The sequence below is a fragment of the Mycobacterium sp. 1081908.1 genome (assembly GCF_001673535.1).
Lineage (GTDB): Bacteria > Actinomycetota > Actinomycetes > Mycobacteriales > Mycobacteriaceae > Mycobacterium.
This window is the reverse complement of record NZ_LZLY01000140.1, coordinates 1-55947: the sequence shown is the minus strand read 5'-3', so window position 1 is coordinate 55947 and position 55947 is coordinate 1. Positions and strand designations below refer to the sequence as shown.

The window sequence follows — 55947 nt, the reverse complement described above, 5'->3', positions numbered from 1 at the left end:
CGCCGTCGGTGGTGCCGCTGTAGGACACGTAGAGGTCGACGACGACGTTGGCCTTGGCCGCGACCGCGCGGGCCGAGCGCACCTGCAGGCCCTTGGGCGTCAGGTCGAGCGTGGTAATGCCGTTGCCGGCGTCGGCGGGCGCGCTCAGCGAGAACGGGATCGCCCCCGCCTCGGGAATCGTCACGCTTACGGTCGTGCCGCCGCATCGGCGCCATCCGTCCTGCAGGTTCGCCAGCTGCGATTGCGCGGCCGGCGCGTCGCGAAACGCCACGACGGCCTGGATCACCTGGACCGACTTGAGCAGGCTGCGGGTGTCGGAGAATTCCGCCGCGCGGTAACCGGTGATGGCGTCGACGTTGTAGGCGTCCGGGGTCCCGGGCGCGATGCTTCCCCAGCACTCCGGTCGGTCGATGGTTCCCTCCCGGTCGGATCGCGCCGGATGGTCCCACGTCTGGCCGCCCTCGAGGTTCTGGTCGTCGGTGATGGTCTTCAGCTCGCCGAGGCCGGGCAACGCGGTGGCGACGGCGTCCGGCGCGACGGTGGGGCCCGGGGGCGCCGCGGCGGTGGTGGCCGGGGTCGCCGGGCGGTTCGGGGTGGACGTCAACGCGGACAGGGTGGCCCACCCGACCAGCGCGAGGACGACGAGGCCGATGATCGCGTAGGACAGCGCCACCGCGGCGAGCGCGCGGCTTCGGCCGAGCTCGCCCGTGCGGCGGATCTGCGCCAGGGCCAGGTGTCCCAGCACGGCGCCGACGGGCGGGGACGCGAACGCGAACACCAGCGAGCGGGTGGCCATCGCGTTGACCGGCGGGCGGTACGGCTCCGCGGGCGGCGGTGGCAAGACGGGCGGCCGCACCGGCGGGCCGGCGGGGGGCATGCGACCGAGGGGGTCGTAGCTGAGCGGGCCGTACCCGTAGGGATCCTGAGGATTCACGCCAGTGGCCTCCTTAGCCCGGCATCCTGACCCGAATGTAGCCGAGCCGCGGCGCGGCGTCGAAGCGGCAATTTCTATGAGTCCGCGTTTGAGAAACCCGTGCCCGGGTACGTGCGCAACCGTGGGTTTTCTCGTCGAGACGTGGCCAGAAAGCTGGCACCGCAGCCGGTTGTTTCGACTCCTCAGCCTGGGCGGGTACGTCGCCTTCAACCTGCCCCGGGTGGTGACGGGGTTGGGCGCGGCGCTGCTCGTCGGCGTGGCGGTCACGCACGTCTATGCGTTGGTCGCCCAAGCCGCCCAGGGGGCGCTGCCCTGGCTTTTCGTGGGGTACGCCGTTCTGGTGATCGCCGCTTGCCTACTGGTGGCGGGCGCGCTTGCCGTGGGCGGCAAACCCATGGGCCGCAATCTCACTGTGGCACAGGCGGGTTGGTATTTCGGCAGCCTGCTTTCGGTCGTCGTGATCGGCGTTGCCCTCGTCACCCGGGTGGCCTCCCTGCCCGCACTGACGGCGACGACCGGGCGCTGGGACTTCGCGCCGGCATCGTTCGCGTTCGCGTTCGCGGGCGCCTTCCTCGCACTGCACTTCTCGCTGCTGCTGGGCATCAATGTCGCCTATCCGCAGCGGCAGCAGTGGGAGGACTGAGCGAGGACGCCGCGACATGACTCAGGCCGTGATACCGCTGGACTACCCCGCGTGGCTGCGCATCGACCACTGGCTCAACGTCCTGTTCCTAACTCTGTTGCTGCGCAGCGGGATCGAGATCCTTTCCACGCATCCCAAGCTGTATTGGCGGGACGACAGCAAGCCCGGCACCGAGTGGGCACGTTTCACCACCAAGACGATGCCGACCGAAAAGCTCTACGACACCCTCGACGAGGAGGAGGACTACAGCCCGCTGATCGCCCTGCCCGGCCACAAGCGGCTCGGCATGGGCCGGCACTGGCATTTCGTCTCGGTGATCGGCTGGGTGCTGGTGGGGCTGTCCTACTACGTGTTGCTGTTCGCCACCGGCCAGTGGCATCGGTACTGGCCGCACTCGTGGGCGACCTTCGTCGAAGCCGGCAACGACATCCTGACCTATGCGACGTTCAACCTGCCCCCGCTGCTGCCGAACGAACCGCTGGACGCCATCCAGAAGCTGACCTATGCGGGTGTCATCTTCCTGCTCGCCCCGTTTCAGATCCTCACCGGCGCGGCGCAGTCCCCGGCGATCGAGGCGCGGTTTCCCTGGTTCGTGCGGCTTTGGGGCGGACGGCAATCCGCCCGCAGCCTGCACTTCCTCGGGTTGGTCGCGTTCGTGGTGTTCATCGCGATCCACCTGGCGATGGTCTTCTTCTGGGGCTGGGGTCAACTCAACGCCTCGATGATCTTCGGCTCCGTGCGCAACGTCACGCTGGGGATCGTGTTGTCGTTCGTGATCATCGGCGCGATCGTCGCCGTCCACGTCGCGGCCACCGTGTGGAGCCTGCGTAACCCGGTCCAGGTGCGGCGCATCCTCGGCGCCGTCGTCACCCGCGCGCGGCTGATCCTGCTGCGCCCGTTGGACTCCCGGCAGGACTACCCGGAACGGATGCTGTCGGAGGAACACCGCGTGAACGGCAAACCGCCGTGTTCGGCCGAGTACAAGGTGATGGCCGTGCACAACTTCGTCGACTGGCGCCTGCGGGTCGGTGGGCTCGTCGAGGAGCCGATGACGTTCGACCTTGACGCGCTGCGCGCGCTGGCCGAGCCGCACCGGCAACGGGTTTTGCACAACTGCGTCCAGGGCTGGTCCAGCATCGGCGAATGGACGGGGCTCCCGCTGGCCGCCCTGGCCGACCGGGTGCGCCCGCTTCCCAAGGCGCGTTACCTGTGCTTGCTGACGATGCAGGACACCGGCCGCGACGAACCGAGCGCGCAGGGGGAGGGGCAGTTCTACGAGGTGATGGATCTCGAACTGGCCTACAAGCCGCAGACCATCCTGGCGTACGAGATGAACGGAAAACCGTTGCCCATCAAGCACGGTGCGCCCCTGCGGCTGCGGGTGGAGACCCAGGTCGGCTTCAAGATGGCCAAGTGGATCAGCGCGATCGAGTTCGTCGACGACCACCGCGGCATCGGCTACGGACTGGGCGGCTGGCGAGAGGACAACGTCCACTACGACAAGGACGTGGAGATCTAACCATGACAGCCGACGTGATGGTGCGGCCCGAGCTGATCGCCCTCGACGGGAACGCTCGCGAGCGGGTCGCCGAACAGATCGCGGCCAAGGGCGGATACTGCGAATGCTGCGGCGCAAAGGGTTTCGACGTCGGCGGCGCCCTGTACCTCGGCTTCCTCTTCCTCGATGAGGACCGCGACAATTACATGATCGCGTTGACCTGCCGCAACCCGGACTGCGCCAAGCCGCGCACCGGAATCGTCTTGAGCGGCAAGGACTTTCTCGGCGATTTTCCTCAGTGATTTTCTCAGCGACGGGAGCGGAAGCGTTTCGCCTTAGCGGGCGGGCTGTCGGTGAAGTTCGGCTGGGCGAGCCGGAACCGCTCTATCAGGTGCGACAGCGAGCGCAGCTCGTGTCGCAACGCGTCGAAGGTGCGCTCGTCCGTGTCGGTCAGCCGGCCCAGCGAGCTGTAGTGCACCAGGCGCCGGAGCCGGCCGGCCAGGACCGTGCCCCACCGGATGCTGAAGTCGTAGCGTTGCCCTTCGCTGATCGGCTCCTCGTCGTCCTGCGTGGCAAGGTCCTTGAGCGCCCTGATCTGTCCGGTGATCAGCTCGACGTCGCCGTCGATGGACACCGCTTCGGCCGCCGCCCGGGCGGGGTTTCGTGTCGCGCTCATCGGTTTCTCCCTTGCGTTACAGGTGCGGCTTGGCGACGCTGACGACACAGGGCGTGCCGGCCAGCGTGAGGTATACGCGGTGCGGTCCGAGGGCCATGCCCGAGAGGCGCGCGGATTGCGCGGCGCCGGCGGGTAGGGCCGTCCGGTAGTTGGTCACGCGGATCACCGGAATCTTCTGGCCCGGAAAGCCGGTGAAGCTGTCCGCCTCGAGCGTGACGACTTCGTGGTCGGTGGCCGCGTAGATGCGGGTGTCGTCGGTGCCGAGTTCGCGGATCGGCGACGGCAGCCGCGCGCTCGCCAGCACCTGCATTCCCCTGCCGCCGCGGCGCGAGTCGACGGCGTAGAGCGTGCTGCTGTCGTGGCCGGCCACGTAGTTGCGGGTGTCCGCGGCGCCGTCGCCGGCCGAGACCGCGACGTCCATGGCCAGCGACCCGCGGTTCTGCGGGGGCGACGAGAAGCCTTCGTAATAGCGGATTCCCGACGGCGAGTAGGCGTGGTAGTCGATCTTTCGCCCGCGGTTGGCGCCGTCGATGCTGTCCGCGGGCTCGTCGCCGATCGGGGCGGTCGGCAGCTTCCGGAAGCCGTACTGGTCCACCGGCGTCACCGCCGTTCCGTCGGCCGAGAGGGCGAGCAAGATCCGCATCCCGGCGTCTTCGGCCAGATATGCCGGGGCGGGGCCGGCGTCGAAATCCGCCGTCTGGCGCAGGCTTTCCAGGTCGACGGCGGCCACCCTGCCGCGCTGCGGTTGCGGCACGAACACGACTCGGTCGTCTTTCTGGCTGATCTGCAGGTTGCGGCCCACCGGCAGCGGCGCGGACAGCCGCGTGTTCGCGTCGCCGGGGCGGGCGCCACCCGTCACCTCGGCCAGCCGGCTGTCGTCGGCGATCGCGACCAGGGCGTGCGTGCGATACGACCAGACCGGTTGCCGCAGCGCGGCGCCCACGTGCCACAACGCGATCTCGGAGGCGCTCTCCAACGTGGTGCCCGGCGCCGCGCAACCCGGCGCCACCGCGACCGCGCCGAGCGCGCACATCGCGCCCCCGCGTCGCATCCATCGAGAGCAGCGGCCCATTTCGGAGAATTACCCCAACCCGCGCACCTCACACGCCTTTTTGTTGCCCCGCGCTCGCCGTTTGGTGGCCATGCCGGTCGGGTAGCCGCTAGGCAGCGTGCAACAGCCCGCGCGTGGACATGCAAGGACGACGTATATGCAGATGGGAGAGACATCATGGCCGATACCGCCATCACGTCGCGCTCCGACGTGGTCGACTTTCTGGTCGGCCAGCACGAGCAGATCAAGTCGATGTTCGCCGAAACCCTCTCGGCCTCGGGGAAAGAACGGGAGAAAGCCTTCGTCGGGCTCCGGCGACTGCTCGCGGTGCACGAGACCGCCGAGGAGGAGATCGTGCACCCGCGCGCCAAGCGGAAGATCGCGGACGGCGCCGCGGTGGTGGACAAGCGCCTGGAGGAGGAGCACGAGGCCAAGACGGTCCTGCAGAAGCTGGAGAAGCTCGATGTCGACAGCGAGGAGTTCACCCGGCACCTGACGGAACTCCGGGACGCCGTGATCGACCACGCCGAGCACGAGGAGAAGGACGAGTTCGCCAAGCTGGGCGAGGAATTGAGCGACGACGAGCTGGCCCGGATGGGCCGCGCCGCCAAGCTCGCCGAGGCGATCGCGCCCACCCGGCCGCACGCCGGAGTCGAGTCCCAGGCGGCCAACCTGACCGCGGGCCCGTTCGCCGCGATGATGGACCGGGCCCGTGACGCCATCATGGGCAAGGGCTGATCATGGCCTGAATCATGGCCGCACCCAAGACCAGCGCCGCGCGTTACCTGCCGCAGGACCGCGGGCTGGATTCCCTGAAAACCGCGGCCGAGCGCTGCCACGGTTGCCCGCTGTTCGCCGACGCCACCCAGACGGTGTTCGGCCACGGGCACCGGGGCGCGCCCATCATGCTGGTCGGCGAGCAGCCGGGGGACCAGGAGGACCGCGCCGGCCTGCCATTCGTCGGGCCGGCGGGGCGGTTGCTGGCGCGCGCGCTCGACGACGCCGAGATCGATCCGACGCTGACGTATCAGACCAACGCCGTCAAGCATTTCAAGTTCACCCGGAAGGGCGGCAAGCGCCGGATACACCAGAAGCCCAGCCGCACCGAGGTCGTCGCGTGCCGACCGTGGCTGATCGCCGAGATCGAGGCGGTGGGCCCGCGGGTGATCGTCTGCCTCGGTGCGACGGCCGCGCAATCGCTTCTCGGAGCGGCGTTTCGGGTGTCCGCACAGCGCGGCGAGGTCATCCCGCTGCCGGCCGCCGTCGGCCTGGAGGTCCAAGACCTGGCGCCCGAGCCGATCGTGGTGGCGACCGTGCACCCGTCGGCGGTGCTGCGCGATCGCAGCGACTCCCACGACGAGGCCTACGCGCTATTCGTCGACGACCTGCGCAGCGCGCGCTCGGGGCTCGGCTAGGGCTTGGGCTCGGATAGCGCGTCCGCAAGGACCTGCGCGACGTGCATCGGGCGCCGGTCGGCGGCGAGCGCGCGAATCTGGGTGCGGCAACTGAATCCGTCGGCCAGCACCAGCGCGCCGGCATCGGCGTCGCGCAGGGCCGGCATCAGCTTGTCCTCCGCGCACGCCACCGACACGTCGTAGTGGCCGTTCTCGAAGCCGAAATTGCCGGCCAGGCCGCAACATCCGGCGTCGAGGACCTCGACGTCGACGCCGGCGTCGACGAGCAGCTGCCGGTCCTTGCCGTAGCCCAGGATCGCGTGCTGGTGGCAGTGTTGCTGGACCACCGCGTGGGCGTCGATGTGGGGTGGCTCCCAATCGGGCGCCTGTTCGGCCAAAAGCTCGCCGAGGGTGCGGGTTTGTTTGGCCAGCCGGTGCGCGTCCTCGTCGCCGAAGAGCAGCTCGGGCAGGTCGGACCGAAAGACGGCGGCGCAGCTGGGTTCCAGCACCACCACCGGCGTGCTGGTCCGCAGCGCCGGGCGCAGCGCCGAAAGGGTGCGCCGCAGAACGCGTTTGGCGACCTTGAGCTGCCCGGTGGAGATCCAGGTCAGCCCGCAGCACAGGGTGCGCCGCGGCACCTCGACCTCGAACCCGGCCGACTCCAGCACGGCCACGGCGGCCTTGCCGACGTCGGGCTCGAAGTTGTTGACGAAGCTGTCCGGCCACAGCACCACCCGGCCCCGCGACGACCCCCTTGCCGGCGCCCTGGCGGCCGCGGGCCGGTCCCGGAACCAGGCGGTGAACCGCTCGTCGGCGAAGCGCGGCAGTTCGCGCTGCGGCGCGATGCCGCCGACCTTCTTCAGCAGCGTCGACGACCCGGGCGCATGCGCGACCGTGTTCAGCGCGCGCGGCGCCACCGCGGCCAGGCGGGCCCACAACGGGATCCAGCCCATCGAGTAGTGCGCCATCGGGCGGAACCGGCCCCGGTAGTGGTGGAACAGGAACTCGGCCTTGTAGGTCGCCATGTCGACGTCGACGGGGCAGTCGCTGCGGCAGCCCTTGCACGCCAGGCAGAGGTCCAGCGCGTCGTGCACCTCGCTGGAGCGCCAGCCGTCGGTGATGACGTCACCCTGCATCATCTCGAACAGCAGGCGCGCCCGCCCGCGGGTGGAGTGCTCCTCCTCGCCGGTGGCCCGGTAGCTGGGGCACATCACCCCCGATTCGTGGCCGCGGCACTTGCCGACGCCGACGCAGCGGGCGGCCGCCCGCGAGAAGCGGTGGTCGTCGTCGGGATAGGCGAACATGACGTCCGGCTCGGCCGGGCGGTAGTCCACGCCGAACCGCAGGTTCTCGTCGAGCCGGTAGGGGTGCACGACCTTGCCGGGATTCATCCGGTTGTCCGGATCGAGCAGCGCCTTGGTCTGCTCGAACGCCTTGACCACGCTCTCGCCGAACATGATCGGCAGCAGCTCGCCGCGGGATTGGCCGTCACCGTGCTCACCGGACAGCGAGCCGCCGTAATCCACGACCAGCCGCGCCGACTCCTCCACGAAGGAACGGTATTTGGCGATGCCCTCGGCGGTCCGCAGCACGAACGGGATGCGGGTGTGTACGCAGCCCTGGCCGAAATGGCCGTATAGCGAGGCGCTTTCGTAGTCGTAGCGCTCGAGCAGTTTGCGGAAGTCGCGCAGGTAATCGCCGAGCCGGTCCGGCGGCACCGCCGCGTCCTCCCAGCCCTCGTGGGTTTCGGGCTCGTTGGGCGGGTACGCGGTGGCGCCCAGCCCGGCCTCGCGGGCCGCCCACACCTCCTGCTTGCGCTGGGGGTCGTCCAGCACGGTCGCGTCGATGTGCACCTTCTTTTTCTGCAGGGCGTGAATCATCGACTTGGCCTTGCGGTCGGCCTCGTCCTGGTCGTCGCCGTCGAGCTGAACCATCAGCCAGGCGTTGCCGTCGGGCAACTGGCGCAGCGCCTTTTCGGCCAGCCGCCGCGAATGCTCGAGTTCGACCAGGCGGTGATCCAGGCCCTCCAGGGCGCTGGGGTCGTGTTCGAGCACGGCCGGCACGGCGTCGGCCGCGGCGCCGATGTCGTCGAAGCCCAGGACCACCAGCGCGGTCGCCGCCGGGGGCCGGACCAGCTGAAGCTCCGCGCGCAGCACGGTGACCAGCGTGCTCTCCGAGCCCACCAGCGCCTTCGCGACGTGAAAGCCGTTCTCCGGCAGCAACGAATCGAGGTTGTACCCCGAGACGCGCCGCGGGATGTTCGGATAGCGGGACCGGATGTCGTCGGCGTAGCGGTCCGCGATTGCCTTGAGGCCGCGATAGATCTCGGCCCTCCGTCCGCCCTCGTCGAGGATGCGGCGAAACTCGTCGTCGCTCGTCGGCCCGACCCACATCCGCAGGCCGTCGTAGGTGACCACCTCGAGGCGGCGCACCGAATCGACCATCTTGCCGTACGCCTGGGCGCTGGAACCGCAGGAATTGTTGCCGACCATCCCGCCGATCGCGCAGCTGACGTGGGTGGACGGTTTCGGGCCCACCATCCAATTCGCCGATTTCAACCGGTCGTTGAGGACGTCGAGCTTGATGCCCGGCTCCACCACGGCGATTCCCGCGTCGGTGTCGACCGAGCCGATGCGGGTGCAGTACTTGCTCCAGTCGATGACTACCGCGGCGTTGCAGCACTGGCCGGCCAGGCTGGTGCCCCCGCCGCGGGACAACACCGGCACGTCGTGGCCGCGGCACACGGCGATGGCGTCGGCGCCGGCCGACGGGGTGCGCGGCAGCACCACCCCGATCGGCACCTGCCGATAGTTCGAGGCGTCGGTGGAGTAGGTCGCGCGCGATCCGGGATCGAACCGGATTTCGCCGTCGACCTCGGCGCGCAGATCGGCGGCCAGCGCTTCGAACAACTTGGGCGTCTTGGGCTTTCGATCCGCGGTCATCGCTGGGCCCGCCCCTCAGTTCTTCTTGTGCGGCAGGAACTCCTGTGCCTTCGTTTTCAGGCCGACCTTGACGAAGCCGACGCGGTCCTCGTCGCCGGACAGCACCGCGGCGGTGGCGGACTTGAATTGCTCCCAGGTGGCGTGCGGCGGAATCGGTGGCATGTCGGGGTCGGTGTAGACGTCCAACACGGTGGGGCGATCCGCGGACAACGCGTTGCGCCAGGCGTCCGCGAGTTCGTCGCCGTCCTTGATCGCCATCGCGTTCAGACCCAGGCTGGCCGCGAACCCGGCGAAGTCGATGTCCGGAAGGTTCTGGGATTCCGCGAATTTCGGCGCCCCGGCCATCGCCCGCATCTCCCAGGTGACCTGGTTCAGGTCGTTGTTGTGCAGGATCGCCACGATCAGGCGCGGGTCGTCCCACTCCTGCCAGTACCGCTTGATCGTGATCAGCTCGGCCATGCCGTTCATCTGCATGGCGCCGTCACCGCTGAACACGATGACCGGCCGTTGCGGGTGAGCGAATTTCGCGCCGATGCCGTAGGGGACGCCCGGGCCCATGGTCGCCAGGGTGCCCGACAGCGAGCCCCGAATGTTGCCGCGGAATCGCAGGTTCCGCGCGTACCAGTTGGCGGCCGAACCGGAATCGGCCGTCACGATGGCGTCGTCGGGAAGCTGCGGGGACAGCTCGGAGAACAACCGCATGGGGTTGATCGGGTCGGCGGAGACCTTCGCCTCCATATCCATGGTTTCCCACCAGCGCGACACGTTGGCCTCGATGGTTTCGCGCCAGTTCCGGTCCTCCTTGCGGCGCAGGTGCGGAATCAGGGCCCGCAGCGCGGCCTTCGCGTCCGAAACGAGGTTGACCTCGTAGGGGTACCGCATGCCGATGAACCGGCCGTCGATGTCGATCTGCACGGCGCGGCACTGCCCGAACTCCGGCAGGAATTGCGTGTACGGGAAGCTGGAGCCCACGGTCAGCAGCGTGTCGCAGTCGCGCATCAGCTCGTAGCTCGGACGGGTGCCCAGCAAGCCGATCGAGCCGGTGACCCAAGGCAATTCGTCGCTCAACACGTCCTTGCCCAGCAGCGCCTTGGCGGCCCCGGCCCCGAGCAGGTCGGCGACCTCGGCCAGCTCCTCGCGGGCGCCGCTGGCGCCGTTGCCGACCAGCATGGCGACCCGTTTCCCCGCGTTGAGCACGTCGGCCGCGCGCCGGATCGCCGCGTCGTCGGGAGAAACGGCCGGCCACTCGATGCCCAGGCTGGAGGGCACCATCTTGAAGGCGTGGGTGGGCGGCGAGTACGGCAGCTCCTGCACGTCGGCCGGGATGATCAGCGCCGTCGGCGCGCGCTCCGCCATGGCCACCCGGATCGCGCGGTCCAGCACGTTGGGCAATTGCTCTGGGACGGTGACCATTTGGACGTACTCGCTGGCGACGTCCTTGAACAGGCTCAGCAGGTCGACCTCCTGCTGATAGGACCCGCCCATGGCGCTGCGGTTCGTCTGACCGACGATGGCCACCACCGGAACGTGGTCGAGTTTGGCGTCGTACAGGCCGTTGAGCAGGTGGATCGCGCCGGGGCCGGAGGTGGCCATGCACACCCCGACGCGGTCGGTGAATTTGGCGTACCCAACCGCCTCGAAGGCGCTCATCTCCTCGTGCCGCGACTGGATGAACATGGGCCGGTTGTCGGCGCGCCCGAAGGCGGCCAGGATCCCGTTGATGCCGTCGCCGGGATAGCCGAACACGTGCTCGACGCCCCACGTCCGCAGCCGCTCCAGTAGGTAGTCCGAGACCTCTTGCTTAGACATTCAATGCCCTCCTCGACAGACGTTGGGGTGTCGTTGGGCGCGAATCTTTGCCCGCGTCGGCCTTTCACCGCGCCGAACGAGACCGGATCGCCATGGGTTCGACTTTCCGGGCGGCTTTCCGAGCAGCACCTTCGCGCGTGCTTCGGCGCACAAGTCCCGGCATACCCGAATTCGCGGTGCTTATTCGTGGGCCGGTCACGCGCTCCTGGGCAGTGCCGAAGGTCCGGATCCACTGCGGCCCGCGGCCACTCGGCGAATGAGCATGCGGGTCGCCTTCTCCAGGATTTCCTGCTTGGCCTCGGCCCGGCGGGCGCGTTCGGCGCGACGCGCCGCCGCTTGGATCGTCAGGCCCTGCTCATAACCGCTGACGACGCGCGGGTCCACATAGGAGCCGCGGGCCACCGCGGGGGTGTTGCCGAGCTCCTCGGCGACCTCTTTCATGACGGCGGACTCGACGCGCTTGACCACCCGCTGCGACACCGGCGGGTCCGCGTCCGCGAACGCCGCCGCGGCCAGCACCGTGCCGTGCCAGGTCCGCAGGTCCTTGACCGTGAACTCGTCGCCCACCATCTCCTTGAACCGGGCATTGAGGTCGTCGGACCGGATGTCGACCCACCCGGACCCGGTGCGGCACACCAGCAATCGGTCGGTGCGCTCCGGCCGCCGCATCAGCGAGCGCACCGCGCGAACGATTTCGGCGTCCTCGATTTCCACCGTGCGCCGCACCCCGCTCTTGGCCGGGAAGTCGAATTCGACCGCGCTGCGGCGCACCGTCACGTGGCTGCACAGCAGGGTGGCCAGTCCGTAGGACTCGTGCTCCTCGGCGTACTGCTCACCGCCGGCGCGGAAGTAGCCCCGGTCGAGCAGGCGCAGCGCGACCGCCAGCACGCGCTCGCGCGTCAGACCGCGGCGCGCCAGGTCTTTGGCGATGCGCGCGCGCCACATCGGCAACTGCATGGACAGCTCCAGGACGCGGTCGAACTTCTCCTCGGCGCGCTCCTGCTGCCAGGCGGCGTGGTAGAGGTACTGCCGGCGCCCGGCCGCGTCCGTGCCGACCGCCTGGATGTGGCCTTTCGGGTCGGGCGAGATCCAGACCTTCTTCCAGGCCGGCGGAATGACGAGGTCCTTGATGCGGGCCAGGGTGTCCGGATCGGACAGCAGCTTGCCGTCGGGGTCGTAGTAGGCGAAGCCCTTGCCCCGCCGCTTGCGCGCGATCCCGGGCTTGCCCAGATCGCTGCGACGCAGTCGCATCGTTGCCTCCAGTCGCGTTGGCTGACTGCACAATTACCCTGCACAGTTACCCTGCACAATTACCCGCTCAATACCCGCCGGCGGTACACGCGAAACGACCCGCCACGGCGCTGTGGCGGGTCGTTTCTTGGCGGGATCAGCCGGCCATGAACTCCTGGTAGGCCGACTCCAGCAACGGCGGCAGTGCCTTGACGTTGCACTGCCGTTCCGTGTCGCCGATCGGCGCCAGGATGCCGCGCAGGTCGTAGTACTGCTGCGGATGCGCGGTGAAGTAGCCGCGCAGGCTCGACTCGGCCTCCGGGCGCGGCTGGCCGTAGGCGGCCGTGACCACCTGGTTCGTGTCCGGGTGAGCGGCCAGGTACTGCTCCGCGGCCCCCTGCACCGACGACACGGTGGCGTTCACACCCGCGGGGCTGCAGTCGGGCGCTGCGGCCGCGGATGGGGCACCGATGATGCCCACGGTCAATCCCCCGAGCAGGAAGCCCGCGCTGATACCCGCAACTTTGCGGCGCGCGGCGATACTGCTGTTTTTCATGATCAGACTTGTCCTTCGAAATTGATCAACTGATTTCTTCTCAAGAGGCTCCCGATCCTCGAAATCCAAAGTAGCGGAGGCCAAAAACGGGGGGGTTCGCCGGAAATGAACACCGCGCGCCACGCAGGGCCCGATCGCCTCACAGGTCCCATTTTCGCTAAGCCAGCAAATAAATTTGCCCGCCAATGTTGAGAGTTCTCAGAGAACGGGCGCGGTTCTTAACGAATCGTGACGTCGATCGTGACGCAACCGTGACCTCGGTCGGGGAGCCGACCGTTCGTTTCGCCGCCAGCCCTAACGACTGCTGGGGGACAGGTCCCGCGTGCGCAGTGGCGTCGGCGGACCGCTGCCGTCGGCCGACTCGCCGTCCGAGCCGGCGGGCGAAAGGGTGTGCAGCCAGGTGTCGACGTCGGGGCCCAGGACGATGGCGCCGTCGGACGCCAGCAGCGCCCCGGTTCCGAGCGCACCGAACGCGGGCTGCACGGCGCGCACCCGACGGTTGTCGCCCAGCTGGGCGAGCAGCTTCGACGTGAGTTCGGGCAGCCGGACGGCCTCCGGGCCGGTGATCGTGCGCGGCCGATGCGTCTGCCCCAGGGCCGCCTCGACCAGCACGTCGGCGACCGTGTCGGCGGCGATGGGCTGGATCAGCCAGTCCTGGACCACGACCTCGCCGTCATGGGAACTAACCGCGGCGGGGTGGGTGGCGAACTCGTACCACTGCGTGGAGCTCACCAGGGTCACCGGTACGGGTCCGTCCAGCACGATCTGCTTGGCCGCCCGTTTCGCCTCGTAATACGGAAAGCCGTCGAACGACGGGTCTTCGATTCCGGCGATCGTCAACGCCACCAGCCGCCGCACGTCGCGCGCGGCGCACGCGCCCACCACGTTGCGCGTCGCGGCGGCCACCGTCTGGGTGATGTTCGACTCCCCGTCGGCGGGCATCGGGTTGGACACGTCGATCACGACGTCGACCCCGGCCAGCGCCTCGAATAATCCTCGTCCCGAGATCACGTCAACGCCGTGAGCGCGGGACATCTCGACGACCTCGACGTCGCGGGCCTTCAGCCTGGCGACGACGCGGGACCCGGCCGTGCCCGTCGCCCCTATGACACCGATGGTGCTCAGTGACTCCACCCCCTTGAGCGGTCGGCGGATGGATTTACCCGGAAATATCGCTTTCAAACGCGTTGGTTCGCACGGCGAATCGCTCGGCCCGCAATCGCGCGGGAGTGTTTGGCCCCGCCCCGGGCGGGAAGCCGGTAGGTGCGAACCAAGACGTAACCACGAAAGGGAGGTCGACCATGGGCGATCAGAAGAGCGGACCGCAAGAGGCCGTCAGGGGCACCGTCGAAGGCGTCAAGGGCAAGGTCAAGGAGGTTGGCGGAACCGTCACCGGTCGCGACGACCTGGTCGAAGAGGGCCGGGCGCAACAGGACAAGGCCGACGCCCAGCGCGACGCGGGCAAGAAGGAAGCCGAGGCCGATTCGGCGCGCGCCGGCGCCAAGGCCGCCGAAGAGCGCCAGAAGGAAAACCAGTAGGCCGATTACAGTGGGGGCCCGGTCCGGCATGCGGACCGGGCCCCCTTTTCATGGTTTCAAACCGGCGCGCCGGGTTATTCCTGGCAAGAACCGGCGGGAGGTGAGGGATGGTCTTGCGCGGCACGATGTCGAGCGTCATCGCGTTTCTGCGCGCCGGTTACCCCAGTGGCGCGCCGCCTTTCGGTTACGCGCCGTTATTGGCCCTGCTGCCACGGCGAGTATGCGACGACGAGGTCACCGCGATCGCGACCGCTCTCACCGGTCGGAAGCGCCGGTCGATCGACGACGCGGACGTCGGGGTGGAGATCCTGCGGGTCACCGACGAGATGCCGTCACTGGACGACATCGACCGGGTCCACGGGCGACTCGACGCGATGGGGTGGGCCGGCGGGTAAGCACCGGCGCTCACACGTGCTCGACGTCCACCACCAGCGGCCGGTGATCGGAGATCGGCATCACTTCGGACCGCACGGCACCGCCGCGCAGGCCTGGGTCGTCGGTCAGGATGTGATCGAGCTGGCGGTTGGGTGCTTCGGCGGGAAAGGTCGCGGCCGTCGCCAGGGGCCGCATGCCCGACCAGCGGCGCACCGCGTCGGGCGTCATATTGAGGTCACCGGTCAGCAGGCGCGGACCCGGGAAGCCGTCCAGGTCGTGCATCAGCCGGCGCAGCTGGCGCCGATTCCAGCCGGGCACGAAGGACAGGTGCGTGTTGGCCACCGTCAGCCCGCCCCATGGGGTGTGCAGCTGCGCGATCACCGCCGCGCGCGGTTCCTCGTCGACGACCATCACCCGGTTCGGTCCGGGCAGATACATGGGAAACCGCATGGGAATCCGGGGCAATCGCACCACCTGCCAACTGGCCACCGGGAAGCGGGACAGCAGCGCGATCCCGTAGGCCGCCGTGCCGGGTTGTTCGCGGCCCGTCGCGGCCATCCAGGTGGCGCCGGGCGTGCCGGAGATCGCGGCCACGAACCGATGCTCCACGGCCCCCATGGCTTCCGCCGCGACCGCCGTGAGGTCGGCGCGGTCGGACCGCGGTTGTTCGCAGTCGACCTCCTGCAATCCGAGGATGTCGGGATCCAGGCGGCGCACGCAGTCCCGTAGCCGCGCGAGATCCACCCCGTTTCCGACGGTGCGGCCGTGCAGGATGTTGAAGGTCGCTACGCGCATACCCTTTTCGATACCCATTCCCGGGGGGCGGTCACCACTTCACGGCGAGCCGGCGTCGCCGGTGTCGAAGACCTCGACGACGAAATCGCGATCCCCGTAACGGGCGATGGAAGTCAATCCGGGCGTGTCCGCGATGACCGCGTGGGCCGCGTCGCCGGTGAGCGGATGGTCGGGCCCGGGCCGGCGGCAATGTGCGGCAACGACTTTCGCACCCCACTGCAGCCGCGGGCATTCGCGGCACAACACCGTGGCGAGCGCGTCGGCTTCGAGGCAATAGGCGACCCCGCTGAGCATCAGCAGGTCAAAGGGCCCCGGCGGCCACGACGCATCGCGGGACGACAGGTACAGGGTCACCCGATCCCGGCAGCCGAGCCGGCGCAGCCGCGCATCCGCGCTTCGCAGCGCCGCGTCGGCCACGTCCATCGCCGTCACGCGATCGCAGCGCCTGGCCAGCTGGGCGGTGAGCGCCCCCGTCGAACAGCCCAGCTGGAAAGCGTGCCGGTACCGGGGGTCGGGCAGCAGCGCCAGGGTGATGGCGTCCCTGCGCTCTTGGTGCCACGGTGTCCGGTACCCCCGCGGCGGATGCCGCCGTGGATCCTCGATGCCGGCATACGCCGCCGTGGTCACCGGAATACGACCTCCCCCACCGCGAGCAGCCGTTGCAGCACGAACGGCGGGACCGCGGGCGCCGAGCCGCCGGCGGCCGGCTCGAGCTGGCTGCGAAAACAATGCGCGGCCAGCCGTTTGCGGGCCAGCGCCCGGCCGGGCACCGGCACCGACTGGGCGCGATGCCAGGGCACCGTGGGATCGGCGGGGCTGGCCCAATGCCACATCCACACCGGGTATTCCAGCAACGCGGCGCCGGTGCGCCGGCACGCCTCGGTCGCGGCACGCCCCACGGCTTCGTGGTCGGGGTGCCCGTCGCCCCGCCAGGTGGCGGCGCACCACGTCCCGGGCGGGGCGGTGTCGAGGATGCCGGTAAGCAGGTCGGCGACCCGGTCCTCGTGCTCGGCCAGCTGCCCGTCGGGCAGCCCCAGCGATAGCGGTTTCGGGATCCCCAAAATGCTTGCCGCCCGGCAAAGTTCGTATCTGCGGGTGATCTCCCAGCGGGTCCGCTCCCGCGCCGTCGCGGCCGGCGGGGCCGCGCCGCCGTCGGTGACCGAGACCACCTGCACGTCGACGCCCGAGGCGACCAGTTGGGCGGTGGCCGCGCCGAGGCCCAGCGTCTCGTCGTCGGGGTGGGCCGCGACGACGACCAACCCGGGGCACGCGCTCAGGTCCAGCGCGGGCAGCGGTTCGGAGTCGAGGGCGGCCAGCCACACCGGCACCGGGGTGCCGCCGCGGGTCAGCGGCTTGGCCGCGAACTTGGCGCAATTGCTTGCCCGCAGGGTTTTCATGGCCGGACTTTCATGACCGGGCTTTCATGACCGTCGCCCGGCCAGGCGCCCGAGCTCGGCCAGGTCGCGCTCGGCGTGGCTCTGCCGGATGTAGATGGTGAGGTCGGCGACGCGCTGGGCATGCCGGCCGTCCTGACACAGCGGCCCCGGCCCCAGGGCGCGGCCGGTGCGGGTGATGGCCTCGTCGACCGCGTGTTCCACGACCGTGCGCGCGCGGCGGGCCAGCAGCTGTGCGGTGTCGGAGCGATCGAAGGGGTCGGCGTCGATCTGCGCCGCCGCCGTGGCAAGGATGGCGTCGCCCGCGGCCAGTGCGGCGTCCACCGCGCCCAGATGCGCCAGGGAGTAGGCGTCCGCCGATTCGCTTGTGGCGCAGCGATACAGCGGCTCGGCGACCCGCCGCGCACCGCCGAGCCAGCAGGCGGCGACGCCGATGGCCCCGTGCCACAACCCCGGCCTGGCCAAATAGTCGTCCGGGTCACCCACGGCGACGGCCCGCGCGTTGGTGAACTGCACGGCCCTGGTGTCGCTGCCGGCCATCCCGACGTTCCACCAGGAGGTCGGCAGCGCCTTGACAGCGGGTTCGGTGACGGGCACCGCGAACAGGCCGCACCGCCCGTCGTCGAGCCGGGCGGTCACCAGCGCGTGCGTGCAGAACCCGGCGCCCGAACACCACACCTTGGTGCCGTTCAGGATGACGGTGCCGCCGCTGATCGTGGTGGCGATCAGCGCATCGTCGGACGATTCGGCCGCCCACACCCCCCACAGCTGATCGGCATCGGGCGGCTTGCCGCCCAGCTCGTGCAGGATCGCGACGGCGTCGGCGTGGGCCTCGGCGATCCGGGCCGCCACGATGTCTTCCTCGGCCAGCCGGGCCAGGCGCTGCCAGCGTTCGGCGGTGCGTCCCGAGGCGGGCAACGGCAGCTCGAGCCGTCCCGACTCCAGCCAGTACTTGACCAACCCCGCCGTCACGCGCGGTCTCCCGGCACCGAGCTATCGCGGAAGACAGGGGCTGACATAACACAAGACTTGCCAGTGTGACGGCCACTTAAACGGACGATAAACGATGTCACGCAAACGCGGAGCGGGTTGCCCGGCCGAATGGCGGGGTATCACCTATGCACGATGACACCCATCCAGACGCCCGCGGATGCGTCCTGCAGTCAGCTACGGGAGGCGCTGCGCGGTGCGGCGTCGGCGCTCAAGGAAAACGGGCCGCGCTTCGCATTGGCCGGGTCCTATGCCCTGTGGGCTTTCGGCGCGCCCGAGCCCAGCCACGACGTGGATCTCGTCGTGGCCGAGACCGACGTGGCGAGCGCCGAGGCCACCCTCGCCGACGCCGGCTTCGTCGTCGAACATCCGCCGGAGGACTGGCTGTTCAAGGCACGCACCGGCGATACCGTCGTCGACGTCCTGCACCGCATCAACGGCGAGCGCGTGGAGCCGGCCACGCTGGACTGCGCCGAACAGCGCGACGTGCTGGCCATCGGGATGCCGGTGCTGCCGCCGACCATGGTGGTCATCCAGAAGCTGCGCTCGCTGGGCGAACATCACTGCGACTTCGCCAAGCTGCTTCCGGCGGTGCGGGCGGTCCGCGAACGGCTGGACTGGGAGCGCATCAGGTCGCGGACCGCCGACAACGATTACGCGGTCGCGTTTTTGGTGCTGGCCGACCGGCTCGGCTTGACCGCTTGAGGCGCCCGGACGTCGTCAGTGGTTGCGCAGCTTGGCGACCAGCTTGTCCTTGGTCAGGCTCGAATAGCCCGACATGCCAAGCTCTTTGGCCCTCTTCTTCAACTGCGGGACCGTCCAGTCCGCGTAGGACCCGGACTTGCCGCCCTTACGGCCGACGGACGACTTGCCCCGGCCCGCGGCCGCGTTGGAGATCCGCGCGGCCTTTTCCTTGGAATCACCCTTCTTGCGCAGATCCTGATACATCTTCTCGTTCTTGATCGACGAACGAGGCATGGTTCCTCCTCCTCTATCGGTTATGTGTCGGGTTATGCCGGCACCGGGTCGGTTTGGCGCTCCCAGCAGCGGTGGCGGGCCAGCGCGGCGGCGAATTCCTCGGCGAATTGGTCGGGGAACTCGTCTGCGGCCGCTTTTGTTGTCACCACCGCCCGGTCGCTGACCACGTCGGTGTCCGCGTCGCTGTCCGACGCGAGGCGGGTATCGATGTTCGCGGCGCGCAGCAGGCGGATGCCGGCGCCGTAGGCGCCGATCGGCTTGAGGTGCTTGTAGGCCTCGACCACGAAATGCACGGCGTAACCGTCTTCGGAAAGCGTCGCCACCGAATCCGGCCCGCACGCCACCACCACCGCGTCGTAGAGGACCGACGCCATTGTCGTGAACGCCCGGTCGACGGGAAGTTCGCCGCCGGACCCGCCGCGCAGGGTGCCGCCGGCGACGGGGGCCAGCACTTCGACCATCGCGCCGCGCTGGGCCATCAGCTCCTTGAAGCGTTGCGTCCCAACGACATCCACGCCGTCGGCGGCCAGGACGGCGATCTTGCGCGACTCGATGGAGTCCGTGGCATTGGCGGCGCCGATTTGCGACAGCGCCGGCGAGGAGGCCACCTCGCCGTCGACCGCCTCGTCGGGCGGCGCGGGCAGCCCCAGCTTCGCCGCCACCCGGGTGGCCAGACCGTGGTCGACGCGGGCGAGTTGCGAGACAACCGCCGAACGGATGTCGGGCACCTCGACCTTGCCCAGCTCGAAGGCGAACGCGGCCACGATGTGTTCGGCCTCGACCGCCGACATGCTCTTCCAGAACATCCGCGCCTGGCTGTAGTGATTCTCGAAGGACTTCGCGCGCTTGCGCATCGCGGCGCCGTCGATGCGCTGCGTGTAGTGGCGGAAGACGTCGTCATTGGCCAGCGCCGGACACCCGCTGCCGAGGGTGTTCTTGTAGTAGCTGCTGCGCCCCTGCGGGATGGCGTGCTGGGAATAGCCGTCCTGCTGGTTGTTGCGGACGTCGGCGACGGGCCGGTTGATCGGCAGCTGCGCGAAGTTGGGGCCCCCCAGGCGGATCAACTGCGTGTCGAGGTAGGAGAAGTTGCGGAACTGCAGCAGCGGGTCGTTGGTGAAGTCGATCCCCGGCACCACGTTGGCGGTGTGGAAAGCGACCTGCTCGGTCTCGGCGAAGAAGTTGTCCGGGTTGCGGTTCAACACCATCTTGCCCACCGGGCGAACCGGAACCTGTTCCTCGGGAATGATCTTCGTGGCATCGAGGAGATCGAAATCGAACTTGAACTCGTCGGCCTCGGCGACGAGCTGCACCCCGAGTTCCCACTCGGGATACTGGCCGGACTCGATGGCCTCCCACAGGTCGCGCCGGTTGTAATCGGGGTCCTTGCCGGCGATCTTCTGGCATTCGTCCCAGATCAGCGAGTGCACGCCGAGTTTGGGCTTCCAGTGGAACTTCACGAAAGTGCCTTCGCCGCTGGCGTTTACCAGGCGGAAGGTGTGCACGCCGAAGCCTTGCATCATGCGGTAGCTGCGCGGCAGCGCGCGGTCGGACATCAGCCACATGATGGTGTGCAGCGTCTCGGGCTGCAGGGAGACGAAGTCCCACAGCGTGTCGTGCGCCGACTGGGCCTGCGGAATCTCGTTGTGCGGCTCGGGTTTCACCGCGTGGACGAAGTCGGGGAACTTGATCCCGTCCTGGATGAAGAAGACCGGGAAGTTGTTGCCCACCAGGTCGTAATTACCTTGCTCGGTGTAGAACTTGGTGGCAAAACCGCGGACGTCGCGGACGGTGTCGGCCGAGCCGCGAGACCCCGCCACCGTGGAGAACCGCACGAACACGGGGGTCCGGGTGCCCGGTGTGGTCAGGAATTTCGCCGCGGTGTACTCGGCCAGCCAGTCGTCATACGGCTCGAAGAAGCCGTACGCGCCGGCGCCCCGCGCGTGAACGACGCGCTCAGGAATGCGCTCATGGTCGAAGTGGGTGATTTTTTCCCGGGCGTGAAAGTCCTCCAGCAGCGTGGGTCCCCGCTCGCCGACGGTCAGCGAATCGTCGGTGTGATCGACGCGGACGCCCTGCTGGGTGGTGAGGTATCCGGTGTCGCGGCGGACCCGTGACGGGTCCAGGGCGCGCTGTTTCGGGTCTGATGTGTGGTCGGTTCCCATGGGGTTCGGTTACCACCGCTCATCCGTCGTAAACCGGGCGATGACGCACCCACCCGATGCAGCGCGGTTACGTCGCGTTGATGGGGGTAGTCGAGGGTGGTGATCGAGGCGGCCAGTGAGAACGGCGAATTGCGCGAAGTGGTCGTGCTCCACGACCCCGCGGGCGCGCCGGCCCAGATCGTCGATCGCAGCGGCCGCTACCGGCCGTCGCCGCCGAAAATGGTGCGGCGCTTGAGTCGAGCCGCATCGACGCATTGTTCCGTTCGGCCGTCGCGGCGTTCGGGCCCCGCGCGGGTGGCGTGCTGTTGTCGGGCGTGCTCGACAATGGGGTGACACAGGTGGTTGACCCGCGGTTGGCTGTCCGCATCGAAGCAGCACCCCAGCACGACGTGCCGATCCTCGTGATGGACGGGGTGCTGGACAGCTCGACGTACCGGACCGTCCGCGACACGGTGATCAAGGCCGCGCTGGACGAGCCGCGCGCGGTGATCGTGGACGTCAACCGGCTGTCCGCGCCGTCGGCGTCGGCCTGGAAGGCATTCAGCAGCGCCCGTTGGCACGTCAGCGTGTGGCCGGACGTGCCCATTCTGCTGGTGTGCGCGCAACCGCAGGTTCGCCATGCGATGGCCTCCAGCGGAGTGACCCGATACGTGCGGGTGCACCCCACCCGGCCGTTGGTGCTTCACGACGTGCGCGACCAGCCCTTGGCCAGCCGGCGGCGGGCGCGCAGCGAGCTGCCGCCCGCTGCGGAGAGCGTCGGCATGGCCCGTGCCATGGTCACCGACTGGCTTACCCTGTGGGACGAACGCGAGCTGATACCGGTTGCGGCGACGGTGGCGACCGTCTTCGTCGAGAACGTCCTCGATCACACGCAGAGCGCGCCAGTGCTGATTGTCGAGAGCCAGCGGGACACCATCACGGTCGCGGTGGAGGATCGCAGCGACCGCCTGCCGGGGCGCCACGAAGATTCCGACCGAGGCGCGGAAATCGCGTCCGGGTTGGCCGTAGTTTCCGCGCTCTGTCAGGCGTGGGGGGCCACGCCGACCTCGTCGGGCAAGACGGTATGGGCGCTGGTCGGTCGCGAAAACCTGCTCTGAGGCCGCGAGACCCCGGAGGTCCACGATGCGAAACCCGGCGGCTCAGGGCGAAGGGCGCGAAGTCCCGCGTTTCGTCGCCCGTCAGCGGGGTAGCTATTGAAGTGGGCGCAGCGCGCAGACGGAGGGTGGCCGTGGTGAGGGTTGCAATCGTCACCGGTGATGACATCGTCGGCGACGACGCTGCGCAGCTCTGTGCCGCGCTCGAGTTTCGCGGGCACGAGGCGACGGCCTACGTCAGGGGCCAGCGTGGGATCCGCGTCGGTCCGGTCGCTGCGGCTCCCGCGCCGGCGGTTCTGCCCTATGTCGGCGACTGGGCGCGCGCCCTTGAGCGCGTGTGGTCGGCGGACCAACCGGACGTCGTGCACGCGTTCGGCTGGCTGGGTGGGTTGACCGCCCAGCTGGCGGCGCGACGGCTGCGGATACCGATCGTGCAGAGCTTCCAGGGTTTGGCCGTCACCTCGCGCTGCGGCGCTCTCGCCGGCGCGCAGCACGGGCGCGAGCGCGAACGCATCGAGCCGCTGTTGGCGCGTGGCGCCTCCTGGGTGACGGGTGAATGCACCGCCGACGCCGACGTGCTGGCCCGGCTACGCCACGGGCGGGCCCGAGTGTCCATTTTGTGCGGCGGCGTCGATGTCGAGCGATACAGCCCGGTGGGTCCCGCGGCCGTCCGCGATGCCCGCCACCGCATCGTCTGCGTCGCGCCGAACCCGTTGCCGGGCAACGGGTTCGACATCGCCATCCGGGCGCTCCCCAAGATTGTGGGCGCGGAGCTGGTCATCGCCGAAACCGCCGCCCACGGGCCCGACCACGACCGGGCGCGCGCCCAGCTGAAACGTTTCGCCGCCGAGACGGGCGTCGCCGACCGGGTCCGCTTCGCGGGCACGGTCGGCGATGACCAACTGCCATCGCTGCTGCGATCCGCCGACCTCGTCGCGTGCACGCCGCGACAGCCACCCCGGGCGGCACCCGTGTTGCAGGCCATGGCCAGCGGGGTGGCGGTCGTGGCGGTTCCGGTAGGCGTCCTGACCGACGCGGTGGTGGACGGCGTCACAGGGCTGGTGCTTCCGCGACGCAGCCCCGCCGCGGTGGCCACGGCGTTGAGAAACCTTCTGTCCCAGAGCTTTCAGTGTGACAGCATGGGCGCGGCGGGGCGAAGCCGCGCGGTCTCACGCTTCTCCTGGGAGCGGATAGGGCTCGACGCGCTGAACATATATCGACAACTCGTCCCGCACACGTCGACCCCCGTCGCACTCGCGGTGGACGGGGCGCCGGTGGGACGATCGGCCGACCTACCATGACGGCCATCGCCGACGACGCGGCGCCCGGCGCGGTCGGTGTAGCCGGCGAACCCGACGAGATCCAGATCGACCTGCGTCCCGCCCGCCGCGCCGTCGCGCGCGACCTCGCCCCGGTCCAAACGGCGGCGGCGGTCCGCTACGAGCAATTCCGCAGCGTCCAGCCCGACGCCATGCGCCGGTTCTTCGCCGGCGCGTACACGCCGGGCTGGCGCGTCAGCGGCCTCACGAGCCGCTCGGCAGTCACCCATCGGCGCTGCGCGGCGGAGTCGATGGCGATCGACGAAGTGCTGATTCACGGCCCGGCGGTCTTCGAAATCCCGCCGGCCGAAACCGCGGCCGAAAACATTGTCGTGATCCAGCCCCGGGCCGGGTCGCTGACCGTGACTGGTGGGCCCTTCCCGAACGTCGACTGCCCCGTCCTGATCGCCCATGGCATGTCGTGTGCGCTGCAGGTGAACGGCGCGCGGTTCGACGTGGTGACCGTCGCGCCCGAGGCGTTGCGCAGGATCACCCTGGACTGGCAGTCGCCGCTGTCGCAGCACATCCGGTTCCTCAACTGGCGCCCCCGGTCGCGCGTCGCCGTGCGCGCGTGGCACCGGGCGCTCGATTACGTCAGCGCCACGTTGGCCGCGCCGGACACCGCCCAGCAGCCGATGATCGTGGCCGCGATGGCCCCCCTGCTGGCGGGCGCGCTGCTCGAGTGCTACCCGTCCAACGTGACCGAGCAGGACCTCGCGGGCGACCCCTCGCTGCCCGAAACGCTCAAGGAAGCGGTGGCCTTCATCCACCGGCATGCCGCCGGCGATGTGAGCATCAACGACATCGCCGGGGCCGTGCACCTGACACCCAGGGCGGTCCAGTACCTGTTCCGGCGCCAGCTCGACACCACTCCCACCGAGTACATGCGTCGCGTCCGGCTGCATCGGGCGCACCAGGAGCTGCTCGCCGGCGAGCGCGCCGGCACCACCGTCACCGAGATCGCGCAGCGTTGGGGGTTCGCGCACACCGGCCGCTTCGCCGTGCTGTACCGGCAGACCTACGGCCAGAGCCCCCACACCACGCTCAACCAGGTGACGTAGCGGCTCTCATCCACTCAGCCGGTGCATCACCTGGCCCGCGGCGTATCGGCCGCTGACCATCGCGCCGGTCACGGTGCCCGGATTGTTGACGCCGACGGCCTCGCCCGCCAGGTACAGCCGGTCGCCGATCGGCTCGGCCAGCCGGCGCCGATCGGCGAGACCGGAACCGGGCGCGTGGAACGAATACGAGCCGAGCGCGTACGGGTCGACGGTCCAGTTCGACGTCCGCACGTCGACCGCGGCGCCGTCGCCGCCGAACAGCTGGCGCGCGATGGGCAGCGAGCTGGCGATCAGCTCGGCCGGGGAGGCCGACTCCGCCCACCGGCCACGCTCACCGGCGTTGAACGCCAACGCGATCGGGCCCGACGCGCTCGGCAGCGTGAACCATTGTGACCACGCGCCGGGCTCGCTGCCGATGTACTGATAGAAGGCGTTCTCCACGTCCCACGTTCGCCGGGCGAAACGAAAGTAGCTCTTGGACAAGACGCCGAATCCCAGCGCCTGCACCGCATTTCGATGCTCGTCCGGAAGGGGCGGGTCGAAGGCGATCGCGCCGGATTTGAGCACGCCCAGGGGAACGGTGACGATCGCGGCGGGACCCTCGAACGACCGGTCGCCGGCCCGCACGACGACGGAGTTGTCGCGGCGCGCGATCGCGGTGACCGGCGTCTTGAGTCGGATCGAGAGTCCCTCGGACAGCAGCCGGGGCAGGGCGTCGTAGCCGTTGGTGATCACGTCCTGGTCGCCGTCGGCGTACTCGCCGCGGTCAAAGGTCTTGGCGGACAGTTGATCCACGCCGGCGGCGTATTCGTTCTCGATCTCGGAGGTGAGGTAGAAAGCCAATTGGGCGCGCTCGGAATCGGCAAGCTCGGCGCGGTTCGCCGCGGCGTCGACGGCGGCGCCGAGACTCCCGTCGTCGACGCGGCCTCGCGCCCGTTTCACGAAGGTGCGCCAGGTCTGCGGGTCGTAGGCCAGCGGCGCGAGCCGCGGATCGACGGCCAGCTTCGCCCATCCGTAGTAGTCGGTGGGTGCGAGCTGGGCGCGCGCCCGTTGCGCCAGCTCCATCAGCGGATTGTCCGTCGTGCCATGGATCCAGGACGCGCCCATCTCGAGCGGGGGACCCCAGGCCCGGTCGGTGTACACCCGGCCGCCGATGCGGTCGCGGGCCTCGATGACGCGCACCGGCCATCCCGCGTCGGCCAGGCTGCGGGCGGCGGACAGGCCGGCCATGCCGGCGCCGACGACGAGCACCGCCTTGTTGTCTGGCGGGGTGTCCGGCGCGGGCGGTGGGCCCGACCCGCAGGCGGCCGCCAGCCCGCCGCCGACGAGGCTGCTCGTGGCCGCGAAGAACTCCCGACGGGACATCGGGTACACGGCTGTCAGCGTCTCATAAGTTGTTGGACGGTCGTGCCCGAATTCGCCGCGTGTAATGGGCCGTTTTCACCAGTTCGTCGTTGAGACCCGGCTACACTTCGCCTACGTCCGGAACTGGCGATGGGGCCGTGTTCGAAGGGGGAACGGCGATGAACGTCGAGCTGCCACCAAGCCGTACCCTGACCGTGCGAGCGGCCGACGGAACGCCGCTGCACGCCGAGGTTTTCGGTCCACCCGACGGGTACCCGATCGTGTTCACGCATGGGATCACGTGCGCGATCCGCGCCTGGGTCCACCAGATCTCGGACCTGGCCTCCGACTACCGGGTGATCGCGTTCGATCATCGCGGCCACGGGCGCAGCGGTGTGCCCCGGCGCGGCGGCTACAGCCTGGAACACCTTGCGGCGGACCTGGATTCGGTGCTCGAGGCGACATTGGCGCCGCGCGAGCGCGCGGTGCTGGCGGGGCATTCGATGGGCGGCATCGCCATCGCCGCGTGGTCGGCGCACTACCGCGACAGGGTCCGCCGGCGCGCCGACGCGGTCGCGCTGATCAACACCACCACCGGCGATCTGGTGCGCCAGGTGAGGCTGTTCTCGGTGCCCCGCGAGTTCTCGGGGGCCAGGGTCCTGGCGGCCCGGGGCCTGATCACCGCGTTCGGCGGGTTTCCGGTGCCGGCCGCGGCGCGGATCCCGAGCCGGCATGTGGTCGCGATGTTGGCGGTCGGCAAGGACGCCGACCCGAGCGCGGCGCGGGTCGTCTACGAGTTGTTCGCGCAGACCTCGCCCGCCGGGCGCGGCGGCTGCGCCAAGATGCTCGTCGACGCGCTGGGGTCGCGGCATCTCGAATTGGACGGGCTGACGGTGCCCACCCTGGTGATCGGCAGCGAGCGCGACCGGCTCACGCCGATCGGCCAGTCCCGCAGGATCGCCCGCACCGCGCCGAACGTCGTCGGCTTGGTCGAGCTGCCCGGCGGCCATTGCTCAATGCTGGAGCAGCCGCGCGAGGTCAACCGCCACCTGCGGGCCCTGGTGGAATCCGTGACCCAGGACGCTCGGGTGCGCCGGATCAGCTCATAACAGGGCGGCGACCTCGGCGGCCGCCCGCTGCCCGGACCGGACGGCGCCGTCGAGGAATCCGGTCCACTCGTCCGCCGTCTCCGTGCCGGCCCAGTGAATCGGCCCGACCGGCGCGCGCAACCACGGCCCGAATCGTGTCCACGAACCCGGCGGCACCGCCGCGGTCGGGCCGCCGGGAGCGAAATCCTCTGCGCCCCAACGCTGGTCGACATAGTCGAGGGGTTTGAGTGCGTCGTCGCCGAACAGCGACGCGAAGCAGCGCAGCGTGTCGCGGCGGCGCTGCTCGGTGGGCAGCGAGTCGAAGGCGCGGGCGTCGACGAAGCCCATCAGGATGCCCGGGCCGTCGGGGTGCGGGCTGACGTCGAAGGTGATGAACACCGGTCCCGTGTCGGACAGCGCCTGCCCGGAGAACCCGTCGGCCCGCCAGAACGGCGTTTCGTAGGCCGCGTACGCCTTGCTGAGCCGGCCCTGCGGCCAGTGCCGGGCGAGTTGCTCGTATTCGGCGGGCAGCGGGGGAGCGAACTCGATCGACGTGCGGTGGGCCGGCGGGATCGCGACGATGACGAACCCGGCCTCGGCCGAGCCGGCGTCGGTCGTGACCGTGACCCCCGCCCCGTGCCGTTCGATGCGGCGGACCGGCGCGCCCAGCACGACGCGCGCGCCGAGTTCGGCGGCCGCCGCCTCGGCGATCTGCTGGGTGCCGCCCGGGAAACGATCCTGCTGGGCGCCGTTTTCGACGTCGAGCAGTGGGTCCAGGCCACCGGCCGCGTGCACGTAGCGGGCGGCGTGCAGCATCGACACCTCGTCCGGTTCGCACCCCCACGTCACCCGGGCCACGATGGCCATCAGGTCGTGCGACGACGCCGAAGCGCGCACCGAGCGCAACCAGCCGCCCAGCGACATGCCGTCCAGCTCGCGGGCCCGGCGGGCGTCCCACGGCGCCGCCACCGGCACGCTGCGGGCGATCCGCTCGAATTGCCAACGCAGGCGGCCGATGTCGAGCAGTCCGGTCAGCGACACCCGGGGAATCGTGCCGCGATACGGGCGCGCCCAGCCGCGCCAGTGGATCACGTTCCTGCCGTCGTGGTGGGTCGGAGTGGTCGGGACCCGAAGCTCGGCCGCCAGCGCCAGGACGGCGTTCTGGGTCGGTCCGACGAAGGTGCCGCCCAGGTCGGCGGGCAGCCCGGCGACGCTGCCGGTGAACGAGCGGCCGCCGACCCGGTCACGACCCTCGAAGACCAGGACGTCATGGCCCTGGCGCGTCAGCTCGCGCGCCGCCGACAGCCCGGCAAACCCGGCACCGACCACGACGACGTCGACGACCGGCGGCGGCTTTGTCACGCCGTCTAGTCAACAGCATTTTGACGGTTTCGTAGGATAAATTTGCATTGCCGGTCTAAGTACGTGCTCAAGGTGGGCAAATGAAGGTCTTCACGGCGTTGTACGGGCCGGTGGACGCGGCCGGGCGCGCGCGGGCGCTGCGCGACGCCGGGGCCACCGGCGTCGCCACGTTCGAGGGTCCACACGACGTGTTCGCCCCGCTGACGCTGGCCGCCACCGTGGGCGGCCTCGACCTGATGACCAATGTGGCCATCGCGTTTCCGCGCAATCCCATCCACCTGGCACACCAGGCCAACGATCACCAGCTGCTGAGCGGGGGACGATTCTTCCTCGGCCTGGGCACCCAGATTCGTCCGCAGATCGAGAAGCGGTTCGGCGCGCAGTTCGAGCACCCCGTGGCCCGCATGACCGAGCTGATCGCGGCCCTGCGCGCGATCTTCGAGGCCTGGAATACCGGCGGCCGCTTGGACTTTCGCGGCGACTACTACCGGCACACCCTGATGACGCCGACCTTCAGCCCCGGCCCCAATCCGCACGGCCCGCCGCCGATCTATGTCGGCGCGCTGGGGCCGCGGCTGACCCGCGCCACGGCCGAGCACGCCGACGGCCTGCTGGTGATGCCGTTCGGCTCCAAGCGATTCCTGCACGAGCACACGATGCCCGCCGTGCGCGACGGCCTGCGGGCGTCCGGCCGGCGGCCCGAGGAGTTCGCCGTCGTTCCCGAGATCATCGTGTCTTCAGGCCCAGACGGGGGCTCGGACGCGGCGGCCGACGCGAGCACCCGGCGGCTGCTGGCCTTCTACGGGTCGACCCCGGCCTACCGGCCGGTGCTGGCCGCGCACGGCTGGGAGGACCTGCAACCCGAACTCAACGCGATGTCCAAACAGGGCCGCTGGGAGGAGATGGGCGGGCTCATCGACGACGAGATCCTGCACACCATCGCCGCCTGCGGCACGCCGAAGGAGATCGCGGCGGCTATCCGCGAGCGCGTCGAGGGCATCTCGGACACGGTGTGCCTGTATCAGCCGTCACCCATCGCACTGGAGACGCTGTCGGAGATCGTCGACGAACTGGGTCGAAAAGGCTAGGGCGCCACCGTCAACCAGTCCTTGAAGCCCGAAGGGTCGTGGCGGCCCAGCGCGCCGTGCTCGTAGAGTCCCCAGCCCTCGACCGGGTCGCCGTCGCCGTCGCGGCACACCGCGCGGCCCACGTGGTCGATCACGCCGAAGCCGGACCGCGCGACGATGGCCGGGTCGGTCATGTCGTACGTCAGCCGCTCGACGAACTTTTCGCCCTTCCACATGCCGTGCAGCCAGTCCGAGTCGCCACCGTAGCCGCCGCCGACGTGAATCGGCACGGGCAGCTTGGATTCCACGTCGAAGTGGACCGGGGTGCCGTCCGGCGCGGTCGCATCGATGGTGGCCCCGGTCGGGATGCGGGTGCCCGACCGGTAGTGGATCTTGACCCGCGGCCAGCCGAGCTGTTCGACGCGGCCGTCGCGCCACACCCGGGTGCAGTCGTTGAGCGACCGGAAGCCGTTGGGCTCCTCCTGGATGATCAGCACGATCGCGAACTCGTCGAACGCCATCGGCACGTACAGCCACCACATGCCTTCGAACGGCGGGTCGGCGGGCCGACCCGCGGGCTCGGGCTCGCCGATCGGCCGGATGCCCCAGGACCGGTCGCGGCTGCCGAGCCAGGTCGCGGGGTCGACGGCGATCTCCTCGCCGTCCACGGCGATCCGCCCGCTCCAGGACCCGAGCTGGGCGAACCGCTGCGCGTCCAGGGTCACCCGGTTGCCGGACCGCATCAGGTGCGGCTGTTCCTGCACGACGTCGAACAGCCCCTCCCAGGTGAGATCGGCTGCGATGCCCTCGGTTTCGTCGAGGACCAAACGCAGCTTGCGCAGCGGTTCGCTGACCTCGATGCGGTAGCTGTTGACGTTCTGGTTAAGCCGGTCCTGGTCGATGGCGTCGGACAGGTGCACCGCCGTTTGTGTGTCCCCCCGCCGGACGAGGAAGAACGCGTCCTTGACGCCGAGGTTGGGGTAGTACCCGATGCCGCTGATCACGAAGATGTCGCCGGTGCGGTCGTGGGCGTTGAAGTAGGAGCGGTCGTAGAAGTTGCGGTCCGAGGAACCGGCCCACGCGATCGGTTGGGGAACCTGGTGGACCGGGAATTCGTCAAGCGGGCCAAGCATTACTGATCCTCTCCGATGAGGCGTCTCATCAATCCGGCGTGGTAGAACAGCGATTCGACATCGTCGGGTTTCTCGGTCTCGCCGAAGTGCACCCGCCGCGCGCCGGTGCGCATGAACACGCACGCCCACATCACGCCCGAGTAGGCGTAGAACCAGCGCAGGTCGCCCACGTCGATGCCGGTTAGTTGCCGATAGGTGGCGCGGACGTCGTCCTCGCGCATCACGCCGGGAAGCCCGGGCAGGGTCGCCAGGCCCGCGAGTTCCTGGAAGACCATGTGCGCGTAGATCATCCACGCGATGTCGAGCTCCCGCGGCCCCAGCGTCACCATCTCCCAGTCCAGCACCGCCACCGGCGCGAAGTCGCGGTACAACACGTTGCCCACCCGCGCGTCGCCCCAGAGCAGCACCGGCTCACGGGCGGCCGCGTCGTCCGGCCAGTTGTCCTCCAGCCAATCGAAACTCCGCTCCAGCAACGGTGATCGGCCGATGTCGGGCACGGCGAAGTCGTACCACTCGCGCACCCAGTTGAAGTGCCGGCGCAGGGCGGTGTCGCCGTCTCCTGCGGAGAGGAACCCAAATACGTTCTGCGCGTCCGGGATTGAGTGCAGCTTGGCGAGCACGCCCACCGTGGCGTCCTGCAGTTCGCGCTGGCGTTCGGGGGGTGCGTCGGCGAACCAGTTGCCGCCGAAGGTGTAGGGCATGACGTCGGGGGGCACCTCGCCGTCGACGTAATCCATCACGAAAAAGGGTGTGCCCAGGACGTCGCCGGTGGGCTCGAGCCAGCGCACTCGGGGGACGGGGACGTCGGTGAGTTCGCCGACCTTTCGGATCACCTCGAATTGGTGGTCGAGCCGGTAGGTCGGAAAGACCTGCACGTCCTCGGCCGTCGGCGCCACCCGGGCCACCAGCTTCTGCTCGATCGGCTCGCCGTCCTGCTCCCAGCGCGCGGTCAGGATGATGGTCTCCGACGACATGCCGGTCGAGTCGACGCCGCTTTCCACCGTCACCTGGGGCTTCGCGCCGCCCGGTAGCACGGTCGACAGCCATTGCGACATCACCGCGGGCAGCGTGGTGACGTCTCGGCTGGAGCGCTGCAGGCGGTCGACTTTGTCCAGCACGGGTTCGTTGGACACGGGTGCCTCCATTCTTAGAGACTTCAGTGAGGCAATTACGATACGGTAGGTAGCGTTATGAAAGCAGACCCGTCCTACCTTGACAAGGCCCCGGGCGCCGGGCGGCCCCGGGACCCGCGCATCGACTCGGCCATACTGTCGGCGACCGCGGAACTGCTTGTGGAGATCGGCTATTCGAACCTCAGCCTGGCGGCGGTGGCCGAGCGCGCCGGGACCACCAAATCGGCGCTGTATCGCCGGTGGTCGAGCAAGGCGGAACTGGTGCACGAGGCCGCGTTCCCGACGGCGCCCACCGCCCTGCAGGCCCCGGCCGGCGACATCGCCGCCGACGTCCGGATGATGATCGAGGCCACCCGCGACGTGTTCACCACGCCGGTGGTGCGGGCGGCGCTGCCCGGCCTGGTGGCCGACATGACCGCCGATCCCGCCCTGAATGCCCGGGTGATGTCGCGCTTCGCCGGGGTGTTCACGGCGGTGCGGGTGCGGCTGCGCGAGGCCATCGACCGGGGCGAGGCGCATCCCGACGTGGATCCGGACCGTTTGATCGAGTTGATCGGGGGAGCGACCATGCTGCGGATGCTGCTGCGCCCGGAGGAGAGCCTGGACGACACCTGGGTGGAGCAGACGACCGCCATCGTCGTGCACGGGGTGACGGGATGACGGGGCGACTGGCGGGACGGTCCGCGATCGTCACCGGCGGCAGCCGCGGCCTGGGCCGGGCGATCGCGCTGGCGCTCGCGGCCGACGGCGCCGCGATCGCCGTTGCCGGGCGCACCGAACAGGTCTGGGATGAGCGGCTGCCCGGGACCATCGGCGAGACGGTCGCCGAGATCGAGGCGGCGGGCGGACGGGCCGTGCCGATCCGCGCCGATCTGACCGACCGCGACGACATCGCCCGGCTGGCGGGCGAGGCCCGAGAGGCGTTGGGGCCCATCACGATTCTGGTCAACAACGCGGCCTTCACCGCGCCCGGCCGGCCGCCGACCCCCGGTCGGGAGCCGCGCGCAAAACCGCCCAAGGCCGCGAGCGGTGGAGCCAAGCCCGCCTGGCCCGGGTTCGTCAGCACGCCGCTGCAGGCGTTTCGCCGGCATTTCGACATCGCGGTGTTCGCCGCCTACGAGCTGATGCAGCTGGTGTGTCCCGACATGTTCGAGGCGGGCGGCGGCTCGATCATCAACATCACGTCGGTCGCGTCGCGGATGCCCGGTGACGGGCCCTACCCCGACCGCAGCGGCGGGGTCCTGCCCGGCTACGGCGGATCCAAGGCGGCGCTCGAGCATCTCACGCAGTGCGCGGCGTACGACCTGGCCGACCACAACATCGCGGTGAACGCGCTGTCGCCGTCGAAACCGATCCTGACGCCGGGCCTGGCCTACTACGCCAGCGAATTCGTGGACACCGCCCCGGCCGACGAATTTGCGCGCGCGGCAGTGGAATTGGCGCTCGTAGACCCGGCAATAGTCACCGGGCGCACGATCGGCCACCTGAACGTGCTCGACGGCAGCTTCTCCCCGTTCACCCTCGGTTAGGCCGGCTTGATCGCGGTGACGCCGTTGATGATCAGCGCGTACAGCCGGTGCCATTGCGGGGAACGAAACCCCGCGCGCAGCAGCAGCGCCGTGGCGCGACTCGGGGTGCGGGCCTTGCCGCGACGGGTGTTGGCCAGGGTTGGCAGCAGCCACCGGGAGAACTGGTCGACGAGCACCAGGTGACCACCGGGGCGCAGCACCCGGGCGCATTCGACCAGTCCGGCCTGTTGGTCCGTCCAGTGGTCGAAGGACGTCGTGCTGACGACGAGGTCGAAGGTGCCGTCGGGGTAGCCGAGTTCCTCCGCCACGCCGACGGCGAAGCTGCATCGATCGTCGTACCCGAAAGCCGTTGCCGTGGCGATCATTTGGGGTGCGGCGTCGACGCCGCAAAGCTGCTGGGCGTCCGGGTAGCGGCGCGCGAGGGTGCGCAGCAGGTAGCCCGTCCCGCACCCGACGTCCAGCACGCGACTGGGCGAGGCGCAGGCGGTGGTTGCCACCGCGAGATCGGCCGTGCGCTCGGAAATCTCGTGGTGCAACCGCCCGCGCCACCCGCGGTCGTACTCGGGCGCTCGATCGTCGTACGCGGCCAGGTCGCGATGTGGCGGCATTCGCTAAGTCTGCCCTCCTCATTCCTCGTCGGACTCGGGTGGGTCGGGGTCGCCGTGGAGGAGTTCGTCGGGGTGGTGGGCGTGGTTGATTTCCGGTGGGCCGGTGCCGTCGGTCCAGGCGAGGCGTCCGGTGTCGGTGACGGTGGTGTGCCAGTCACCGCGGCTGGCCCCGCCGTGGTCGCAGCCGCAGGCGAAGAAGAGTTTGTCGGCGTCGGTTTGCCCGCCGGCGGCCCAGTCGGGGGCGTGGTGCACCTCGCAGTGGTAGCCGGGCACGAGGCAGTTGGGTCGGGTGCAGCCGCGGTCGCGGGCGTAGCAGATGAGGCGTTGGTCGGCGGTGGCGATGCGTTTTTGCCGGCCGAGGTAGAGCGGCCGGGCGGTGTGGTCGTCGAACACCGCCAGGTAGTGAATCGCGTTGGCGGCCATGCGGATCAGGTCGGACATGGGCAGCCGGGACCCGCCGCCGGTGCGCGCTGGTGGCGGCATCGGGACCGCGGGGTCGACGGCGGCGTGGGCGGCCTGGTTGAGTTCGGCCAGGGTGGTGGTGACGACCACGGTGACCGGGTGGCCGCGATGCGTTCCGAGCTGACCCGAGCCGATCGCGGTGCGCAGGGCGAGTTTGAGGGCGTCGTGGCCGCGTTGCGCGGGGCTGCGGGTGTCACGCTGTTCGGGGCCGTCGGGTTGGTGGCGTCCGGGGCGTACCGCGGCTTCGATGGCTTCGAAGTAGGCGCGGGCCTCGGGGTCGAGCAGCCCGGACAGCCGGGACATGCCGTCGGGGCCTTGCGGGCCCAGGCGCAGCGAGCGGCGCCGCGCCCGGTCCTCGTCGCTGAACTGTCCGTCGGGATTGAGGTAGTCGGCGACGCGCTTGCCCAGCCGGGTGACCACTGCGGCGTCCAGCTTTCTCGCATGGGAGACCAGGGTGCGTTCGGCCTCGGCCACCTCGGCCGGTGACACGCTGGCGGGCAGCACGTCGATGGCCTGGCAGACCGCGCGGATGTGGTCCTCGCCGAGCGCGCCGGCCTCGACCGCGCCGGCCAGCGCCTCCAGCTCGGGCGAGAGCGGGGGGCCGGTCAGCGAACGTCGCGGCCGAATCCGCGCCGCCAGCCGAAACCGGCGCACCAACTCGCGGGGTGGGATGCGCAGCCGCGCGCACAACCGTCCCCGCACCGCCGGGGCGGACTCGGCGCCATCGGGGGGCTCGGCGATCTCACCGAAGAACCGGTACATCAACCCCCGATTGACCCGCTCCTGGGTCTCCAGCCGCTCGGCCACCTCGACGCGAAAGTCGTTGCCGACCAAATCCGACGAGGTCTCCCGCAGCGCGTCGTGGGCGGCGTCGATCGCGTCCAGAGCGGCACCGATCCGCTCCCGCGCCACCTCCGCACCCACGAAACCCACACCGCAAATCTATCGAACAGACGTGCGAACAAGGACGAGTGCCGGCCAATCTGTGGATAAACAGCCGACTGTGGATAACGACGTGCGAAGGTGGGGCCGATGCGTCAATCAGGACTAGTTCTCAGCGCGCCGCTCGCGGTTGCCGCGGTCACGATGTGCCTGGCGGCCGCGCCGACGGCGGCGGCCGGTGACGGGGACTGCGGCGTCATCCTGCCGGCGGCGGATCGGCTGGAGAATGTGTTCAACCTGGTGTCGCCTTCCGGCACGCCGCCCTACCTGGCGGGCCAGATCCGCAACGCCCTGTCTCCGTTGCAGGGCCTGCGCAGTCCGGTCGCGCTCGACCTGCGGCTACGCTCGGACATGCTGGCGTCGCAGATCGACGCCAGTGACCCATACCGGCCGCCGACCCCGGAACAAATCGCCAGCGACCTCGCCAAGGCGAGACAGCAGCTGGCCGCGGCCCGCGCCTACTGCGCGCCGTAACGCTATTGCTGCCCTCGGCGCCAGCGTCGAATGTCAAGGCGCTCGGCGCCCGGCCAGATGGCCTGGGCGGCCGGTGATGCGCAGAAGGTCTCCTCGGCCTGGCGCAGGCTCATGTCGACCGCGTTCAGGCCGTCTTCCTGGTGGGCGCGGCAAATGACCGTCAGGACCCGGTGGGTGTCGGGGTCCACCTGTTCGGCCTCGATGGTCAACACCACGACGAGCGTGTACCCGGCTCCCGTCGGCAGATAGAAGGTCAGGTCTCGGCTGTCCAGCGCCCCACCGTTGGTCACCAAATAACCGTCACCGCTGGGATAGAGGGCCTGCCCGACCATCTGGGTGCGTTCGAAATGGTTGCGGTCGCTCGGCGCGCGCCACACGGTAAACCGGGTGTTCGGGCTGCCGTTGAACGGGTGCCGGGCGATCGGGATGATCAGCTCGTCGCGGCCGTCGCCGTCGACATCCTGTAAGCCGACGCCCCCGGGGCTCGAAGGCTCCAACAATTCATCGATCGTTTGGACCACCTCGCCCGACGGGTCGGTCACGACGACCTTCACCGCCTGGGGACCGGGCAACTCGGGCGCGCTCCAGTAGGTGACGACGAAATCCAAAGCGTCGGAATGCATTCGGCAGTCAGTGTGCGGCGATGTGGCCGTCGGGCTGATCAACGCGGCCGCCTGCGGGCACGGCGGCAGCGCGGTATCGGCGGCTCCGACGGGACACGCGGGGCCGACGGCACCCGCGGTGGCCATCGCCGCGACGGCGATCAGCTGTGGCAGCCGCTGCACGGGCGCGCCTACCGTTTCGGTGCCGGCTTAGCCGGGGCCGGAGCCGGAGCGGGAGCAGGAGGGGGCCCGGCCGGCGGGACCTGCTCCTCGACGGGCGGGCGGGAGCCGGTCTTGGGCCCGATGTCGGAAACCTGCCAGGCGTTGCCCACCCTGTTGACGGTGACTTGCAGCAGGATGATGGACACCTTGGGCGTCGGGTTTTGCAGATTGCGCGTGGTTTGGTGGGCCGACACCACCACCTGGTAGACCCCGCCGGGCTGGGCGATGGGGTCGGTGGCCAGAACCTCGCCGGTGGACGTGACCTGAGCCTGCAGCATGATGCTCTTCAGTAGGTCGCTGGCGTTGACGTACTTGTCCTTGAGTTGTTGCGACACACCGTCTTCGACCGAGCGGAAGAAGGCGTCCGGGTCCTCGAAGCTGTAGGTCAGTGACTTCAGCGCGTACTCCTTGGCCAGCTGCGCCACGGCGTCGCGATCGGCCTGCTGCTGACGCAGCTGCGCGAGCTGGCCGGTCACCTGGTGGTATTTGATGAACCCGAACACCCCGGCGGCGAGCACCGCCGCGACGAGAACGGCTGCGCCCCAGCGTTTCCGGCTCATTGACCGCAGCCGCGCCGCCAGTGATCGGTCGGGCCCCGCATCCTCGTCGCCGGCGGCGACGGTCTCCTCGTCGCCGGTCGCCTTGCCCTCGGTGTCGTCCACTTTTTCATCATCGCTGACAGTTGAGTTGGTCACGTCGGTTCTTTCTTTCTTGATCATTGGTGCCATGCGGGCACGTTGAGTTGCACCCGCATGCCGCCGGTGTCGTTGAAGGTCGATTCCCAGAAGTCGAGCCAGTGCCCGGCGTCCACCTTGACGTCGTGCAGGGGGGCGAGCGCGGGTTGTAGGACGGTGGTGAAGGTGCTGAGCGGGCCGGCCAGCATGTCGAGGTACTGGCTGATCTTGGCCACCAGGATCCCGGCCGGATCGTCCGGGCCGACCACGCCCACGCCGCTGTGCGAAAGCGTCTCGATCTCGTGGATCATCCGCAGGAAGGCCGGCACCGAGCGCGGCAGCAATTTGCCCGTTTCGCTGATCACTTCGCCGGCGTTGATGTCGCCCAGGTCGGTGGTGAGCGTGGAGACGTTGTTGAACAGGGTGGCCATCAGCTGCTTGTCGTCCCGGATCACTTTGGCGGTCAACCCGGCGGTGGTGGCCAGCGAATCGACGGTGTCGTCGTTGTCGCCGAGCGCCGCGGAGGCGTTGGTGATAATCGTGTGCACCTGGTCGAGGTTGAGCGCCGAGACCAGGGCGTTCGCCTTGGTGAGCAGGTCGGCGCCGGTCACCATCGGCGCGACCCGCTCGGCGGGGATCACCGTCCCGTCGGCGAAGTAAGGCGGCGCAATCAGTTTCGGTTTGAAGTCGATGTATTGCTCGCCGGCCGCGGAGAGATTCTCCACGCTGATCGCGCTGTCGGCGGGCACCGGGTGCGCGTGGTCGAGGTCGATCGAGACGGCCAGCCCGGTCGCGGTGGTCTGGATGCCGGTCACCCGGCCGACCTTGATGCCACGCATCGTCACCTCGGACGTGGGCATCAGGCCGCCGGATGTGTTGAGCATCAGCGTGAGTCGGGTGACCTGTTTGGTCGGGCTGATGTCGAGCACTCCGATCGACATGTAGGCCGCGCCCAGCAGCGTCATCACCGCCAGGATGGCCAGCGTGACGCCGGCATTGAACTTCATGGCAGCATTCCCATGCTCTGCATCGCCTTCACGGCCGCGTCGGCCTTGTCGGCGGGATCCACGCCCTCATGCCCGGTCGGTGGATGCAGTTCGGAGACAATGTATTTCGGGCCGCCGTTGCGGAACCATCCGAGGAGCTTGTAGTGCAGGAATGCGATCAGCTTGTCGGCGAGCACCGGAATGGTGGTGTCGGCGGTGGCGATCGTTCCGATCATTGGCGTGAGGTAGGACATGATCTGCATGATGTCGCCGACGACCGGTTCGATGACTTGTCCGCCGAGGGTGCCGATGTCTCGGGAGTCCCCGACGACGTTGAGGATCGCCACCGTGATCGCCGACAGCCCTTCGAGTTTCGGCGGGCCCTCGGTGACCAGCCGGTTGAACACCCCGGTATTGGCCGCCGCGTTGGTGGTGATGTTCTCCATGCTGGACAGGATGCCGTCGATGGTGTCCTGGTTGGCCGCCAGGTCATTGAGCACGCCGGCGACGGTCTGCTGCGTCCGGGTCAGCTCGGCGGGGTCCTTCGGGAACGCTTTGTTGAGGTTGACCACGGTGCTTTGCAGCGTGCCAATTGCCCCGCCCGCCACCAGGTTCGACACCGACCGCAGGAGGTCCTCGACGTTGTCGGCCGGCGCGGTGTTGCGCAACGGGATGGTGTCGCCGTCGCGCAACAGCGCCCCCGGCAGATCCCCGCTCCGGCCCGCCGGCGGCACCAGCGCGATGTAGATGTCGCCGAGGGGGGTGGCCTGGCGCAGTTCGGCGCGGGTGTTGTCGGGAAGCCTGCTGCCCCCGGCGATATCGACGTAGGCGACCGCCGTGGTGCCGTCGAGCTGGACGTGGTCGAGCACGCCGATCTGCACCCCGCCGGAGTCCACCTTGGCACGGGCGGGCAGGTTGAGCACGCTGGAGAACTGGATCTTGATCCGGTAGGCGTCGTGCGGGCTGTAGGCGCCCGGGACCGGCAGCCGCGTGGGATCCAGCGAACATGCCGCCGTGAGGCCGATCGCCAGCAGGGCGACCAGGACGCGCATCGATCGTCGGGTCATGAGGGTCATGACAGCGCCGCCCCCAGGATGAGATCGGTCAGGCCGAGGGTGACCGGATCCGACGTGGCGCCCGACGCGCACGCCGCCGCGGCGCCGGGGACATTGCGCTGCCGCAGCCCCTCGCAGATGGCGCCGGCCTGCGACGGCGAAATCGCCACCTGCGGCGGGATATACGTGACGTTGTGGGTTCCCCACGCCGGCTCGTAGATGTCACTGATCCAGTGGCTGAACTGCGGCCACGAGTTGATCATGGCGAGGATGGCCGGCGTGTGCCTGTTCAGCATGTCCCGCAGCCAGGTGATCCCCTTGTCCAGTTTTTGGTAGAGCCGCGGGCCCCACCGGTTCAGCGCCTCGACCAGGATCGGCAGCAGGTGCGACATATGGCTCAGGGCCGCACCGAAGTTGTCCGACAGGCCCTCGATCAGCTGGGTGGTGGCCGGCAGCGTTTGGATTACCGACGCGAAGCTGTTCCAGTTCTTGAGGAAGTCCGAGCTGAGGATCTCGCTGTTCTCGAACAGCTGCCGGTAGTCGGCGTCGGCCTTGTAGGGGTCGGCGAGCATGGTGACCAAATTGCCCAGCGTCTGGTTGAGGGCGGGTCCGGTGCCATCGAGGGAACGACTGAACGCGCGCACGCTGTCGTTGATGGCCTGCACGCCGGGCGCGCGCGACAGGTCCTGGCCGGGTTGGGGGCCCATGATCGTATCGGCGAGTTTTCCTATGGCAGAGAAGGTTTCGCTGACGCTGATCGGCGTCTTGGTCGACTTCAGCTTGATGCACCCCGGCCCGGTGAATTTCGGGCCCGACGTGTAGGGCTTGGTCAGCTCGATATGCCGGTCGGTGACGATCGACTGCGAGTAGGTGACCGCGCCGACGTCCGCGGGTAGGTCGAGGTCGGTGGGCACGGTGAAGTCGACCTCGACGTGGTCGCGCTTGTTGACGATCGCGGTCGTCGAGCCGACCTCGATGCCCAGCAGCGCCACCTTGTTGCCGGGGTAAAGGCCCACCGCGTCGGTGAATTCGGCGCACATCGCCCGGGTGGGTTTGGGCGTGACGATCTTGGCGCCGATGACGACCGCCGCCGCGACCGCCGCGACGACGGCAAGCACGGTGGCGATACCCCTCGGGGAACGCAGCCGCGAGCCGGGCGCCGACATCCGGGCCATGTCAACAGTTCCTCATGATGTTGGGCAGGCACAGGTCCTGCCCGGGGACCAGCCGGTTGTGCTTGTCGAAGACGACCCCGTTCCCGCTGAGCATCGGCCCCACGATGCCCAGGGTCTGTCCGAGCCCGTCGAGCGCCTCGCCCCAACGCTCGGGATGGACGGCCAGCGTGGTGGTGATGTCGTCGAGTCCGTCGACGATCGGCCCGATCTCCCTGCCATAGAACACGGTGATGCGGTCCATGATGCGGGCCAATTCGCCGAGCAGACTGAAGAACTCGACGATGTCGACCGACCTCGAGGTGTAGGACTTGCCCAGGATGTCGAGCTGCTCGAACAGCGAGATGAGCAGCTTACGTTGCGCGACCGTGGCCCGCAGCCCGTTGTTGGCGAAGTCCAGGCCGCGATGGAAATCGGCGGTGGACTTGCTCAACGATGCCGTCAGCGCGTTGGCCGACCGGAGCAGGTCGCGCACCGCGTCGGGATACTTGTTGGCCGCGTTGGCCACCTCGGTGAAGGTGTCGTGGATGACTTGGCCGTTGACCTCCTTGATCAGCGGCGTCGCCGCCTGGATTATGTCGTTGACCTCGAAGGGCAACCCGACGCGTTGCGGCGGGATCACGTTGCGGCCCAGTGGTAGAGCGCCCTTCGGGTCGAGGGCCACGTAATGGCCGCCGAGCGGAGTCAGCAGCTTGATGTCCAGCGTGGATTCCGAACCGACCGCCACCGAACGCTCGACGTCGAATTTCATCTCGACGACCGCGCCGTCGAGCCGGACGCCGGTGACCTTCCCGACCGGGATGCCGGCGATCCGAACCTGGTCGCCGGCGCGCGCGCCGCCGGAGTTGGGCAGGTGGGCGACGTATCCGGTCTGGCCGGTCGGGTTCAGGTAGGCCATCGCGGTGGCGGCCAACGCCGAAACGATGACGACGACGCCGACGATGCCGTTCCGTCGATTGCGGCTGGCGGCCGCGTGCTCGTCGAGCATGGGCCGCCGTCGTCGGAACATCTTGTCGCCGAACACCATTACCGGCACACCACCAGGTTCTGTTGCGCGAACGACACCTGCCCGATGCCCGGCAGGCTGACTTCGCCGTGCGAGCAGGTGAACGTCGGCGCGGCGGGCTGGTCGTCGGCCAGCCAGTCCCGCATGCCCTGGATCAGCGACGGGGCGAGTGACATGCCCGCGATAATCGTCGCGGTCTGCGGCCACATGCGGTTGAACAGGTCGTAGAGCGGGACGGTCGTCCCGTCGAAGATGCGCTCGTCGTACTGCAGGATGTGTGTGGTGTCCCGCAGGACGGGCAGCCCGGTTTCCATCGCGTCGCGGAACTCGTCGGCTTTGGAACCGAACTTCGTCACCACGTCGTTGAGCGTGGCGATGAGATGAAACAGTTGCTGTGACTTGCCGCCCAGGTCCGCCGAGATCGCACTGAGGTTGCGCAGCACGACGGCGATGACCGCCTGGCGCTTGACCGCCAGCTTGGAAATGACGTCCAGGTCGTGCAGAAACGGGCCGATGCCGTTTTCGTCACCCTGAATCAGCCGAAGCAGGTTCTCGCCCAGCAGGTTGAACTGGGCGGGGTCGAGGGTTTGGAATATCGGCCGAAACCCGTTGAACAGCTTGGCCACATCGAACGACGGAATCGTCTGCCCCAGTCCGATGGTGTCCCCGGCCCGCAGCCGTCGGTCCGGCTTGGCCGGCTGGACGAGTTCCACATAGCGCTGACCGAGCAGGGTTTGGTAGCGCACCGCGGCGACGGTGTTGGCGAACACCGGGTGATCGTCCTGCGCGGTGAAATCCACCTTGGCGGTGCGCCCGTCGAGCCGGATGGTTTGCACCTTGCCGACCTGCACGCCGGAAATGCGGACGTCGTCGCCGACGTAGAGTCCCGACACGTCGGAGAACGCCGCGGTGTAGCGGGAGACCGCCCCGGTGACCGGGCTGCGCAGGGCGGTCAGCACGATCAGGGTGCACACCACCGCGACCGCGGTGAAGACGGTCAGCCACACCACCGATTTGGTGACGCTCCTCATCGGCCACCCGCCGGCGTCGGGGAGGGCGGGGACGGCAGGGCCGCCGCCAGCCCCGGCATCGTGTCCAGGGTGACCTCGATCTGCATGCGCACCTTGCCGTCGACGATGGGGAACGCCGCGCTGGTGCGGTCCAGCAGGCCCGAGAGCCGGTCGTAGACCGGCGACATGCTGCCCTGCATGTACGAGAGCGGCAGCAAGACGTCCATCACCGCGCGCATGAACGGGGCGAGCCACGGGACGTTCCGCGCGAACATGCGGTCGCTGTTGAAGAGGAGCTTCGCGGTCTGGTCCAGGATGACGTTCATCCGCTCGACCCCGTCGGGATGAGCCAGAAACTCCATCCCGTTCAGCAAGTCGTACGCCAAACCGATCAGCGGGATGGAGTCGCTGGCGCCGTTGACCACCGAGGCGAACACCGAAAGCGAGTGGGAGAACGGCACTTTCTGCGAGTCGACGAGCATCTTGACCAGATCGAAGTAGGACCGGGTCACCGGCTCGGTCAGGTCGGCGTGCCGGCGGACCACCTCGATGATGCGGTCGACGTCGGGGGAGTCCGCGAGCCGGCCGAGCTTCTGGCCCTGGCGCAGCAGCCCGGTGATGGAGGCCGACCGCGCGTCGGCGCCGATCAACAGCGTCTGGTTCGGCCGCAACCGGGGGCCGGCGCCGCTGCTGACCAGCTCGACCGCCGCGAGCCCAAAGGTGTTCGACGACATGAAATTAGCCGTGGTGTCCGAGGCGAGGGCCCTCGCCTGTTGCGGCTCGAGCTCCACCGTGATCTTCTGCCGGTTGTATCCGACCGATTGCAGCGTTTTCACCGATCCGATCGTCAGGCCGCGGAACTTCACCTCCGCGCCCGGCGTCAGGCCCTCGCCGATCGAATCGGCCACCACGGTCAGCCTGAACGTGTCGGTGTACCCGCCGGTGCCCAGCTGATACAGGACTGTGCCCGCGATGCCCAGCACCGCCGCGGCGATCAGGCCCCGGATCCGCAGCGAGCGCGCACTCGGCGCCCGCGCCCCGTGGTCGGGAGATACCGGCATGGGCTACCCCGATATCCGGATGCCGGGGTTGTTGCCCCAGAACAACAGCGTCAGCACCATGTCGGCGGCGACCACGGTCACGATGCTGGCCCGGATGGCCCGCCCCGAGGCCCGCCCGACGCCTTCGGGACCACCGCTGGCGTAGTAGCCCTGATAGCAGTGGATGGCGATGATCAGCGTCACGAAAATGGCCGCCTTGACGACCGAGAACACCACGTCCGACGGCTGGATGAACGAGTCGAAATAGTGGTAGTAGGTGCCCGACGACTGCCCGTGCAGCACGTTGACCACCGTCGCGCACGACACGTAGCTCAGCGCCAGCGTCACCACGTAGAGCGGAACGATGGTGATCATCCCGGCGATCACCCGGGTCGTGACCACGAACGGGATCGACTGAATGCCAAGGGCTTCCAGCGCGTCGATCTCCTCCGAGATCCGCATGGCGCCGATCTCGGCGGTCATGCGGCACCCGGCCTGGGCGGCGAAGCCGATCCCCGCGATCATCGGGGCCATCTCCCGGGTGTTCGCGTAGGCGGAGACGAACCCGGTCAGCGGGCCCATCCCGACCATGTCGAGGGCGCCGTATCCTTCGACCCCCACCGAACCACCGACCGCCGCGCCCATGAACACCAGCACGCCGATGGTTCCGCCACCGACGATGATCGAGCCGTTCCCCCAGATCATGTCGACCAGCAGCACCCCGGTCTGGTGCCGGTAACGCTTCAGCGTGTGCGGAATCGCGCCGAGCACCTGCGACAGAAAGGTGACCTGGTGGCCGAGGCGCTGGATCAGCGAGTCACCCCGGTCGGCGACCCATCGCGAGGCCCGCAGGGGCGTGGGCACGTAGCGTGCCGGTACCGCCATCCGGGCCATCAGCCCACCCTCAGCGGCATGGACATCGACAGCCCCTGGGTGATCAGCAGGTTGAGAACGAACACCGCGACGATGCCGATGACGACGGAGGCGTTGACCGCGTCGGCGACCCCGCGCGCGCCGCCCTTGGCCTCCAGGCCGCGCTGACAGGCGACGAGGATCACGACGACGCCGAAAAGCCAGGTCTTGAGGACGGCGACCACGACGTCGTTGACGCTGGCGAAGGACGCGAAGGACGCGATGTAGCTACCCGGAGTGCCGGACTGGAAGCCCACGTTGATCGCGTAGCCGGCCGCCAGCCCCATGAAGATGATGAAGGAGCACAGCACCGGCGCCACGATGACGATGGCCGCCAGCCGGGGTGTGACCAGCCGCTGCACCGGGTTGATGCCCATGACGCGCAGCGCGTCGACCTCTTCGCGGATGGTGCGGGCGCCCAGATCGGTGGCCACCGCCGAACCGGCCGCACCGCCCAGCAGCAGGGCGGCCACCACCGGCGCACCCTGCCGGATCACCCCGAGGCCGCCGGCCGCGCCCGACACCGACGAGGCGCCGACCTGCTGGATGAAGTTGCCCACCTGCACCGCCACAATGACCCCGAACGGGATGGACACCAGTAACGCGGGTATCGCCGTGACGCTGATGATGAACCAGGCCTGGTTGACGGTGTCCCGCCAGGGGTGGCGCAACTTGACCAGATCCGTGAGCAGGTACCTGAAGGACTGGGCGGCCAGGTCGAAGAACCGGCCCAGGGTCTGCAATGAGGAGTCGAGCTGCCGGGCGACGTACCGGAACGGTTTGCCCAGCGTCGCGCCGGCTCGGCCGCCGGTCGGCGCCTCCGCGACGGCGGGGGGATCGTCGGGGCGATCGGCGGGCGCGCCGGGCGCCGCGACGACGGGACTCGCGACGTCCGCGCCGTTCGTGATGGTGCCAGGGTCGGCGTCGACGCAGGCGAGTCCGTCGCCTGCGGTCTCAGTCGGTGGTTCAGCCGCTGTCGCGTTGTATACAGCGGTCAACGGCGGGTCCCTCCTTAATCGCTGCTACGGGTTCTCAGCCAATCAAAGATTGGGAGCTTGGTCGACGTGCGTTCAATAGTGGCACCGAGGGCGTGCGTTCTATCCAGAAGCAGTTGAGTGTGACGTACGCCACAATCCGTAGGATTGCGCGCCATGGGCGGCGGCGGTCCTGGCCTGTGGATAAAGCCGCGATTGCGGCCCGGCCCAGGATGGGCGTCGCGCCCCGGCGCCGGCGTCGTTCCTGGCGGGATGGCCGCTTGACGTGCCAGTATGAACCAAGACAGAGCCGCAACGGCGTATGCAACCGGTCGGGTGGTGCCCATGCCCGTTATGAAGTCCGGTATCGACAAGCCGACCGGGCGCGTGGTTGCCCTGATCGTCCTCTTGATCCTTGTCGCCGCCGCCCTCCGAGGCTACTTCCCGGCTCAGGGCCATGCGCCGCGCGGCGAAGCGGGCGGCGGCCGGGCGGCGCTGCTCTTCGTCGTCGCGGCCCTGAGCGGGACGCTCGCGCTGCTGGCGATCGCCGTCATCGCGCGGTTGCGGGACCCGCGCGCGGCGGCACCGAAGCAGGCGGACCTGTCCGACCTGCTCGGCACCGGCAAGGGCCGGCCGAGCTGGCGCGTGCTGCTGATCGGGCTGGCGCTGATCGCGGCCTGGCTGCTGATCGTGACCCTGCTGGTCCGCTATCTGGCGCCGCACGACGCCAACCCCGCGGCTCCCACCGCCCAAGTCCCCGCCGCGCGGCCGTCGTCGGCGCCCCCGAGCGGTGCGGCGAACCAGCCGCACCCGGCCAACGGTTCGGGGGACATGTTCGGCGTTCTGCTTGCCGGCACGATCCCGATGATGCTGGTGATCGTCGCCGGGTCGCTGATCATGGCGAGGCGGCGCTGGCGCGCGCCCAGACCGGTCATCGTGGCCGACGATCGCCCCGCGTCGCCGGCCCCGGAGCCCCGTTCGGAGTCGCTGGCCCGCGCGGCCGAAGTCGGACTGGCCGAGATCGGCGACCTCAACCGCGAACCCCGCGAGGCGATCATCGCGTGCTACGCCGCGATGGAACGCGAGCTCGCCCGGGTGCCCGGGGCCGCCCCCCAGGACTTCGACACGCCGACCGAGGTGCTGGTCCGCGCCGTCGAACACCATGCGCTGCACGCCGATAACGCCGAACGGCTGGTCAACCTGTTCGAGGAGGCGCGTTTCTCCCCGCACGTGATGAACGAGGGGCATCGCGAGGTGGCGGTCAGCGTCCTGCGGCTGGTGCTGGCGGAGCTGCGGAGCCCGGTATGAAAAGGCTTATCGCCCTGGGTGTTTGCCTCGTCGTGGGGATAGAGCTGCTGGCGCTGACGCTGCACGGGCACCGGTTCCTGTTGGCCGCCTCGGGAGTCGCCCTGGCTCTCGTGCTGCTCAATGTCCGTCGTTACGTGGGGCGCGGCACCGAACCGGATGCCGAGCCGGACTACGACCAGCTGGGGGATTCGTTGCGGCGCTGGCTTTCCACCACCGAGACGACGATCCGGCGGTCGGACTCCACCCGGGCGGACTGGGACCGGCATCTGCGTCCCATGCTCGCGCGACGCTACGAAATGGCGACGGGGCACAAGCAATCCAAGGATCCCACGGCCTATCACGCAAGCGGCCGAATGCTTTTCGGCGCGGAATTGTGGGAATGGGTCAACCCGAACAACGTCGCGCGCACGGGTGACCGGGAACCCGGACCCGGCCGCGGAGTGCTGGAAGAGATTCTGCGAAGGTTGGAGCAAATATGACGCTGCCGGTCGCGACCACCACCGCACGCTGCGAGGCGGTCCTCGACGAGATCGAACGCGTGGTGGTGGGGAAGCGCTCGGCGCTGACGCTCATCCTGACCGCGGTCCTCGCGCGCGGCCACGTGCTCATCGAGGACCTGCCCGGCCTCGGCAAGACGCTGATCGCCCGGTCCTTCGCCGCCGCACTGGGGCTCCGATTCACCCGAGTGCAGTTCACCCCGGACCTGCTGCCCGCCGACCTGCTCGGCTCGACGATCTATGACATGCAGTCCGGCAACTTCGCGTTCCGGTCCGGACCAATTTTCACCAACCTGCTGCTGGCGGACGAGATCAATCGCACGCCGCCGAAGACGCAGGCGGCCCTGCTGGAGGCGATGGCCGAGGGGCAGGTGAGCATCGACGGCGAAACCCACAAGCTGCCAACGCCGTTCATCGTCCTGGCGACCGACAATCCGATCGAGTACGAGGGCACGTACCCGTTGCCCGAGGCGCAGCTGGATCGGTTCGCGATCCGGCTGGAGCTGCGATACCTCTCGGAGCGCGACGAGACGTCGATGCTGCGCCGCCGCCTCGACCGCGGGTCGGCCGAGCCGACGGTCAACCAGGTGGTGGACGGGCACGATCTGCTCGCGATGCGCGAGTCGGTCGAGCAGGTGACGGTGCACGAGGACGTGCTGCACTATGTGGTGTCGCTGGCGACCGCGACGCGGCACCACCCGCAGGTCGCGGTGGGCGCCAGCCCGCGCGCCGAACTCGACCTCGTTCAGCTCGCGCGCGCCCGGGCGTTGTTGCTCGGCCGCGACTATGTGATCCCTGAGGACGTCAAGGCGCTCGCCGTCGCGGCCGTCGCGCATCGCATCACCCTGCGGCCCGAGATGTGGGTGCGCAAGATTCAGGGCGCCGACGTCGTCGCGGAGTTGTTGCGGCGCTTGCCGGTGCCGCGAACCAGCGGGGGCCAGGGCTGATATCCGGTGGACACCCAAGTCGAGTTTCGTTGGCGTGCATCGCCATTGGCCCGGTCGATCGCGACCTGCGCCGGGTTTGCGCTGGCCGCCGCCGTGGTCGGCGGGCGGTGGCAGCTGCTTGCCTTCGCGGCGCCGCTGCTCGGCGTGCTGTGTTCCATCAGCTGGCAACCCCCGGTGCCGAAGATCCGGGTGCACGGAAAACCCGTTTCGCAGCGATGCTTCGAAAACGAGCAGGCGCGGCTGCGGGTGTGGTTGACGGAAGACGGCGACGCCGGGCCCTCGGCGGTGGAGCTGACGGTGCGGCCCGCCGCGGGCATGCAACTCGAGGCGCTCGATTCCGAGTCCCGGCACGCGAAAACCGTTGTGGCCACCGCACAGCGCTGGGGCCGCTACCCCGTCCGGGCGCGCGTCGAGGTGCTCGCGCGGGGCGGGTTGCTGACGGGCACGGGTACGGTCGACGCCGCCGACGTCATCGTTTTCCCGCTGACGCCTCCGCAGTCGACGCCGATCCCGCAGATCGAGTTGCTCGACCGGCTGGGCGCGCACCTGACCCGGCACATCGGCCCGGGTGTCGAGTACGCCGACATCCGGCCCTACGTGCCCGGTGACCAACTGCGCGCGGTGAACTGGCCGGTGAGCGCGCGCCGGCGCCAGCTGCACGTGACGCAGCGATTGACCGATCGCGCCGCCGACGTGGTGGTGCTGATCGACACGTATCGGCAGCCCGCGGGCCCGGCGACCGAGGCCACCGAACGCGTCGTGCGCGGCGCCGCGCAGGTGGTGCAGACCGCGCTGCGGCACGGCGATCGCGCCGGGATCGTCGCCCTGGGCGGCAACCGCCCACGCTGGCTGGGCGCCGACATCGGGCAGCGCCAGTTCTACCGGGTGCTCGACACCGTGCTCGGCGCCGGCGACCGGTTCGAAAACACCACCGGCACACTGGCTCCCCGCGCGGCGGTTCCCGTGGGCGCGATCGTCATCGCGTTCTCCACGTTGCTTGACACGGAGTTCGCGTTGGCGCTGATCGACCTGCGCAAGCGCGGCCACGTCGTGATCGCCGTCGACATCCTCGACAGCTCCCCCTTCGAAAGCCAGCAGGATCCGCTGATCGATCGGATGTGGGCGCTGCAGCGCTCGGCCATGTATCGCGACATGGCGACGGTCGGCGTGGACATCGTGGCGTGGCGGGGGGACAGCACGCTGGATCAGTCGATGGCCGTCCTGCCCGACCGCCGACATCGCGTGCGGGGACGGCTGCGAGCATGAAGTGGATCGCGCTGGTCGTCTCGACCGTTTTCGGTGCGCTGATGGTGGGGCTGGCCGCCACCGGTTCGCACGGGCCGGCGGTTGCCGCGGGGGCGGCCGCGTTGATCGCGGTGGGTGTGTCCGTGGTTTTCCGTCCGGCGGCGACGATCGCCGTGCTGGCATCGGTGGCGACGATCCTGGCGTCGGACCCCTCGCTGGTCTTGGCCGCCTGGTCCGGGCTGTGCGCCCTCGCCTACCTGGTGTGCCGGCACGCGGTCGGGACGCCCGCCGGCGGCGTCATGTGGAGCTGGCCGACCGCCCTTGCGGCCGTGGGGTTTACGTTCGCGGGCCTGGTCGCGACGTCGTTCCCGCTGCAGTTGCCGTGGCTGCCGCTCGCCGCGCCGGTGGGGGTGCTGGCGATCTACGTCCTGGCCACCCGCCCATTCGTGAGCTGACTCAGTGCAGCAGCTGGGCCGCCTGATCGGCCAGGTCGAGCAGCGGCTGCGGGAAGATCCCCAAAAGGATTGTGACCGCGGCGCATACCGCGATCGCGATCTTGCTCAGGATGCCGGGTGTCACGACGTTCGGGGTGTCGTCGGTCGCTTCGGTGAAGAACATCGACACGATGACGCGCACGTAGAAGTAGGCGGCGACACCGCTGGCGACGACGCCGATGATGACCAGGGGCACCGCGCCGCCCTGGGCGGCGGACTTGAACACCGCGAGCTTGCTGACGAATCCACTCGTCAGGGGGATGCCGGCGAAGGCCAACAGGAACATCGAAAACATCACGCCCACAATGGGGGAGCGCTGCCCGAGCCCGGCCCAGTGGGAAATCTTGGCGTCTTCGACGCCGTCGGCATCGCGGATCAGGCTCACGATCGCGAACGCGCCCACGGTGCTGAAGCTGTAGGCGACCAGATAGAACAGCGTGGCGGACAGCCCCGCGGTGTTGTCGGCGATCACGCCCGTGAGGATGAAGCCCACGTGCGCGACCGAGGAATAGGCCAGCATCCGCTTGACGTCGGTCTGGTTCACCGCCGTGACGGTGCCCACGGCCATGGTCAGGATCGCGATCGCCCACAGCACGGGGCGCCACTCGTGGTGCAGCGGGGGCAGCGCGACGTAGACCACCCGGAGCAGCGCGCCGAACGCCGCCACCTTGGTGGCCGCCGCCATGAACCCGGTGATCGGGGTGGGCGCGCCTTGGTAGACGTCGGGGATCCAGGAGTGGAACGGGACCGCGCCCACCTTGAACAGCAGGCCGACCGACAGCAGCGCGACGCCGGTCAGCGCCATCGAGCTATCACCATGGGCGGCAAGGGCATCCCGGATCCCGGGCAGCAGCAGCGTACCCGTCGCGCCGTAGAGCAACGCGACGCCGTAGAGGAAGAACGCCGAGGAGAACGCCCCCAGCAGGAAGTACTTCATCGACGCTTCCTGGGACAGCAGGCGGCGATGACGGGCCAGCCCGCACATCAGGTACAGGGGCAGCGACAGGACTTCCAGCGCGACGAACATCGTCAGCAGGTCGTTGGAGGCGGGGAACACCATCATGCCGCCGACGGACAGCATCACCAGCGGGAAGAGTTCTGTCTGCGCGGCCCCGGCCCGCTCGGCCTCGCGCTCGGCCTCGCAGCCGGGAACCGCGGACGCCTGCGGCGTAAAGGAATCCAGCCCGCCCGACCCGACGGCATTGTTGGCGCCCACGGCGACCTTGGCGTCCGCCTTGGCCTGGGCCCGTTCGCCGATGAAGATGACCGCCAGCACCGCGACCAGCAGCACGGTGCCCTGCAGGTACAGCGTCGGCCGGTCGATGGCCACCGCGCCCAGCACCGCGGCCCGGCCGGACGAGGGGATCGACTCGGCGACTTCCACGTCCGCGACGAGCGCCGCGACCAGGCCGCCGAGGGCCAGCGTCATCTGGGTGGCGTAGCGAATCCGCCTGGGCACGAAGGCCTCGACCAGCATGCCGACGACCGCGACGGAAAAGACGATGAGCATCGGGCACAGCAGGAAGTACTCGACGCTGGGGGTGGGCAGGGTCATCGGTGCGGTCCTTCGGCAGTCCGGGGCGGCACGCTCGGCGCTGGGTCATGCTGGCCGATGGTGGTCATGGTGTTCTCGACGGCGGGATTGATGATGTCGAGCACCGGCTTGGGATAGACGCCCAGCACGAACAGCAGCGCGAGCAACGGTGCCATCACGACCAATTCGCGCGCCCGCAGGTCGGTGATCCGGTCGTTGTCCTCCGCCACCGGCCCCGTCATCACCCGCTGGTAGAGCCACAGCATGTAGATGGCCGCGAGCACCAGGGCGGTCACCCCGAAGGCGCCGGCCAGCCAGTACCGGTTGAAAGTGCCCAGCAGGACCAGGAATTCGCTGACGAAGGGCGCCAGCCCGGGCAGCGACAGGGTGGCCATGGCCGAAACCAGGAAGGTGCCGGCCAGGATTGGTGCCACCTTCTGGACGCCGCCGTAGTCGGCGATCGACCGGCTGCCGCGCCGCGTCACCAGGAATCCGGCGATCAGGAAGACTGCGGCGGTGGAGATGCCGTGGTTGAGCATGTACAGCGTCGACCCGCTCTGCCCCTGGCTGGTCATGACGAAGATGCCGGCGATGATGAACCCGAAGTGTGAGATCGAGGTGTAGGCGATCAGGCGCATCATGTCGGCCTGGCCGATCGCCACGACCGCGCCGTAGATCACGCCGATGATCGCCAGCGTCACGATCGCCGGACGGAAATACGTTGAGGCGCCGGGGAACAGCTGCAGGCAGTAGCGCAGCATGCCGAAGGTGCCGACCTTGTCCATCACGGCCGTGATCAGGACGGCCGTCGCCGGGGTGGCCTCGACGCAGGCGTCGGGCAGCCAGCGATGGAGCGGCCACAGCGGGGCCTTGATCGCGAACGCGAACATGAAGCCGAGGAACAGCGCCTTGAACACCGCGGGATCGACGCCGGCGAAGCGGCCTGACGCGACACCCGCCACGATGTCACGGAAATCGAACGTGCCCGAGCCGTGCTGGGCGGTCACCACATACAAACCGATCACGGCCGCCAGCATGATCAGGCCGCCGAACAGGTTGTACAGCAAGAACTTCACCGCCGCGCGCGACCGGCCGGGACCCGGCCCGAAGCCGCCGATCAGGAAGTACATCGGCACCAGCATGGCCTCGAAGAACACGTAGAACAGCAGCACGTCCAGCGCGACCACCGAGATCAGCACCATCGACTCGATGGCCAGCGTCAGCGCGACATAGGCGTGCACGCCACGGTTATTTTCCTGGGTGCCCTTGTCGCCGTCGTTCCACCCCGCGACCTGCAGCACCGGGATCAGCACCGCGGTCAGCAGCACCAGCACCACCGCGATGCCGTCCACGCCGAGGGAGTAGCCCGCGCCGAACGCCGGTATCCACTTGTGGCTTTCGACGAACTGGTAGGCGGGGCCGCCGGCCTTGAAGCCGACGGTGACCACGATCGCCACCGCCAGCGTCAGCACGCCGACCACCAGGCCGGTCCACTTGGCCAGCTGCCGCAGCCCCGGCGGCAGCAGGATGATCAGCAGGGAGCCGGCCAGCGGCAACAGCCACAGGACGCTCAGCCACGGCACGTTACTCACCACACCCTCACCGCCAGGATCAGCGCGGCCACCAGCACGGCGCCCGCCAGCATCGACAACGCGTAGTTGCGGGCAAAGCCGGTTTGGAAGCGCCGCAGGCCGTTTGACGTCCGGCTCACCAGCGCCGCCAGGGCGTTGACCGAGCCGTCGACGCCCGCGTTGTCGACTTCGACCAGTGCGTCGGTCAGCTGCGCGCCGGGGCGCATGAACACCTCCTCGTTGAACGCGTCGCCGTAGAGGTCGGCGCGCGCGGCGGTCGTGAGCGCCGAAACCCGCACGGGCGCGACCCGCGGGATGGGCGCGGTGGCGTACATGCGGTAGGCCACCGCGATGCCGACGGCGACGACGCCCAACGCCAGGGCGGTGCTGACCCAGACGGGCATGGCGTGGGTCACTTCCTCGTGGGCCCCGACAACCGGCTCGAGCCAGTGCCGCATGGTGCCCCGCCAGGCCAGCAGGCCGCCGGAGAACACCGAGCCCACGGCGAGCAGGATCATCGGCCATGCCATCACTGCGGGCGCCTCGTGCGGATGGGCGCCTGGGGCCCAACGCTTTTCGCCGAAGAACGTCATCAACATGACCCGGGTCATGTAGAACGCGGTGACGCCGGCGCCCACCATCGCGGCCCCGCCCAGCACGTAGCCCCGGGTGCCGCCGGCGCCCAGCGCCGCCTCGATGATGGCGTCCTTGGAGAAGAAGCCCGCGAACGGGGGCACGCCGATGATCGCCAGGTATCCCAGCCCGAACGTGGCGAAGGTGACCGGCAGGGCCTTGCGCAGGCCGCCGTAGCGGCGCATGTCCTGTTCCTCGTGCATCGCGTGGATGATCGACCCCGACCCGAGGAACAGGCCGGCCTTGAAGAAACCGTGGGTGAGCAAGTGCATGATCGCGAAGGCGTAGCCGGCCGGGCCGAGGCCGGCGGCCAGCACCATGTAGCCGATCTGGCTCATCGTCGATGCGGCCAGGGCGCGCTTGATGTCGTCCTTGGCGCAGCCGATGAACGCCCCGAACAGCAGGGTGACGGCGCCGACGATGACTACGCCCAGTTGCGCGCCGGGCGAGAGGTTGTAGAGCGGGTTGGACCGCACGATCAGGTACACGCCGGCGGTCACCATGGTGGCGGCGTGGATCAGCGCGGACACCGGCGTCGGGCCCTCCATCGCGTCGCCCAGCCAGGCCTGCAGCGGAACCTGCGCGGACTTGGCGCAGGCGCCCAGCAGCAACAGCAGCCCCATCGCGGTCAACGCGCCGCGCGGGGCGGCGGGCGCACCGGCGAACACCCCGGCGTACGACAGCGTGCCGAAAGTGCTGAACATCAAGAACATTCCGACCGCCAGCCCGGCGTCGCCCACGCGGTTCATGACGAACGCCTTCTTGGCCGCGGTGGCGGCCGACGGCTTGTGGTACCAGAAACCGATGAGCAGGTAGGAGGCCAGGCCGACGCCCTCCCAGCCGACGTAGAGCACCAGGTAGTTGTCGGCGACCACCAGCAGCAGCATCGAGGCCAGGAACAGGTTGAGGTAGCCGAAAAACCGGCGGCGGTCCGGGTCCTCGGCCATGTAGCCGACCGAGTAGATGTGGATCAGCGATCCGACGCCGGTGATCAGCAGCACGAAGCACATCGACAACTGGTCGATCTGCAGCCCGAGGTCGACCTGGAGCTGCCCGACGGGGATCCAGGTGAACAGCTTCTGGTGGATGGTGCGATCGGCCTCGCCGCGGCCCAGCATGTCGGCGAGCAGTGTGGCACCCACCCCGAACGCCGCGAGCGCGGTGGCGCAGCCCAGCAGGTGGCCCCACGCGTCGGTGAGCCTGCCCCCGAACAACAAGATCGCGGCACCCGCCAACGGCAACGCCACCAGCAGCCAGGTGTAGTCAGTCATCTCGGCGTTCTTTTAGCCTTTGAGTAGGTTCGCGTCGTCCACCGACGCGGATTTGCGGGCACGGAAAATCGTCATGATGATGGCCAGGCCGACGACGACCTCGCAGGCGGCCACGACCATGGTGAAGAACGCGATCATCTGGCCGTCGAGGTGGCCGTGCATACGCGCGAACGTGACGAACGCCAGGTTGACGGCGTTGAGCATCAGCTCCACGCACATGAACATCACGATGGCGTTGCGGCGCAACAGCACGCCCGAGGCCCCGATGGTGAACAGCAGGGCCGAAAGGTAAAGGTAGTTGGCCGGATTCACGACGCACCGCCCCTGACCGCTTCGGCGGACCGGACGTCTCCGCCGTCCGCGCCGCGGATCTTCAGGATGGGCGAGACCGACAGCTCCGAGTACGAGCCGTCGGGCAGCAGCGCGGCGACGTCGACCGCGTTCTGGCGCGCGTAGACGCCCGGGTTCGGCAGCGGGGTGGGGCGCCCGCCGGCCCGGAAGCGTTCTTCGGAAAGCTCACGCTGGGTCTTGCGCCGCTCGAAACGCTCGCGGTGCGCCAGCACCATCGCGCCGACGGCCGCGGTGATCAGCAGGGCGCTGGTCAGCTCGAAGGCCCAGAGGTAACGCGAAAAGATCAGGGCGGCCAGGCCTTCCACGTTGCCGTTGGCGTTGGCGGTGGTGAGTCCGACAAAACCACCGGTCGCCACGTTGCCGATGCCGGCCAGCAGCAGGACGCCGAACCCGACGCCGGTCAGCAGGGCCGCGACGCGCTGGCCGCGCAGCGTCTCCTTCAGTGACTCCGCGCTGTCCACACCGATGAGCATCAGAACGAACAGGAACAGCATCATCACCGCGCCGGTATACACCACCACCTGAACGACGCCGAGGAACAGCGCGTCCTGGATCATGTAGAACACCGCCAGGATGATCATGGTCATCGCCAAGAACATCGCCGAGTACACGGCGTTGACGGCGAGCACCACGCCGAGCGCGCCGATCAGCGCCACCGCACCCAGCACCCAGAATGTGACCGCCTCGCCGGTGGAGGTGCGAACGATGGTCTCGGAGGCGAGGTTCGAGGCGAGCGTTGCGATCATCTTGTGTCCCCGGCGTTCTCGCGCTGGCGTAACCCCTGCGCGGTCACGTTGCCCTGGTAGTAGTCCTTGTCGGTGGCGCCCTCCGCCCGGGGGTGCGGCGGCGCGAGCATGTCCTG

56 protein-coding genes and 2 pseudogenes (1 of these 58 only partly in view) are annotated in these 55947 nt (G+C 69.2%); 22 read left to right on the top strand and 36 right to left on the bottom strand.

Annotated elements, in window-relative coordinates; genetic code table 11:
* Positions 1-877, bottom strand: partial view of a sensor domain-containing protein gene (locus A5655_RS22850; protein ID WP_067014080.1) — the 5' portion only. The gene continues 62 nt to the left of window position 1, outside the view; only the first 877 of its 939 coding nucleotides appear in the window; it begins with the start codon at positions 875-877; the stop codon falls past the left edge of the window.
* Between the two features lie 178 nt (positions 878-1055).
* On the opposite strand from A5655_RS22850, the gene A5655_RS22845 reads away from it, so the two are divergent.
* From A5655_RS22845 to A5655_RS22835, 3 genes are read left to right on the top strand one after another with little or no spacing between them, the layout of a single operon-like run.
* Positions 1056-1577: a hypothetical protein gene (locus A5655_RS22845; RefSeq protein WP_067014019.1), complete on the top strand. Its 522-nt coding sequence runs from the start codon at positions 1056-1058 to the stop codon at positions 1575-1577.
* A 28-nt stretch (positions 1578-1605) separates the two neighbouring features.
* Entirely contained in the window at positions 1606-3096 is a 1491-nt protein-coding gene (locus tag A5655_RS22840; RefSeq protein WP_156765002.1) for a molybdopterin-dependent oxidoreductase, read from the top strand.
* 2 nt (positions 3097-3098) lie between these two features.
* Entirely contained in the window at positions 3099-3377 is a 279-nt protein-coding gene (locus tag A5655_RS22835) for a hypothetical protein (RefSeq protein ID WP_067014015.1), read from the top strand.
* 5 nt (positions 3378-3382) lie between these two features.
* Here A5655_RS22835 and A5655_RS22830 read toward each other — a convergent pair whose 3' ends face one another.
* The gene (locus A5655_RS22830; protein ID WP_067014013.1) at positions 3383-3751 is read right to left on the bottom strand and encodes a hypothetical protein; all 369 of its coding nucleotides are present in this window, start codon (positions 3749-3751) and stop codon (positions 3383-3385) included.
* Positions 3752-3767: 16 nt separating this feature from the next.
* Positions 3768-4802, bottom strand: a complete 1035-nt coding sequence (locus A5655_RS22825) for a hypothetical protein (protein WP_156765000.1) — start codon at positions 4800-4802, stop codon at positions 3768-3770.
* Between the two features lie 177 nt (positions 4803-4979).
* Here A5655_RS22825 and A5655_RS22820 point away from each other — a divergent pair, with 177 nt between their 5' ends.
* Together A5655_RS22820 and A5655_RS22815 are read left to right on the top strand one after the other, a co-directional pair.
* Entirely contained in the window at positions 4980-5540 is a 561-nt protein-coding gene (locus A5655_RS22820; protein WP_067014009.1) for a hemerythrin domain-containing protein, read from the top strand.
* 14 nt (positions 5541-5554) lie between these two features.
* Positions 5555-6217, top strand: coding sequence for a UdgX family uracil-DNA binding protein (locus A5655_RS22815; RefSeq protein ID WP_067014007.1), 663 nt, complete (start codon positions 5555-5557; stop codon positions 6215-6217).
* On the opposite strand, the gene A5655_RS22810 is transcribed toward A5655_RS22815, so the two are convergent.
* From A5655_RS22810 to A5655_RS22790, 5 genes are all read right to left on the bottom strand, one after another.
* Entirely contained in the window at positions 6214-9138 is a 2925-nt protein-coding gene (locus tag A5655_RS22810) for an FAD-binding and (Fe-S)-binding domain-containing protein (RefSeq protein WP_067014005.1), read from the bottom strand. The genes A5655_RS22815 and A5655_RS22810 overlap by 4 nt on opposite strands.
* A 15-nt stretch (positions 9139-9153) precedes the next feature.
* Positions 9154-10947, bottom strand: coding sequence for a thiamine pyrophosphate-requiring protein (locus tag A5655_RS22805; protein WP_067014003.1), 1794 nt, complete (start codon positions 10945-10947; stop codon positions 9154-9156).
* Between the two features lie 195 nt (positions 10948-11142).
* Complete coding sequence (locus A5655_RS22800) at positions 11143-12198, bottom strand: DNA topoisomerase IB (protein ID WP_067014001.1); 1056 nt, start codon at positions 12196-12198, stop codon at positions 11143-11145.
* Positions 12199-12334: 136 nt separating this feature from the next.
* Positions 12335-12733 carry a heme-binding protein gene (locus A5655_RS22795; protein ID WP_067013999.1) on the bottom strand — a complete coding sequence of 133 codons (399 nt, stop codon included), beginning with the start codon at positions 12731-12733 and terminating at the stop codon, positions 12335-12337.
* Positions 12734-13027: 294 nt separating this feature from the next.
* Entirely contained in the window at positions 13028-13867 is an 840-nt protein-coding gene (locus A5655_RS22790) for an SDR family oxidoreductase (protein ID WP_067013997.1), read from the bottom strand.
* A gap of 167 nt (positions 13868-14034) precedes the next feature.
* Here A5655_RS22790 and A5655_RS22785 point away from each other — a divergent pair, with 167 nt between their 5' ends.
* Positions 14035-14271, top strand: coding sequence for a general stress protein CsbD (locus tag A5655_RS22785; RefSeq protein ID WP_066930089.1), 237 nt, complete (start codon positions 14035-14037; stop codon positions 14269-14271).
* A 107-nt stretch (positions 14272-14378) separates the two neighbouring features.
* Positions 14379-14666, top strand: a complete 288-nt coding sequence (locus A5655_RS22780) for a DUF3349 domain-containing protein (RefSeq protein WP_082978822.1) — start codon at positions 14379-14381, stop codon at positions 14664-14666.
* Positions 14667-14676: 10 nt separating this feature from the next.
* On the opposite strand, the gene A5655_RS22775 is transcribed toward A5655_RS22780, so the two are convergent.
* Genes A5655_RS22775 through A5655_RS22760 form a run of 4 tightly spaced genes read right to left on the bottom strand, consistent with a single transcriptional unit; the run spans position 14677 to position 17807 of the window.
* The gene (locus A5655_RS22775) at positions 14677-15441 is read right to left on the bottom strand and encodes an endonuclease/exonuclease/phosphatase family protein (RefSeq protein ID WP_067013995.1); all 765 of its coding nucleotides are present in this window, start codon (positions 15439-15441) and stop codon (positions 14677-14679) included.
* A gap of 39 nt (positions 15442-15480) precedes the next feature.
* Positions 15481-16068, bottom strand: coding sequence for a class I SAM-dependent methyltransferase (locus A5655_RS22770; protein ID WP_197508777.1), 588 nt, complete (start codon positions 16066-16068; stop codon positions 15481-15483).
* Complete coding sequence (locus A5655_RS22765) at positions 16065-16838, bottom strand: PIG-L deacetylase family protein (RefSeq protein ID WP_067013993.1); 774 nt, start codon at positions 16836-16838, stop codon at positions 16065-16067. Before A5655_RS22765 ends, A5655_RS22770 begins: the two co-directional genes overlap by 4 nt.
* A gap of 24 nt (positions 16839-16862) precedes the next feature.
* A complete protein-coding gene (locus A5655_RS22760; RefSeq protein ID WP_067013991.1) occupies positions 16863-17807 on the bottom strand; it encodes an acyl-CoA dehydrogenase family protein in 945 nt (314 codons plus the stop codon).
* A gap of 153 nt (positions 17808-17960) precedes the next feature.
* Between A5655_RS22760 and A5655_RS22755 the strand changes: the two genes are divergently transcribed.
* The gene (locus A5655_RS22755; RefSeq protein ID WP_067013989.1) at positions 17961-18530 is read left to right on the top strand and encodes a nucleotidyltransferase; all 570 of its coding nucleotides are present in this window, start codon (positions 17961-17963) and stop codon (positions 18528-18530) included.
* A 15-nt stretch (positions 18531-18545) separates the two neighbouring features.
* Here the strand turns inward: A5655_RS22755 and A5655_RS22750 are convergent, their stop codons facing one another.
* Both A5655_RS22750 and A5655_RS22745 read right to left on the bottom strand, forming a co-directional pair.
* A complete protein-coding gene (locus A5655_RS22750; protein ID WP_067013987.1) occupies positions 18546-18803 on the bottom strand; it encodes a Rho termination factor in 258 nt (85 codons plus the stop codon).
* Between the two features lie 32 nt (positions 18804-18835).
* Positions 18836-20965: a catalase gene (locus tag A5655_RS22745; RefSeq protein ID WP_067013985.1), complete on the bottom strand. Its 2130-nt coding sequence runs from the start codon at positions 20963-20965 to the stop codon at positions 18836-18838.
* Between the two features lie 96 nt (positions 20966-21061).
* On the opposite strand from A5655_RS22745, the pseudogene A5655_RS28990 reads away from it, so the two are divergent.
* From A5655_RS28990 to A5655_RS22730, 4 genes and pseudogenes are all read left to right on the top strand, one after another.
* Positions 21062-21297: pseudogene (locus A5655_RS28990) on the top strand (hypothetical protein); the annotation flags it as partial.
* A gap of 6 nt (positions 21298-21303) precedes the next feature.
* Positions 21304-22062, top strand: a complete 759-nt coding sequence (locus A5655_RS22740; protein WP_067014074.1) for an STAS domain-containing protein — start codon at positions 21304-21306, stop codon at positions 22060-22062.
* 134 nt (positions 22063-22196) lie between these two features.
* Entirely contained in the window at positions 22197-23360 is a 1164-nt protein-coding gene (locus A5655_RS22735; protein ID WP_082978832.1) for a glycosyltransferase, read from the top strand.
* Positions 23342-24439 carry an AraC family transcriptional regulator gene (locus A5655_RS22730; protein ID WP_197508778.1) on the top strand — a complete coding sequence of 366 codons (1098 nt, stop codon included), beginning with the start codon at positions 23342-23344 and terminating at the stop codon, positions 24437-24439. The genes A5655_RS22735 and A5655_RS22730 overlap by 19 nt, the downstream gene beginning before the upstream one ends.
* A gap of 6 nt (positions 24440-24445) precedes the next feature.
* Here the strand turns inward: A5655_RS22730 and A5655_RS22725 are convergent, their stop codons facing one another.
* Entirely contained in the window at positions 24446-25804 is a 1359-nt protein-coding gene (locus A5655_RS22725) for an FAD-dependent oxidoreductase (protein WP_067014072.1), read from the bottom strand.
* 158 nt (positions 25805-25962) lie between these two features.
* Between A5655_RS22725 and A5655_RS22720 the strand changes: the two genes are divergently transcribed.
* Positions 25963-26892 (top strand): alpha/beta fold hydrolase, encoded by a 930-nt coding sequence (locus A5655_RS22720; protein WP_067013979.1) that lies wholly within the window; start codon positions 25963-25965, stop codon positions 26890-26892.
* Here A5655_RS22720 and A5655_RS22715 read toward each other — a convergent pair.
* Entirely contained in the window at positions 26887-28233 is a 1347-nt protein-coding gene (locus A5655_RS22715; RefSeq protein ID WP_067013977.1) for a flavin monoamine oxidase family protein, read from the bottom strand. The two genes, A5655_RS22720 and A5655_RS22715, sit on opposite strands and share 6 nt — an antisense overlap.
* A gap of 80 nt (positions 28234-28313) precedes the next feature.
* Between A5655_RS22715 and A5655_RS22710 the strand changes: the two genes are divergently transcribed.
* Complete coding sequence (locus A5655_RS22710) at positions 28314-29321, top strand: TIGR03617 family F420-dependent LLM class oxidoreductase (RefSeq protein ID WP_067013975.1); 1008 nt, start codon at positions 28314-28316, stop codon at positions 29319-29321.
* Here the strand turns inward: A5655_RS22710 and A5655_RS22705 are convergent.
* Both A5655_RS22705 and A5655_RS22700 read right to left on the bottom strand, forming a co-directional pair.
* On the bottom strand, positions 29318-30433 hold the full coding sequence (locus A5655_RS22705) for a hypothetical protein (RefSeq protein WP_067013973.1): 1116 nt from the start codon (positions 30431-30433) through the stop codon (positions 29318-29320). The genes A5655_RS22710 and A5655_RS22705 overlap by 4 nt on opposite strands.
* Positions 30433-31578 (bottom strand): phosphotransferase family protein, encoded by a 1146-nt coding sequence (locus A5655_RS22700; protein WP_369807239.1) that lies wholly within the window; start codon positions 31576-31578, stop codon positions 30433-30435. Before A5655_RS22700 ends, A5655_RS22705 begins: the two co-directional genes overlap by 1 nt.
* 45 nt (positions 31579-31623) lie before the next feature.
* On the opposite strand from A5655_RS22700, the gene A5655_RS22695 reads away from it, so the two are divergent.
* The gene (locus tag A5655_RS22695) at positions 31624-32226 is read left to right on the top strand and encodes a TetR/AcrR family transcriptional regulator (protein ID WP_067013971.1); all 603 of its coding nucleotides are present in this window, start codon (positions 31624-31626) and stop codon (positions 32224-32226) included.
* Positions 32223-33095, top strand: a complete 873-nt coding sequence (locus A5655_RS22690) for an SDR family NAD(P)-dependent oxidoreductase (RefSeq protein WP_067013969.1) — start codon at positions 32223-32225, stop codon at positions 33093-33095. Before A5655_RS22695 ends, A5655_RS22690 begins: the two co-directional genes overlap by 4 nt.
* Here the strand turns inward: A5655_RS22690 and A5655_RS22685 are convergent.
* Complete coding sequence (locus A5655_RS22685; protein WP_067013967.1) at positions 33092-33703, bottom strand: class I SAM-dependent methyltransferase; 612 nt, start codon at positions 33701-33703, stop codon at positions 33092-33094. The two genes, A5655_RS22690 and A5655_RS22685, sit on opposite strands and share 4 nt — an antisense overlap.
* An 18-nt stretch (positions 33704-33721) precedes the next feature.
* Positions 33722-35089, bottom strand: coding sequence for a 13E12 repeat family protein (locus tag A5655_RS22680; protein ID WP_082978831.1), 1368 nt, complete (start codon positions 35087-35089; stop codon positions 33722-33724).
* Positions 35090-35197: 108 nt separating this feature from the next.
* Here A5655_RS22680 and A5655_RS22675 point away from each other — a divergent pair, with 108 nt between their 5' ends.
* On the top strand, positions 35198-35581 hold the full coding sequence (locus tag A5655_RS22675; RefSeq protein ID WP_067013963.1) for a hypothetical protein: 384 nt from the start codon (positions 35198-35200) through the stop codon (positions 35579-35581).
* Between the two features lie 2 nt (positions 35582-35583).
* Here the strand turns inward: A5655_RS22675 and A5655_RS22670 are convergent, their stop codons facing one another.
* From A5655_RS22670 to A5655_RS22625, 10 genes are read right to left on the bottom strand one after another with little or no spacing between them, the layout of a single operon-like run.
* Entirely contained in the window at positions 35584-36330 is a 747-nt protein-coding gene (locus A5655_RS22670; RefSeq protein ID WP_067014067.1) for a hypothetical protein, read from the bottom strand.
* 44 nt (positions 36331-36374) lie between these two features.
* Positions 36375-37067: a hypothetical protein gene (locus tag A5655_RS22665; protein WP_231999250.1), complete on the bottom strand. Its 693-nt coding sequence runs from the start codon at positions 37065-37067 to the stop codon at positions 36375-36377.
* 53 nt (positions 37068-37120) lie between these two features.
* Entirely contained in the window at positions 37121-38086 is a 966-nt protein-coding gene (locus A5655_RS22660; RefSeq protein ID WP_067013959.1) for an MlaD family protein, read from the bottom strand.
* Positions 38083-39132 (bottom strand): MlaD family protein, encoded by a 1050-nt coding sequence (locus tag A5655_RS22655; RefSeq protein ID WP_067014065.1) that lies wholly within the window; start codon positions 39130-39132, stop codon positions 38083-38085. Before A5655_RS22655 ends, A5655_RS22660 begins: the two co-directional genes overlap by 4 nt.
* A gap of 5 nt (positions 39133-39137) precedes the next feature.
* Positions 39138-40295 carry an MlaD family protein gene (locus A5655_RS22650; RefSeq protein ID WP_067013957.1) on the bottom strand — a complete coding sequence of 386 codons (1158 nt, stop codon included), beginning with the start codon at positions 40293-40295 and terminating at the stop codon, positions 39138-39140.
* A gap of 1 nt (position 40296) precedes the next feature.
* Positions 40297-41301, bottom strand: coding sequence for an MlaD family protein (locus A5655_RS22645; RefSeq protein ID WP_067014063.1), 1005 nt, complete (start codon positions 41299-41301; stop codon positions 40297-40299).
* Between the two features lie 17 nt (positions 41302-41318).
* Positions 41319-42329, bottom strand: coding sequence for an MlaD family protein (locus A5655_RS22640; RefSeq protein WP_067013955.1), 1011 nt, complete (start codon positions 42327-42329; stop codon positions 41319-41321).
* Positions 42326-43369 carry an MlaD family protein gene (locus tag A5655_RS22635; RefSeq protein ID WP_067013953.1) on the bottom strand — a complete coding sequence of 348 codons (1044 nt, stop codon included), beginning with the start codon at positions 43367-43369 and terminating at the stop codon, positions 42326-42328. Before A5655_RS22635 ends, A5655_RS22640 begins: the two co-directional genes overlap by 4 nt.
* Before the next feature lie 3 nt (positions 43370-43372).
* Entirely contained in the window at positions 43373-44233 is an 861-nt protein-coding gene (locus A5655_RS22630) for an ABC transporter permease (RefSeq protein WP_067014061.1), read from the bottom strand.
* Positions 44234-44241: 8 nt separating this feature from the next.
* Positions 44242-45168: an ABC transporter permease gene (locus tag A5655_RS22625; protein ID WP_082978829.1), complete on the bottom strand. Its 927-nt coding sequence runs from the start codon at positions 45166-45168 to the stop codon at positions 44242-44244.
* 411 nt (positions 45169-45579) lie between these two features.
* Here A5655_RS22625 and A5655_RS22620 point away from each other — a divergent pair, with 411 nt between their 5' ends.
* The 5 genes from A5655_RS22620 to A5655_RS22600 are packed head-to-tail and all read left to right on the top strand — an operon-like array spanning position 45580 to position 49686.
* The gene (locus A5655_RS22620) at positions 45580-46542 is read left to right on the top strand and encodes a DUF4129 domain-containing protein (protein ID WP_197508776.1); all 963 of its coding nucleotides are present in this window, start codon (positions 45580-45582) and stop codon (positions 46540-46542) included.
* A complete protein-coding gene (locus A5655_RS22615) occupies positions 46539-47021 on the top strand; it encodes a hypothetical protein (RefSeq protein ID WP_067013951.1) in 483 nt (160 codons plus the stop codon). The genes A5655_RS22620 and A5655_RS22615 overlap by 4 nt, the downstream gene beginning before the upstream one ends.
* The gene (locus A5655_RS22610; protein ID WP_067013949.1) at positions 47018-47986 is read left to right on the top strand and encodes a MoxR family ATPase; all 969 of its coding nucleotides are present in this window, start codon (positions 47018-47020) and stop codon (positions 47984-47986) included. Before A5655_RS22615 ends, A5655_RS22610 begins: the two co-directional genes overlap by 4 nt.
* A 6-nt stretch (positions 47987-47992) precedes the next feature.
* Positions 47993-49252 (top strand): DUF58 domain-containing protein, encoded by a 1260-nt coding sequence (locus A5655_RS22605; protein WP_067013947.1) that lies wholly within the window; start codon positions 47993-47995, stop codon positions 49250-49252.
* Complete coding sequence (locus A5655_RS22600) at positions 49249-49686, top strand: hypothetical protein (protein ID WP_067013945.1); 438 nt, start codon at positions 49249-49251, stop codon at positions 49684-49686. Before A5655_RS22605 ends, A5655_RS22600 begins: the two co-directional genes overlap by 4 nt.
* 1 nt (position 49687) lies before the next feature.
* On the opposite strand, the gene nuoN is transcribed toward A5655_RS22600, so the two are convergent.
* From nuoN to A5655_RS22570, 6 genes and pseudogenes are all read right to left on the bottom strand, one after another.
* Positions 49688-51280: an NADH-quinone oxidoreductase subunit NuoN gene (nuoN, locus tag A5655_RS22595; protein WP_067013943.1), complete on the bottom strand. Its 1593-nt coding sequence runs from the start codon at positions 51278-51280 to the stop codon at positions 49688-49690.
* Positions 51277-52851 (bottom strand): NADH-quinone oxidoreductase subunit M, encoded by a 1575-nt coding sequence (locus A5655_RS22590; RefSeq protein ID WP_197508775.1) that lies wholly within the window; start codon positions 52849-52851, stop codon positions 51277-51279. The genes nuoN and A5655_RS22590 overlap by 4 nt, the downstream gene beginning before the upstream one ends.
* On the bottom strand, positions 52848-54734 hold the full coding sequence (gene nuoL / locus A5655_RS22585; protein ID WP_067013939.1) for an NADH-quinone oxidoreductase subunit L: 1887 nt from the start codon (positions 54732-54734) through the stop codon (positions 52848-52850). The genes A5655_RS22590 and nuoL overlap by 4 nt, the downstream gene beginning before the upstream one ends.
* 12 nt (positions 54735-54746) lie before the next feature.
* Positions 54747-55046 (bottom strand): NADH-quinone oxidoreductase subunit NuoK, encoded by a 300-nt coding sequence (gene nuoK / locus A5655_RS22580; protein ID WP_007168303.1) that lies wholly within the window; start codon positions 55044-55046, stop codon positions 54747-54749.
* A complete protein-coding gene (locus tag A5655_RS22575) occupies positions 55043-55831 on the bottom strand; it encodes an NADH-quinone oxidoreductase subunit J (RefSeq protein WP_067013937.1) in 789 nt (262 codons plus the stop codon). Before A5655_RS22575 ends, nuoK begins: the two co-directional genes overlap by 4 nt.
* Positions 55828-55947: pseudogene (locus A5655_RS22570) on the bottom strand (NADH-quinone oxidoreductase subunit I); the annotation flags it as partial. The gene A5655_RS22575 and the pseudogene A5655_RS22570, both read right to left, overlap by 4 nt.

Coding starts and splice junctions, on each gene's coding strand:
- A5655_RS22835 (WP_067014015.1), top strand. CDS start 3,099: ATGACAGCCGACGTGATGGTGCGGCCCGAGCTGATCGCCCTCGACGGG.
- A5655_RS22830 (WP_067014013.1), bottom strand. CDS start 3,751: ATGAGCGCGACACGAAACCCCGCCCGGGCGGCGGCCGAAGCGGTGTCC.
- A5655_RS22825 (WP_156765000.1), bottom strand. CDS start 4,802: ATGCGACGCGGGGGCGCGATGTGCGCGCTCGGCGCGGTCGCGGTGGCG.
- A5655_RS22820 (WP_067014009.1), top strand. CDS start 4,980: ATGGCCGATACCGCCATCACGTCGCGCTCCGACGTGGTCGACTTTCTG.
- A5655_RS22815 (WP_067014007.1), top strand. CDS start 5,555: ATGGCCGCACCCAAGACCAGCGCCGCGCGTTACCTGCCGCAGGACCGC.
- A5655_RS22810 (WP_067014005.1), bottom strand. CDS start 9,138: ATGACCGCGGATCGAAAGCCCAAGACGCCCAAGTTGTTCGAAGCGCTG.
- A5655_RS22805 (WP_067014003.1), bottom strand. CDS start 10,947: ATGTCTAAGCAAGAGGTCTCGGACTACCTACTGGAGCGGCTGCGGACG.
- A5655_RS22800 (WP_067014001.1), bottom strand. CDS start 12,198: ATGCGACTGCGTCGCAGCGATCTGGGCAAGCCCGGGATCGCGCGCAAG.
- A5655_RS22795 (WP_067013999.1), bottom strand. CDS start 12,733: ATGAAAAACAGCAGTATCGCCGCGCGCCGCAAAGTTGCGGGTATCAGC.
- A5655_RS22785 (WP_066930089.1), top strand. CDS start 14,035: ATGGGCGATCAGAAGAGCGGACCGCAAGAGGCCGTCAGGGGCACCGTC.
- A5655_RS22780 (WP_082978822.1), top strand. CDS start 14,379: ATGGTCTTGCGCGGCACGATGTCGAGCGTCATCGCGTTTCTGCGCGCC.
- A5655_RS22775 (WP_067013995.1), bottom strand. CDS start 15,441: ATGCGCGTAGCGACCTTCAACATCCTGCACGGCCGCACCGTCGGAAAC.
- A5655_RS22765 (WP_067013993.1), bottom strand. CDS start 16,838: ATGAAAACCCTGCGGGCAAGCAATTGCGCCAAGTTCGCGGCCAAGCCG.
- A5655_RS22755 (WP_067013989.1), top strand. CDS start 17,961: ATGACACCCATCCAGACGCCCGCGGATGCGTCCTGCAGTCAGCTACGG.
- A5655_RS22750 (WP_067013987.1), bottom strand. CDS start 18,803: ATGCCTCGTTCGTCGATCAAGAACGAGAAGATGTATCAGGATCTGCGC.
- A5655_RS22745 (WP_067013985.1), bottom strand. CDS start 20,965: ATGGGAACCGACCACACATCAGACCCGAAACAGCGCGCCCTGGACCCG.
- A5655_RS22725 (WP_067014072.1), bottom strand. CDS start 25,804: ATGTCCCGTCGGGAGTTCTTCGCGGCCACGAGCAGCCTCGTCGGCGGC.
- A5655_RS22720 (WP_067013979.1), top strand. CDS start 25,963: ATGAACGTCGAGCTGCCACCAAGCCGTACCCTGACCGTGCGAGCGGCC.
- A5655_RS22710 (WP_067013975.1), top strand. CDS start 28,314: ATGAAGGTCTTCACGGCGTTGTACGGGCCGGTGGACGCGGCCGGGCGC.
- A5655_RS22705 (WP_067013973.1), bottom strand. CDS start 30,433: ATGCTTGGCCCGCTTGACGAATTCCCGGTCCACCAGGTTCCCCAACCG.
- A5655_RS22700 (WP_369807239.1), bottom strand. CDS start 31,578: ATGGAGGCACCCGTGTCCAACGAACCCGTGCTGGACAAAGTCGACCGC.
- A5655_RS22695 (WP_067013971.1), top strand. CDS start 31,624: ATGAAAGCAGACCCGTCCTACCTTGACAAGGCCCCGGGCGCCGGGCGG.
- A5655_RS22690 (WP_067013969.1), top strand. CDS start 32,223: ATGACGGGGCGACTGGCGGGACGGTCCGCGATCGTCACCGGCGGCAGC.
- A5655_RS22685 (WP_067013967.1), bottom strand. CDS start 33,703: ATGCCGCCACATCGCGACCTGGCCGCGTACGACGATCGAGCGCCCGAG.
- A5655_RS22675 (WP_067013963.1), top strand. CDS start 35,198: ATGCGTCAATCAGGACTAGTTCTCAGCGCGCCGCTCGCGGTTGCCGCG.
- A5655_RS22670 (WP_067014067.1), bottom strand. CDS start 36,330: ATGGCCACCGCGGGTGCCGTCGGCCCCGCGTGTCCCGTCGGAGCCGCC.
- A5655_RS22660 (WP_067013959.1), bottom strand. CDS start 38,086: ATGAAGTTCAATGCCGGCGTCACGCTGGCCATCCTGGCGGTGATGACG.
- A5655_RS22655 (WP_067014065.1), bottom strand. CDS start 39,132: ATGACCCGACGATCGATGCGCGTCCTGGTCGCCCTGCTGGCGATCGGC.
- A5655_RS22650 (WP_067013957.1), bottom strand. CDS start 40,295: ATGGCCCGGATGTCGGCGCCCGGCTCGCGGCTGCGTTCCCCGAGGGGT.
- A5655_RS22645 (WP_067014063.1), bottom strand. CDS start 41,301: ATGTTCCGACGACGGCGGCCCATGCTCGACGAGCACGCGGCCGCCAGC.
- A5655_RS22640 (WP_067013955.1), bottom strand. CDS start 42,329: ATGAGGAGCGTCACCAAATCGGTGGTGTGGCTGACCGTCTTCACCGCG.
- A5655_RS22635 (WP_067013953.1), bottom strand. CDS start 43,369: ATGCCGGTATCTCCCGACCACGGGGCGCGGGCGCCGAGTGCGCGCTCG.
- A5655_RS22630 (WP_067014061.1), bottom strand. CDS start 44,233: ATGGCGGTACCGGCACGCTACGTGCCCACGCCCCTGCGGGCCTCGCGA.
- A5655_RS22620 (WP_197508776.1), top strand. CDS start 45,580: ATGCCCGTTATGAAGTCCGGTATCGACAAGCCGACCGGGCGCGTGGTT.
- A5655_RS22615 (WP_067013951.1), top strand. CDS start 46,539: ATGAAAAGGCTTATCGCCCTGGGTGTTTGCCTCGTCGTGGGGATAGAG.
- A5655_RS22610 (WP_067013949.1), top strand. CDS start 47,018: ATGACGCTGCCGGTCGCGACCACCACCGCACGCTGCGAGGCGGTCCTC.
- A5655_RS22600 (WP_067013945.1), top strand. CDS start 49,249: ATGAAGTGGATCGCGCTGGTCGTCTCGACCGTTTTCGGTGCGCTGATG.
- nuoN (WP_067013943.1), bottom strand. CDS start 51,280: ATGACCCTGCCCACCCCCAGCGTCGAGTACTTCCTGCTGTGCCCGATG.
- nuoL (WP_067013939.1), bottom strand. CDS start 54,734: ATGACTGACTACACCTGGCTGCTGGTGGCGTTGCCGTTGGCGGGTGCC.
- A5655_RS22575 (WP_067013937.1), bottom strand. CDS start 55,831: ATGATCGCAACGCTCGCCTCGAACCTCGCCTCCGAGACCATCGTTCGC.